At 39.2% G+C, this 50,707-nt stretch carries 48 protein-coding genes, 2 tRNA genes and 4 pseudogenes (1 of these 54 running past the window's edge); 10 read left to right on the forward strand and 44 right to left on the reverse strand.

Annotation, left to right across the window (positions count from 1 at the left end):
- The 4 genes from QFX10_RS10655 to QFX10_RS10670 form a co-directional block, all read right to left on the reverse strand.
- Positions 1-533 carry the 5' portion of a DNA-3-methyladenine glycosylase I gene (locus tag QFX10_RS10655; RefSeq protein WP_280606198.1) on the reverse strand. 25 nt of this gene lie to the left of the window's left edge, so only the first 533 of its 558 coding nucleotides appear in the window; its start codon is at positions 531-533; the stop codon falls past the left edge of the window.
- Positions 534-558: 25 nt separating this feature from the next.
- The gene (locus QFX10_RS10660; protein ID WP_280606199.1) at positions 559-2,031 is read right to left on the reverse strand and encodes a glycerophosphodiester phosphodiesterase family protein; all 1,473 of its coding nucleotides are present in this window, start codon (positions 2,029-2,031) and stop codon (positions 559-561) included.
- Positions 2,032-2,086: 55 nt separating this feature from the next.
- Positions 2,087-3,235, reverse strand: coding sequence for a D-alanine--D-alanine ligase family protein (locus QFX10_RS10665; protein ID WP_280606200.1), 1,149 nt, complete (start codon positions 3,233-3,235; stop codon positions 2,087-2,089).
- A gap of 155 nt (positions 3,236-3,390) precedes the next feature.
- Positions 3,391-4,230, reverse strand: a complete 840-nt coding sequence (locus QFX10_RS10670; RefSeq protein WP_280606201.1) for an aminoglycoside phosphotransferase family protein — start codon at positions 4,228-4,230, stop codon at positions 3,391-3,393.
- A gap of 156 nt (positions 4,231-4,386) precedes the next feature.
- Here QFX10_RS10670 and QFX10_RS10675 point away from each other — a divergent pair, with 156 nt between their 5' ends.
- The 3 genes from QFX10_RS10675 to QFX10_RS10685 all read left to right on the forward strand — a co-directional run bounded on the left by QFX10_RS10675 (position 4,387) and on the right by QFX10_RS10685 (position 8,975).
- Positions 4,387-6,000 carry an APC family permease gene (locus QFX10_RS10675; protein WP_280606202.1) on the forward strand — a complete coding sequence of 538 codons (1,614 nt, stop codon included), beginning with the start codon at positions 4,387-4,389 and terminating at the stop codon, positions 5,998-6,000.
- 138 nt (positions 6,001-6,138) lie between these two features.
- Positions 6,139-7,446, forward strand: coding sequence for an IS4 family transposase (locus QFX10_RS10680; protein WP_280605492.1), 1,308 nt, complete (start codon positions 6,139-6,141; stop codon positions 7,444-7,446).
- Positions 7,447-7,736: 290 nt separating this feature from the next.
- Positions 7,737-8,975, forward strand: a complete 1,239-nt coding sequence (locus tag QFX10_RS10685; protein WP_280605426.1) for an ISL3 family transposase — start codon at positions 7,737-7,739, stop codon at positions 8,973-8,975.
- Positions 8,976-9,050: 75 nt separating this feature from the next.
- On the opposite strand, the gene sufB is transcribed toward QFX10_RS10685, so the two are convergent.
- From sufB to sufC, 5 genes are read right to left on the reverse strand one after another with little or no spacing between them, the layout of a single operon-like run.
- Positions 9,051-10,454, reverse strand: a complete 1,404-nt coding sequence (gene sufB / locus QFX10_RS10690) for a Fe-S cluster assembly protein SufB (RefSeq protein WP_280606203.1) — start codon at positions 10,452-10,454, stop codon at positions 9,051-9,053.
- Positions 10,447-10,902, reverse strand: coding sequence for a Fe-S cluster assembly sulfur transfer protein SufU (sufU, locus tag QFX10_RS10695; RefSeq protein ID WP_280606204.1), 456 nt, complete (start codon positions 10,900-10,902; stop codon positions 10,447-10,449). The genes sufB and sufU overlap by 8 nt, the downstream gene beginning before the upstream one ends.
- Positions 10,899-12,125: a cysteine desulfurase gene (locus QFX10_RS10700; RefSeq protein ID WP_280606205.1), complete on the reverse strand. Its 1,227-nt coding sequence runs from the start codon at positions 12,123-12,125 to the stop codon at positions 10,899-10,901. The genes sufU and QFX10_RS10700 overlap by 4 nt, the downstream gene beginning before the upstream one ends.
- Positions 12,106-13,392, reverse strand: coding sequence for a Fe-S cluster assembly protein SufD (gene sufD / locus QFX10_RS10705; RefSeq protein WP_280606206.1), 1,287 nt, complete (start codon positions 13,390-13,392; stop codon positions 12,106-12,108). The genes QFX10_RS10700 and sufD overlap by 20 nt, the downstream gene beginning before the upstream one ends.
- Before the next feature lie 11 nt (positions 13,393-13,403).
- Entirely contained in the window at positions 13,404-14,183 is a 780-nt protein-coding gene (gene sufC, locus QFX10_RS10710) for a Fe-S cluster assembly ATPase SufC (RefSeq protein ID WP_280606207.1), read from the reverse strand.
- A gap of 122 nt (positions 14,184-14,305) precedes the next feature.
- Here sufC and QFX10_RS10715 point away from each other — a divergent pair, with 122 nt between their 5' ends.
- Positions 14,306-15,046: a gamma-glutamyl-gamma-aminobutyrate hydrolase family protein gene (locus QFX10_RS10715; RefSeq protein ID WP_280606208.1), complete on the forward strand. Its 741-nt coding sequence runs from the start codon at positions 14,306-14,308 to the stop codon at positions 15,044-15,046.
- A 45-nt stretch (positions 15,047-15,091) separates the two neighbouring features.
- Here the strand turns inward: QFX10_RS10715 and QFX10_RS10720 are convergent, their stop codons facing one another.
- The 20 genes from QFX10_RS10720 to QFX10_RS10815 all read right to left on the reverse strand — a co-directional run bounded on the left by QFX10_RS10720 (position 15,092) and on the right by QFX10_RS10815 (position 31,790).
- Complete coding sequence (locus tag QFX10_RS10720; protein WP_280606209.1) at positions 15,092-15,445, reverse strand: arsenate reductase family protein; 354 nt, start codon at positions 15,443-15,445, stop codon at positions 15,092-15,094.
- 11 nt (positions 15,446-15,456) lie between these two features.
- Positions 15,457-16,659, reverse strand: a complete 1,203-nt coding sequence (locus QFX10_RS10725) for an FtsW/RodA/SpoVE family cell cycle protein (RefSeq protein WP_280606210.1) — start codon at positions 16,657-16,659, stop codon at positions 15,457-15,459.
- Positions 16,660-16,839: 180 nt separating this feature from the next.
- Positions 16,840-17,061, reverse strand: coding sequence for a DUF2969 domain-containing protein (locus QFX10_RS10730; protein WP_280606211.1), 222 nt, complete (start codon positions 17,059-17,061; stop codon positions 16,840-16,842).
- Positions 17,062-17,232: 171 nt separating this feature from the next.
- Positions 17,233-17,484 (reverse strand): membrane protein insertion efficiency factor YidD, encoded by a 252-nt coding sequence (gene yidD / locus QFX10_RS10735; protein WP_280606212.1) that lies wholly within the window; start codon positions 17,482-17,484, stop codon positions 17,233-17,235.
- Entirely contained in the window at positions 17,484-18,476 is a 993-nt protein-coding gene (locus tag QFX10_RS10740; RefSeq protein ID WP_280606213.1) for a rod shape-determining protein, read from the reverse strand. The genes yidD and QFX10_RS10740 overlap by 1 nt, the downstream gene beginning before the upstream one ends.
- A gap of 188 nt (positions 18,477-18,664) precedes the next feature.
- Complete coding sequence (gene murA / locus QFX10_RS10745; protein ID WP_280606214.1) at positions 18,665-19,972, reverse strand: UDP-N-acetylglucosamine 1-carboxyvinyltransferase; 1,308 nt, start codon at positions 19,970-19,972, stop codon at positions 18,665-18,667.
- 113 nt (positions 19,973-20,085) lie between these two features.
- Entirely contained in the window at positions 20,086-20,316 is a 231-nt protein-coding gene (locus QFX10_RS10750; protein ID WP_280606215.1) for a DUF1146 family protein, read from the reverse strand.
- A gap of 516 nt (positions 20,317-20,832) precedes the next feature.
- Positions 20,833-21,252 (reverse strand): F0F1 ATP synthase subunit epsilon, encoded by a 420-nt coding sequence (locus QFX10_RS10755; protein WP_280606216.1) that lies wholly within the window; start codon positions 21,250-21,252, stop codon positions 20,833-20,835.
- A gap of 14 nt (positions 21,253-21,266) precedes the next feature.
- On the reverse strand, positions 21,267-22,673 hold the full coding sequence (atpD, locus tag QFX10_RS10760) for a F0F1 ATP synthase subunit beta (protein WP_280606217.1): 1,407 nt from the start codon (positions 22,671-22,673) through the stop codon (positions 21,267-21,269).
- Between the two features lie 22 nt (positions 22,674-22,695).
- Complete coding sequence (locus QFX10_RS10765) at positions 22,696-23,631, reverse strand: F0F1 ATP synthase subunit gamma (protein WP_280606218.1); 936 nt, start codon at positions 23,629-23,631, stop codon at positions 22,696-22,698.
- 18 nt (positions 23,632-23,649) lie between these two features.
- A complete protein-coding gene (atpA, locus tag QFX10_RS10770) occupies positions 23,650-25,161 on the reverse strand; it encodes a F0F1 ATP synthase subunit alpha (protein ID WP_280606219.1) in 1,512 nt (503 codons plus the stop codon).
- A gap of 22 nt (positions 25,162-25,183) precedes the next feature.
- Positions 25,184-25,726, reverse strand: coding sequence for an ATP synthase F1 subunit delta (gene atpH, locus QFX10_RS10775; RefSeq protein ID WP_280606220.1), 543 nt, complete (start codon positions 25,724-25,726; stop codon positions 25,184-25,186).
- Positions 25,713-26,237 carry a F0F1 ATP synthase subunit B gene (gene atpF / locus QFX10_RS10780; protein WP_280606221.1) on the reverse strand — a complete coding sequence of 175 codons (525 nt, stop codon included), beginning with the start codon at positions 26,235-26,237 and terminating at the stop codon, positions 25,713-25,715. Before atpF ends, atpH begins: the two co-directional genes overlap by 14 nt.
- Positions 26,238-26,294: 57 nt before the next feature.
- Positions 26,295-26,519: a F0F1 ATP synthase subunit C gene (gene atpE, locus QFX10_RS10785; RefSeq protein WP_280606222.1), complete on the reverse strand. Its 225-nt coding sequence runs from the start codon at positions 26,517-26,519 to the stop codon at positions 26,295-26,297.
- 39 nt (positions 26,520-26,558) lie between these two features.
- Entirely contained in the window at positions 26,559-27,275 is a 717-nt protein-coding gene (gene atpB, locus QFX10_RS10790) for a F0F1 ATP synthase subunit A (RefSeq protein ID WP_280606223.1), read from the reverse strand.
- Between the two features lie 252 nt (positions 27,276-27,527).
- Positions 27,528-28,157 carry a uracil phosphoribosyltransferase gene (gene upp, locus QFX10_RS10795; RefSeq protein WP_280606224.1) on the reverse strand — a complete coding sequence of 210 codons (630 nt, stop codon included), beginning with the start codon at positions 28,155-28,157 and terminating at the stop codon, positions 27,528-27,530.
- Positions 28,158-28,230: 73 nt separating this feature from the next.
- On the reverse strand, positions 28,231-29,253 hold the full coding sequence (locus QFX10_RS10800; RefSeq protein ID WP_280606225.1) for an L-threonylcarbamoyladenylate synthase: 1,023 nt from the start codon (positions 29,251-29,253) through the stop codon (positions 28,231-28,233).
- A gap of 17 nt (positions 29,254-29,270) precedes the next feature.
- Complete coding sequence (gene prmC / locus QFX10_RS10805) at positions 29,271-30,107, reverse strand: peptide chain release factor N(5)-glutamine methyltransferase (protein WP_280606226.1); 837 nt, start codon at positions 30,105-30,107, stop codon at positions 29,271-29,273.
- Positions 30,100-31,185: a peptide chain release factor 1 gene (gene prfA / locus QFX10_RS10810; protein ID WP_280606227.1), complete on the reverse strand. Its 1,086-nt coding sequence runs from the start codon at positions 31,183-31,185 to the stop codon at positions 30,100-30,102. The genes prmC and prfA overlap by 8 nt, the downstream gene beginning before the upstream one ends.
- A 14-nt stretch (positions 31,186-31,199) precedes the next feature.
- Positions 31,200-31,790 carry a thymidine kinase gene (locus QFX10_RS10815; RefSeq protein WP_280606228.1) on the reverse strand — a complete coding sequence of 197 codons (591 nt, stop codon included), beginning with the start codon at positions 31,788-31,790 and terminating at the stop codon, positions 31,200-31,202.
- Between the two features lie 153 nt (positions 31,791-31,943).
- Here QFX10_RS10815 and QFX10_RS10820 point away from each other — a divergent pair, with 153 nt between their 5' ends.
- On the forward strand, positions 31,944-33,293 hold the full coding sequence (locus QFX10_RS10820; RefSeq protein ID WP_280606229.1) for a Mur ligase family protein: 1,350 nt from the start codon (positions 31,944-31,946) through the stop codon (positions 33,291-33,293).
- Positions 33,293-33,997, forward strand: coding sequence for a type 1 glutamine amidotransferase (locus QFX10_RS10825; protein WP_280606230.1), 705 nt, complete (start codon positions 33,293-33,295; stop codon positions 33,995-33,997). The genes QFX10_RS10820 and QFX10_RS10825 overlap by 1 nt, the downstream gene beginning before the upstream one ends.
- Before the next feature lie 61 nt (positions 33,998-34,058).
- Here QFX10_RS10825 and QFX10_RS10830 read toward each other — a convergent pair.
- The 4 genes and pseudogenes from QFX10_RS10830 to QFX10_RS10845 all read right to left on the reverse strand — a co-directional run bounded on the left by QFX10_RS10830 (position 34,059) and on the right by QFX10_RS10845 (position 38,428).
- Positions 34,059-35,629: pseudogene (locus tag QFX10_RS10830) on the reverse strand (IS3 family transposase).
- 88 nt (positions 35,630-35,717) lie between these two features.
- Positions 35,718-36,680, reverse strand: coding sequence for a mannose-6-phosphate isomerase, class I (gene manA / locus QFX10_RS10835; protein WP_280606231.1), 963 nt, complete (start codon positions 36,678-36,680; stop codon positions 35,718-35,720).
- 72 nt (positions 36,681-36,752) lie between these two features.
- Complete coding sequence (locus QFX10_RS10840; RefSeq protein ID WP_280606232.1) at positions 36,753-37,760, reverse strand: serine hydrolase domain-containing protein; 1,008 nt, start codon at positions 37,758-37,760, stop codon at positions 36,753-36,755.
- Complete coding sequence (locus tag QFX10_RS10845) at positions 37,760-38,428, reverse strand: histidine phosphatase family protein (RefSeq protein WP_280606233.1); 669 nt, start codon at positions 38,426-38,428, stop codon at positions 37,760-37,762. Before QFX10_RS10845 ends, QFX10_RS10840 begins: the two co-directional genes overlap by 1 nt.
- A 159-nt stretch (positions 38,429-38,587) precedes the next feature.
- Between QFX10_RS10845 and QFX10_RS10850 the strand changes: the two genes are divergently transcribed.
- Positions 38,588-38,917 (forward strand): hypothetical protein, encoded by a 330-nt coding sequence (locus tag QFX10_RS10850; protein ID WP_280606234.1) that lies wholly within the window; start codon positions 38,588-38,590, stop codon positions 38,915-38,917.
- A gap of 39 nt (positions 38,918-38,956) precedes the next feature.
- On the opposite strand, the gene QFX10_RS10855 is transcribed toward QFX10_RS10850, so the two are convergent.
- The 5 genes and pseudogenes from QFX10_RS10855 to QFX10_RS10875 form a co-directional block, all read right to left on the reverse strand.
- Positions 38,957-40,177: an MFS transporter gene (locus QFX10_RS10855; RefSeq protein ID WP_280606235.1), complete on the reverse strand. Its 1,221-nt coding sequence runs from the start codon at positions 40,175-40,177 to the stop codon at positions 38,957-38,959.
- Between the two features lie 391 nt (positions 40,178-40,568).
- Positions 40,569-41,175: pseudogene (locus tag QFX10_RS10860) on the reverse strand (nuclease/transposase family protein); the annotation flags it as partial.
- A gap of 329 nt (positions 41,176-41,504) precedes the next feature.
- On the reverse strand, positions 41,505-41,765 hold the full coding sequence (locus tag QFX10_RS10865; RefSeq protein ID WP_280606236.1) for a LysR family transcriptional regulator: 261 nt from the start codon (positions 41,763-41,765) through the stop codon (positions 41,505-41,507).
- Positions 41,766-41,826: 61 nt separating this feature from the next.
- A complete protein-coding gene (locus QFX10_RS10870) occupies positions 41,827-42,567 on the reverse strand; it encodes an amino acid ABC transporter ATP-binding protein (protein ID WP_280606237.1) in 741 nt (246 codons plus the stop codon).
- Positions 42,567-44,027 (reverse strand): amino acid ABC transporter substrate-binding protein/permease, encoded by a 1,461-nt coding sequence (locus tag QFX10_RS10875; RefSeq protein ID WP_280606238.1) that lies wholly within the window; start codon positions 44,025-44,027, stop codon positions 42,567-42,569. The genes QFX10_RS10870 and QFX10_RS10875 overlap by 1 nt, the downstream gene beginning before the upstream one ends.
- A gap of 380 nt (positions 44,028-44,407) precedes the next feature.
- Between QFX10_RS10875 and QFX10_RS10880 the strand changes: the two genes are divergently transcribed.
- Positions 44,408-44,480 (forward strand) — tRNA-Gln (locus QFX10_RS10880).
- A gap of 86 nt (positions 44,481-44,566) precedes the next feature.
- On the opposite strand, the gene QFX10_RS10885 is transcribed toward QFX10_RS10880, so the two are convergent.
- The 4 genes from QFX10_RS10885 to QFX10_RS10900 form a co-directional block, all read right to left on the reverse strand.
- The gene (locus QFX10_RS10885) at positions 44,567-44,887 is read right to left on the reverse strand and encodes a hypothetical protein (protein ID WP_280606239.1); all 321 of its coding nucleotides are present in this window, start codon (positions 44,885-44,887) and stop codon (positions 44,567-44,569) included.
- 227 nt (positions 44,888-45,114) lie between these two features.
- Positions 45,115-45,187: transfer RNA gene (locus QFX10_RS10890), tRNA-Glu, on the reverse strand.
- Between the two features lie 224 nt (positions 45,188-45,411).
- Positions 45,412-45,933, reverse strand: coding sequence for a metallophosphoesterase (locus QFX10_RS10895; RefSeq protein WP_280606240.1), 522 nt, complete (start codon positions 45,931-45,933; stop codon positions 45,412-45,414).
- Positions 45,934-46,527 (reverse strand): XTP/dITP diphosphatase, encoded by a 594-nt coding sequence (locus QFX10_RS10900; protein WP_280606241.1) that lies wholly within the window; start codon positions 46,525-46,527, stop codon positions 45,934-45,936.
- A gap of 140 nt (positions 46,528-46,667) precedes the next feature.
- Here QFX10_RS10900 and QFX10_RS10905 point away from each other — a divergent pair, with 140 nt between their 5' ends.
- Positions 46,668-47,174, forward strand: coding sequence for a YslB family protein (locus QFX10_RS10905; RefSeq protein ID WP_280606242.1), 507 nt, complete (start codon positions 46,668-46,670; stop codon positions 47,172-47,174).
- Between the two features lie 44 nt (positions 47,175-47,218).
- Here the strand turns inward: QFX10_RS10905 and QFX10_RS10910 are convergent, their stop codons facing one another.
- On the reverse strand, positions 47,219-47,668 hold the full coding sequence (locus tag QFX10_RS10910) for a transposase (RefSeq protein ID WP_280606243.1): 450 nt from the start codon (positions 47,666-47,668) through the stop codon (positions 47,219-47,221).
- Positions 47,669-47,808: 140 nt separating this feature from the next.
- Between QFX10_RS10910 and QFX10_RS10915 the strand changes: the two are divergent.
- Positions 47,809-49,379, forward strand: a pseudogene (locus QFX10_RS10915) (IS3 family transposase).
- A 42-nt stretch (positions 49,380-49,421) separates the two neighbouring features.
- On the opposite strand, the pseudogene QFX10_RS10920 reads toward QFX10_RS10915, so the two are convergent.
- A pseudogene (locus QFX10_RS10920) lies at positions 49,422-50,570 on the reverse strand (transposase); the annotation flags it as partial.
- Positions 50,571-50,707: the final 137 nt, after the last annotated feature.

Below are 50,707 nucleotides of genomic sequence, written 5' to 3' on the forward strand. Positions count from 1 at the left end.
TCAAGATGGTCGTTGACTAGACCACAAGCTTGCATTAAAGAATATACGATCGTTGGTCCCACAAATTTAAAGCCATGGCGTTTTAATTTTTGCGTTATTTTTTGCGAAAGCTCTGTTTTAGCAGGAACTTGGGCTAACGTTTCAAAGTGATGGATCACCGGTCCAGCTGGACATTCTTCCCACAATAGCTTGTCTAAACTTTGCCCCGTTTTTTGTAGTTCAACTAAGCATTGCGCATTATTAATGATCGCCTTTAATTTAGCTTCATGGCGGATCAACCTTTTATCTGCCATAAGTCGTAAGAGATCGGCTTCTGTCATTTGACTGACTTTTTGGATCTCAAAATCAAAAAATACTTCTCTAAAAGCTTTTCGTTTAGCTAAAACTGTCTGCCAACTCAGACCAGCTTGTAGAAGTTCTAAGCTCAATAATTCAAATAGTTTTTGCTCATCATGGAGCTCTTTGCCCCACTCGTAGTCATGATATGCTTCCATTTCGGGACTTGAAGACACCCAACTACATTTTTGTGCCATGATATCTATCCTTTCGTCTAAATTTTCAAAGTGCTCCCTTTAAGAGCAAGCGTACTTTAGCTTTAAAATGATCTGCTGGCGTTGCGGTTTGTAAACTAGCCTTTATCTGACTTGGTTCGTCAGTTATGATCGCATCGGCCCCTAATGTTTGTGCTTCTAACGCTTGCTTTTTTTGCTCTAAAGTCCATAAGTAGATCTTTTTATGTTCTTGATGAGCTTTGGTGATAAATTCTTTGGTCACAGTTGGCGCAGAGACCGAGTAAAAATCGGCTTGATTTTTAGGTAGATCAAATAAAACAAACGGTAAGATAAAGCCTGCCGAAGCTTTAGGCAAAGACCGTTTTAAAGTCGTGATCGCCAAAAGATCCATCGAGTGGATCTGATCTTTTTTGATTTCTTTTCCATAAAGAGTAAGAAATTGAGTCACATAAGGCGATACGGGCACATTTCCCACTTTAAATTCGATCAAAAGTGGCTGGTCTAATTGCTGAGCTTTAGCTAAATAAAGTGTAAAATCAGCTAGCGGAGCTTTTTTAGCATGTTCAAAAACTTGAACTTTAGTCAACTCTTCTAGCGGACTTTGATTGATGTGTAACTCTTTTTTAGCGAGTTTTCTTAGATCTTCATCGTGGCTGACAACAAAATGCTGGTCAAGCGTCAATTGAATATCTAATTCAACATAAGCTGGATGCGCCCGTTGATGCGTTTTGATCAAAGCTGGGATCGTATTTTGCACACCATCTGTACCATCTACGCCACGGTGTGAGATGATCAGTGGCATCTTTTCACGTGGCAAAGTCAACTTTTGCCACGTTACAAAGGCACTACCGCACACAGCTAGCGTTAGAAAAAATAAACTAGCTTTGAAATTCAAAGTACGCGTTTCAAAAGAAAGACGTTGGTGTAAAAGCCATAAAAGCAAAATTTGCTTGCTCACGCTAACACTGACAAAATAGCCAAGCGCACTGACTTTACCAACGACCATCAGATCACTTACAGCAAGTGTCGTTCCTAAAAAGGTAACGGCACTAAAAAATAAAAGTATTAAAAAAACAAAAGTGTGTTTTGAGCGTGAAGCATCAAAATTTTTGCGTAATTGCTGTAAAAAGTTTTTTTCTGTCAATAATTGCAAATTGGAACTTGGTAAAAGACGTAAACATACATAATAGCCAACTAGATAAAGTCCCCCTAAAAGGCCTAACCAAAAGATCCGCTTATAAAAAAAGACGTTCGTCACTGTGAGCGGAAGCGGAAAATGTTCTAAAAGCCGGATCAAACTCAACGGACTAAAAGGTAGTAAAAGATAACAGATGACCCCTACCCAAAAAAGTCCTTGCCCATAACTTTTAAGCGTTAGCTTTTGCGCATTTATTTTTAATAAAAACAGTGGTCCTAACAAAAGATAGAGTCCAGTTAGAGGCAACGAAAGACTGAGGCAGATCTCTAACAATAAAAAAACAGCTAAGAAAAACAAATAGAATCCAGTTATTTTTTTCATACTATCACCTAACTAAAAAAGGCATGGTCTTAGACCACACCCTTAAAGAGTAACATTATTTTTTATCTTCGTCTGTTAAAAGACCTTTACCAAGCTTTTCAGAACCTAACGCTTGGAAGTCATAGTGCAACTTAGCGTTGTCTTCGTATTCTTCGATCGCAAGCTCGATCAACTTGTTGATCAATTCTTTGTAGTTGATCCCAGAAACAGCCCATAATTGTGGGTAAAGTGAAATGTTTGTGAAACCAGGTAAAGTATTGACCTCACCAAAGTATGGTACGTTATTTTCATCAACTAAAAAGTCCATCCGTGCCATTCCGCGGTTACCTAAAACACGGAATGCATCTAATGACATTTGTTGGATCTCTTTCGTTAAATCTTCAGGTAATTCGATCGGGATCTCAAAGACCACCCCAGAAGCATCGACGAACTTGTTGTTGTAATCATAGAAATCATCACTCTCAGGAACTAAAACAGCGCCTAACTTCGAAGCTTTTGGTTGACGGTTACCTAAAACAGAACATTCAACTTCGCGTGGACTGTTGATCGTTTCTTCAACTAAGATCTTAAAGTCATAACGGAAACCATCTTCGATCGCTGCATCAAAATCTGCTTTATTTGAAACTTTGTGGATCCCTACTGATGAACCTTGGCGCGCCGGTTTAACAAAAAGTGTTTCACCTAACTCTTTGGCACAACGTTCATAAGTAAATTCAGCTTTATTTTCAGGTGTTACGACTACGTAACGTGTGTTTCTGATCCCATGAAGTGTCAAGATCTGCTTAGTGAGATCTTTGTCAAAGGAGATCGCAGATGAAGCGATCCCACTTCCGATATACGGCTTATCCAACAGACGGAACAAAGCTTGCACTGTACCGTCTTCCCCCATGTTTCCGTGGATCACAGGGTAAAATAAGTCAACATCCTTAACTTCAGAAAGATTTTGGAGATTAGCCAATGGATTAGAGAAATCAACATCTTTTGTCGCTTCAGCCACGATCTCATCTTCAGGTGCCCCATTAAAGATCTTCATTGAATCTTCGTTCCCTAATAAGAAACCTTCTTTAGTGAACATGAAAACTGAAACTTCATATTTATCTTTATCTAATGCGTCATATACAGTATGCGCGGAACGCTTGGAAACATCGTGTTCTGAAGAGTTTCCCCCAAAAAGCAATGCAACATGCATCTTCTTATCTGCCATAATGGTTTATCCATCCTCTTAATATAATATTATTATACGGTGGCGTATTGTTCGCCAAAATCCCAATAAGCTAAGGTCTCTTGCGTCCAATAACTAAGAAAATGATACCACGAAAAGCCCTGACTGTCATGTATTTAAATTGTAAAATATAAGTTTTACAATGCTAAGATCGCATCTTCATTTTTGATCGTTTGAAACATCGCTTCTGCCATTTGACCAAATTTTTGTTTTGTATGGGTCAAATGAAATTCTAAAATATCTAACGCACATAAAAAGAGCAAGCACCGCTGTAAACTATAATTTGGGATCTCAAGTTCTTTTATTTGGCGGTAACCATGTAAAAAGTTATTTCGTAATCTAGGTTCTTTGACTTCATTATAAAAAAACTTGATCAGATCCTCATAGGCAACACCTAGACTAGCCCTTTCAAAATCGATCAAGATGAGCTTATCTGCATGATGCATTAAATTTCGAATGCTAAAGTCACCGTGTAAAACAACTTTTGGTAAGAGGGCATAGTCGATATCAGCTGCTGCAAGGTCTTTTTGTAAACGCGTAAAAACTTCTGTCACATCAGTTTGGTAAGGTGTTTTCTCAAACCTTGCGACTTTAGTTGCGAGTCTCTCTGAGAGCGGTCGCTCATCACTTGGAACTAAAACTTTGCCACTGACTTTTTCATGGAAGGCTGCCAGTTTTTGTCCAAAAGAAGTCACGCTTTTGGCATCGACTTCAGCTGGTAAAACATCTTCTAACACGCGATCTTCTAAAACAACGATGTAGTTATCCTCATAAATAACACTATCTAAATAGATCTCTGGACAATAAACTTGATTGACATGTTGTTCGGCGTAAAACTTATCTTTTTCCTTAAAGATCTTGACGAAAAGTTGACGCTCAAAACGCCTACTTCGCCCTTGCAAATGCATATTGCCTGCTTCATCATGGATCGTTTCAAGCTCAGCTTCATAATACTCATTTAAAAATTCAAGCAACATTTGTTTCACCCTATCTCAAATTTAGTTTTATTTTAGAAGAAATCTTTTGGCCTGGCAAGTCTTAGCTAAAGGACAGCTTGCAACCTGTTTTTGATTAGTTTATTCTTAGTAAGTATGCTTTTTTTAGAATTTAAACACAGAAAGGGTCTTTTTACAATGGATGATACACAAACACACGGTAAATATATCAGTTGGCCGATCTTGACTTTAATGGCTTTTGTAACAGTGATCGGCTTTGATGATATTATGTACAACTTCAAAAACCAAGGTATGACAGTGATCACATCTTGGGTCTTGATGCTCTTTTTATACGTTATCCCCTATTCTTTGATGGTCGGACAACTCGGCTCAGTCTTTAATAAAGAAGGCGGGGGCTTAAGTTCTTGGATCCGTGGAACAAACGGTGAATTTTTAGGCTACTTCACAGCTTGGACTTATTGGGCTGCCTCAGTTCCTTACGTCGTTGATTCGGCAAATTCAGTCGTTGTTGGTTTTGGTTGGGCTTTTACAGGTTCTGGAAAATTCCAAGATACGATGTCAAATGCCCAATTTACCCTCTGGACTTTTATCATTTTTATTATTTTTATTTTGATTCAACGTCGCTTAGCTAATTCAATGGAATTTTTGAGTGTAGTCGGCGGGGGCATGATGTTTGTCATGACGATCTTATTTGTAGTCTTAGCTTTTGTCGGTCTCGTAAAAAGTGGCGGGCAAATGGCTACTAAACCGATGACGATCCACACGATCATCCCTAATTTTGACCTTAAATATTGGACGACAGTCGGAATGTTGATCTATGCTGTCAATGGTTGTGAATTGATCGCACCGTATGTTACGCAAATGAAAAAACCACAACGAGAATTTCCCAAAGCTATGATCGCTTTAGCTGTCATGACTGCCTTTTTAACGATCTTTGGTTCGTTTGCGCTTGGGATCTACTTTAATGCTTATGATCTTCCAAATGATCTTAAAATGAACGGTTCTTACTATGCATTTCGCGCTCTAGGTGAACAATTTGGGCTAGGTGATCTCTTTATGTACGTCTACGCTTGGACTTCGGTACTTTATATGTGCGCACTTTTAGCTGTTTTATTAGATGCGATGACGCGGATGTTGATCTCGGATACTGGTGATAAATATATGCCAGCCTTCTTGCGCAAAACAAATAAAGACGGTCTGCCGATCAATGGCTATATCTTGACCTGTGTACTTTGTGCTTTCATCATGTTTTTAGGGATCTTTTTACCAGAAATGAATGATGTCTTCAACTGGTTACTCAACTTGAATGGGATCATCTCACCTGGAGTAACTTGCTGGATCTTCTACGCCTTTATGCGGATCCGACGCGATTCGACCAAGTATCCTTCACAATATATCTTTATCAAAAACGATAAATTAGCTTATTTAGCTGGACTTTTACTACTCATCGTGACTGCCTTAGCTACTATTTTAGGGATCGCCCCCCAAGATGTGGCACAATTTAGCCATACTTGGTGGTATGAGTTAGTGATCAATATCGTTTCGATCGTTGTTTTGATCGGTCTTGGCGCGCTATTGCCTTCGATCAGACAGCGCGAGCTCAAATATGGGAAAGCATTTGAGCGCTCACAGTGGATCGCAATGATCACACTCGTTGTTTTCTCAGTCGTCTTTGACGTTTGGCTTGGAGGAACTGACTTTAAGTTCCGCCTTGTTTATATCATCAGTGAGATCGTCTTAGCTTTACTGGCTTTGATCTTGATCGCACATAAAAAACCTAAACAAGCTTAAAAAAAGAGCTGGGATCGATCCCAATGTCATTAAGTTAAGAGAGCTTGTATCAAATTTCAATTTAGAAATTTGATACAAGCTCTCTTTTTTGACATCTATGACGTTAATAGAGATTATTAATGTACGGAGGTGAGCATTATGAATATAGCACAACTGAAAAAGTTATTTTTAACTACCCTTGACTCGATCGACCAAGAAAAAGAAAAATATGTTGTCGATCCCAAACGTGATTTTATACGTCAGAGAAAACTTGTTTTTAAAGACACGCTACTTTATATTCTATCAATGGGTGGCGGGACTATTCTAAGTGAATTATCACAACTAACAGGAGGTATACCGGAACTCACTGTTTCAGCTTTTACACAACAAAGATATAAAGTAAAAGCTGAGGCGTTTAAAAAATTCTTCCATCTGTTTTCCGATCGATTATCACAAAACACTCAAAGTCAAATCAGGATCCTAGCTATCGATGGCTCTAGTATTCATATCCCAACTGATCCAACTGATAAAAGCTCTTATTTTCCATCTCCAAATGGTCGCAAAGCTTATAATTTACTTCACCTTAACGCACTCTTTGACTTAGACAAACAAATTTATACAGATGTGATCGTCCAAAAAGGTATGGATAATGAGCGCAATGCCTTGAATAAAATGATCGCTCGTTCTAAAATCCCTAAGGCGCTCATTATTGGCGATAGAGGATATGAATCTTATAATACCTTAGCGCACATCCAAGAAAAAGGTTGGTCTTTCTTGATCAGAGTACGAAACAACAATGGCGTGATCAGTGGAATAGCACTTCCAGATGAACGCCAATTCGATAAACATTTCACACTAAAATTAACACGTAAACAAACTAGAGAAACTAAGGAATTATTTAGAGAACGTAATTCTTATAGATTTATACCGGCCAATGTGACCTTCGATTTTTTATCACAAAAAACCAAGAAAGCTGACCCAACTGAATTTTATTCACTTGAATTTAGAATAGTACGTTTTTCTGTATCCGAAGACAAGGATGTGACTGTAGTAACTAATCTAAATCAAAGTTCATATCCAGCTTGGAAACTAAAAAAGCTTTACCATTTACGTTGGGGGATAGAAACAGCATTCAGGACATTGAAACATACCTTGGGATTATTGAACTTTCACGCTAAAAAAATAGTGGGGATCCTTCAAGAGATCTACGCTAAACTTATAGTGTACAATTTCACCCAAATGATCATAGATCATGTATCACTCCAAGAAAAGGCTCGATCATATCAATATAAAGTTAATTTTACAGTCGCTGTGAGACTGTGTAGATCTTTTATTAGAGGAAAATCCCCACCAAAACGGTTAGAATCCTATATTTCTAAAAATATTCTTCCAATCAGGAATGGTCGGCATTATAAAAGATCATCCAGCAGAAGAAAAGCATCAGGATTCAACTACAGAATAACATAAAAGAACGTGCTGATAAAAAAATTTGATTAACTATCAGCTTATTTGTCGTGATAAAAAGAGATCAGATAACTACAAAATATGTTTCTGATCTCTTTTTCAATATCTAATCTTTAGTACTGTAGGCTTAACTTAATGACATTGGGGATCGATCCCAGCTCTTTTTTTAGGGTATACACTTTCTGGTATGGATGAAAAATTCCATACCAGTTTTTTTGCGCAAAAAAAGGACATTTAATGCCCTCTCGTTATACAATGAATTCACCACAAACCACGTAAAGGAGAGAATTTAAATGTCCCATAACGATTGTATACTAAAACTTCTAAATATTAAAGACCCTAATCTCAAAGTTATTGATGTTATCGATAATTTAAATAATGGCACAGAGAAATTAGTTTTGATCAAAGCTGTACTATCTTATCCTATCAGCCGTTGTCGAAATTGTGGCTTTGCCACTGTTAATAAAAATGGTTTCGCTAAAGCTCACGTACGTTTACCAAGTTTAAACGGTATACGTTATGAAATGATCCTTCATAAACAACGCTATCAATGTAAAAATTGTCGCACAACTTTCGGTGCGACCTCTGAATTGACTAAGCCTAATCAAACTCTTTCTCGTAAACTAAAAAATCAGATCATGTTATTAGCTAGGGAAGGTTTGAACGGTGAACTTATCGCTCGCATCTGTCATTGCTCTGCTAGTAGTGTTCGAAGAACTATTGTCGAACGGATCAAACCTCAATATCGAGTACCTGTTTTGCCCAAGAATCTTTGTTTTGATGAATTTCGTTCGATTAAAAATACAACTTCTTTTATCTGTTGTGATGCACAAACTCATAAGTTAGTTGTTAAACTCCCAGATAGACTATCTTCTACCATTATCAATTATTTTGAAAATCGTTACTCAAAGTTTGAACGTGATCAAGTGGAATCAGTCGTCATTGATTTAAACGCTCAATACCAGCGCTTCATTCGCCGACTTTTCCCGAATGCCAAGATTATTATTGATCGGTTTCATATAGTTCAGCTAGCCGGACGTGCTTTAGACAGTTGTCGAATCGCTCTCACTAGATCACTCAATAAGCATAGTCGAGAATACAAGATTCTCAAATCACAGTGGCGTTTATTCCATAAGAAATCTGATGAGATCGACCCTAAAAATGTTGTCTATCTTAGGGGAATCAATGAATATATGACTCAACAGAATGCGATCGACTTGATCATCAATAAATTTTCTGAATTCAAAATAGTTTATCAGACTTACCAAGATATTACCTTAGCTTTGAAGAATAAAGACATTACTACTTTGAATGAGGTTCTCGATAGTTATGAGCGCACCAATACAGAGATGGATACGACTATTCGTACTTTCCGTAAAAATCGCAGCTATCTAATAAATAGCGTAACTTCAAAATATTCCAATGGTCCTTTGGAGGGTATCAATCGAAAGATCAAACTCTTAAAACGAAGTTGTTACGGTTTTGCTAATCAACAATTTTTCTTTTTACGAATTGATTGTATATTTGCGTAAAAAAAACACTCCCCACAATTCTATTGTAGGAAGTGTTTGTAGGAATATCCATATCAGTTGACGAATACCCTTTTTTTATCCGACCGAATCTTCCATTTGATATTCGATCAAACGATTCAATTCAACTGCATACTCCATCGGGAGCTCTTTTGTAAAAGGCTCAACAAAGCCCATAATGATCATCTCAGTCGCTTTTTCTTCTGAGATCCCCCGACTCATCAAATAGTAGAGTTGCTCTTCTGAGATCTTCGAGACTTTAGCTTCGTGTTCCATCGAAACATTACCGTTTAAGATCTCATTGAATGGGATCGTATCACTTGCCGACTTATCATCCATAATGATCGTATCACATTCGATATGTGAAAACGAACCATCTGAATGTCTCCCAAAGCGCACTTGTCCACGATAATCAACACGACCACCATCTTTACATAATGACTTAGAAATGATCGAAGAAGAAGTATTCTTAGCATTGTGGATCATTCTAGCCCCAGTATCAGAATCGATATCTTTACCAGCAAAAGCGATCGAAAGCATCGTACCACGTGCTCCTTTACCATCAAGATAGACACTTGGATACTTCATCGTCACTTTTGAACCTAAGTTACCATCGACCCATTCCATCGTCGCATTTTCTAAAGCTCGAGCACGTTTAGTCTCTAAACTATAAACGTTATCTGACCAGTTTTGGATCGTCGTATACCGACAATAAGCATCTTTTAAGACGTTGACTTCCACTACAGCTGCGTGCAAACTATCTTCAGAATAATTAGGAGCAGTACAGCCTTCAACATAGTTGATACTTGCGCCTTCATCAACGATGATCAACGTTCGTTCAAATTGACCAGAATTTCCGGCATTGATCCGAAAATAACTTTGGATCGGTACTGAGACTTTGACGCCTTTTGGAACATAGATAAAGGTCCCACCAGACCACACTGCTGAATTCAAGGCTGCCATCTTGTTATCTGCAGGTGAGATCAATTTACCAAAATATTTTTTGACTAGTTCTGGATGTTCTTTTACAGCTGAATCAGTATCCATAAAAATAATGCCTAAGTCATCAAAATCTTTGCGCATATTATGATAAACGACTTCTGATTCATATTGAGCCGATGATCCAGCTAAATACTTGCGTTCTGCTTCAGGGACACCTAAACGATCAAAGGTTTTTTTGATCTCTTCAGGAACATCGTCCCAATCGCGCGCAACTCGGTCTGAATCACGGCGAAAATAATTGATATGTTCAAAATCTAGTGGCGAAAGATCAGGGCCAAAATCAGGCATCGGTAACTTTTGATACAATTTATATGCCTTTAGCCGAAAATCTAACATCCACTCAGGCTCAGCTTTAGCAGCTGAGATCTGACGAACGATCTCTTCTGTTAGACCTTCTCCTGTCGTAAAGATCGGTTCGATATCGTCTTTAAATCCATATTTGTATTCTCCCCCAAGTTCTGGGATCGTATTTTCACTCATCTTCTTTAGCCCCCTTTTCAACCACTGCTTGATAGATCGCTTTCCATGCCAAAGTCGCACATTTGATCCGAGCCGGAAATTGTGCAACTCCTTCTAAAATCACAGCGTCACCTAATAGTGCTTCATAGTCTTTTGTTGTTTTTTGTGTGATCATCTCTGAAAAAGCTTCGACCATCTCAGCAACTTCAGTAGGCGTCTTTCCTAAAACTTCATCGGTCATCAACGAAGCAGAAGCCTGTGAGATCGTACACCCTGTGCCAGAAAAGGCGATCGCTTCGATCCGTTTTTCTTTATCTAACTTGACTTCAAGTTCTAAAACATCACCACAAGTTGGATTATGCAACTCGATCTGTTTATCAGCTGTAGCTAATTTACCATGGTGATGTGGTCGTTTTGCATGCTCTAAGATCATTTGGCGGTATAAGTTATCCAATTGCGATAGACTCATTTAAAAAACTCCCTTGTTTTCTTCAATGCTTCAACTAATTTATCAGCTTCGGCTTTTGTATTATAAAAATAAAAACTTGCTCGTGCAGACGCAGCGATCCCTAAATATTTCATCAAAGGCTGCGCACAATGATGTCCTGCGCGGATCGCCACACCTTCCATATCTAAAGCTGTCGCAGTATCGTGGGGATGAAGCCCCGCCAAATTAAAGGAGATGATCCCTTTATGATCATTTGGATCAGGTGAACCGTAAAGTTCAAACCCTGGTACTGCTTGGAGCTTCGGCAAAACATAGCGCATAAGCTCAGTTTCATAAGCTTCGATCTCAGCCAAGCCGATCTCTTGCAATTGATCGAGCGCTTTACCTAAAGCGATCACTCCTGCGATATTTTGCGTTCCTCCTTCAAATTTCCACGGAACTTCTTTGAAAGTCGCATGCTCTAAGCCAACAAATTCGATCATTTCTCCGCCAAGATCAAGTGGGTCCATCGCTTCTAATAATTCTAAACGCCCCCACAAGATCCCTGTTCCAGTCGGACCAAGAAGTTTATGGCCTGAAAAAGCTAAAAAGTCGATCCCAAGCTCCTGAACATCAACAGGGATATGTGGAACAGATTGTGCACCGTCAACGATCATAAGCGCTCCTTTAGCATGTGCTAATTCTGCAAGCTCTTTGATTGGAGCGAGCGCACCTAACACATTAGAAACTTGGGCTAGTGAAACAAATTTAGTTTTAGCGGTGATCTTTTTTTGCGCATCTGCTAGATCAACTTGACCGCGTTTATTTAACTCAAGATAAACGAGTTTAGCACCAGTCTTAGCACAGATCTCTTGCCACGGAACGATATTTGAATGGTGTTCTTGGTAAGATAAAACGATCTCATCACCAGGAGCAAGATTTTTTTCAGCGTAACCTTTTACGATCCAATTCAAAGCTTCAGTCGTTCCTTTTGTATAAACAACTTCCCGCTCACTAGGGGCATTGATCAATTTTTGGACTTTTTTTCGCGTTGCTTCGTAAGCTGTCGTTGCGCGTTGAGCTAGCGTATGCACACCACGATGGACATTAGCATTATCGTGATAATAATAATCAACTAGAGCTTGAACGACTTGTTTTGGCTTTTGTGTCGTAGCAGCATTATCTAAATAAACTAATGGTTCTCCGTTGACTTTTTGCTCTAAGATCGGGAAATCAGCTCGATATTTATTTATTTTTTTGTCCATCGACTAGCTTCCTTTCGATCATCTGTGAGAGCTTAGCTTGCACTTTTCGGTCTGGCAAAGCCGTTAAAACTGGGCCTAAAAAGCCCCGGATCACTAAGCGCTCAGCCACGTCCTTAGTTAGTCCTCGACTCATCAAATAGTAGAGCTGTTCTTCATCGACTCGGCCCACACTAGCTGCATGTCCCGCCGTGACTTCATTGTCATCGATCAATAAGATCGGATTGGCGTCACCGCGAGCTTTAGTCGAGAGCATCAAAACACGACTTTCCTGTTGCGCGTCGGCTCCTTTAGCCCCATGGATGATATGACCGATCCCGTTAAAAACTAAGGCTGAACGTTCTAAGATCACTCCATGCTGCAAAATGTGGCCGATCGAATGACGACCATAATTTGTCACCCGCGTATCGATCCCTTGTAACTGTTTACCTGTCGAGATCGCAATAACCTTTGTTTCAGCATGTGAGCCTGCTCCCAATAGATCTGAATCAAAATCGCCGACGATATTGCCATCGTTCATCATCCCTAAAGACCAATCGATCTTAGCATCGTTAGCTAAATGTCCCCGCCGATTCAAATAAGCTGTTGTCTTTTTACCTAAACGGTCTACACTAGCGAAGTGTACTTGACTTCCACTCTCAGCAAAGACTTCAACGATGACATTTGCTGTTGTCGCTTCAGTTCCATAAGTTTGAAGATTTTCTAAATATGAGACCTCGCTATTGACATCTGCGATCAATAAAACATGATGCACAAAATCCTGTTTTCTAGTTGCATCTTGGATAAAGTAAGCGGTCAATGGTTCTTTTAAAACAACATTTTTCGGAATATAGATCAAAAGACCACTAGTTAGTTTAGCTAAATGCTGTAACGTCAAACGATTTTCATCATCATTGAGTGCTTGCATAAAATATTTTTCAACTAAAGCCCGATGCTCTCTGAGAGCTGTTTGCCAATCACAGACAAGTACGCCCTTAGTTTGGAGCTCTTCTGGCAATTCGATCTTGATCGTCGTTTGCCCAAATTGCACGATATCGGCTGGCGTTTGTGTAAGTTCGGCTGACTTTTCAACTGGTAGATCGCTTGCATGAGCTTGGAGCGGACGCAATAACTCGATCGGCCACCGCTGATATTTGATCTTCTCAAATTTTGGTAGCGATCGCTTCGCCGCTTTTTGCCAAGCAGCGATCCGTTTTTCAGTAAACCATTGAGGCTCAGCCATCTGTTTACCAAAGGCTAAAAAATCTTCTTTTGCCATTGTTTCTTCCATCTTTACCACCCCTAAGCTTGATCTTCAGCTAATTTGATATCAAGTCCCAACTCATCACGTAGGCCAGCATAGCCTTCAGCTTCTAAGCGCTTAGCTAGTTCTGGGCCACCCACTTTAACGATCCGGCCATCCATCATCACATGGACAACATCTGGTACGATGTAATTCAATAAACGTTGATAATGTGTGATGATCAACGAACCAAATTCAGGTCCACGCATCTCGTTTACTCCTCGTGAAACGACTTTTAGAGCATCGATATCTAAACCTGAGTCGATCTCATCTAAGATCGCAAATTTAGGTTTGATCATCATCAATTGTAAGATCTCATTGCGCTTCTTTTCACCACCAGAAAAGCCTTCATTCAAATAACGTTCTGCCATTGAAAAAGGCATATCTAAAAAGGCCATCGTCTCTTCTAACTCTTTTAAATATTTTCTGATCGAGATCGGTTCATCTTGAGGCAAACGTGCATTGATCGCACTGCGGATAAATTCAGCGTTAGTCACGCCCGGGATCTCAGAAGGATATTGCATCGCTAAAAAAAGACCTGCACGCGCTCTTTCATCAACGGGCCAGTCCAAAATATTTTCACCATCGAGTAAGATCTCTCCTGCTGTGACTTCATACGCTGGATTGCCCATGATCGCCTCTGATAAAGTTGATTTTCCCGTCCCATTTGGGCCCATGATCGCATGGATCTCACCAGTTTGCATTTTGAGATCAAGTCCCTTTAAGATCTCTTTTCCTTCGATCTGAACATGCAGATTTTTCACTTCAAGAGTTGACATTTTTGATTCCTCCGCTAAACTAAATAGATATACTATCATCATTGTAGTCGAATCAAGAATGACTTTCAATTGACAAAACTTTGTTCAAAATGTATTTTTCACAAACGAAAGAAGGTATTGACGTGCAACCGATCATTGGTATTATCGGGAACTTTAACGGTACTTTGATTCCAGAACACGCAAACCTCCCGATCTCATATATCGGTCAAGGTTACTTAGATGCCATAAAAAAAGCTGGCGGGATCCCTGTGATCATTACCCCTAGGACTTCACTTGCAAGCATCAGTACTTTGATCGAACGGATCGACGGACTGCTTTTACCTGGAGGAAAAGACGTTGACCCTTATTTTTATGATGAAGAACCAAGTTTAAAACTCGGAGCGATCGACTCGACACTTGATCGCTTCGAGATCGAATTTTTAAGACAAGCCTATGAAAAAAATCTTCCAACTTTGGGGATCTGCCGTGGTCTTCAGATCGCAAATGTCTTTTTAGGGGGGAGCTTATACCAAGACTTAAGTGATTATTCGACTCTTTCTGTCAAACATAATCAATATCAAACTGCTCCCTGGCAAGAATTGACTCATTCGATCAAAGTCACAGAAAATAATTTGATCGCTGATTTCTTTGGTCCTTATGCGCGAGTCAACTCTTTTCATCATCAAGCCCTTAAAACAATTGCTCCTAAGCTTTCTCCAGTAGCTTATAGTAGCGATGGGATCGTTGAAGCGGTCATAGGAGAAGATTTTAATTTTTTAGGAGTTCAATGGCATCCTGAAACACTTTACCAAGATCATGACGACTCATTTAAACTTTTTGTACACCTTATCTGTGAAGCCAAAAAGTTTGCTAAAAAACGTTAAAAATACCCCCTCGCTAAGTTTCTATCCTTAACGAGGGGTTATTTTTTAATGCCATGTTTGTTCATAAACTTCTGGTTTGAACCCACAAGTCACTTGATGATCGTCAACTAATAACGGACGCTTGATCAGCTTCCCATTTTCAGACATCATTTGTGCAGCTTCTTCTTTTGTCAAAGTAGCAACTTGATCTTTAAGACCTAAGCGTCGGTAATCTTGCCCACTTGTATTGAAGAAATAGCGCAACGGCCGTGAACTTTTAGCAAAAAAGTCCAATAACTCAGCTTTAGTCGGTGGGGTCTCGACTAGATCGATCGCTTCATAAGTGACCTGATGCTCATCTAACCACTTCTTAGCTTTTTTACATGTACTGCATTTTGAATAACAATAAAATTTTTTCATTTCAGCACCTACTATCTAAAATCTGTCCCACTACTGAACATATAACTCTTATTATGATAACGCATCGACATCACAAACCCGATCCCGATCATATTCCCGATCAAAGCCGAACCACCTTGACTGATAAAGGGTAAAGGAATACCTGTCAAAGGCAAAAGCCCGATATTCATCCCGACATTTTCAAAAACGTGGAACAAGATCATCATGATAACACCTGTCGAAATATACGCATAAAATTCATTTTTCGTATCAAATGTTACTTGGATCATTTGAAAGATCAAAAGTAAATAGATAAAAATCAGCAAACAGCAACCAATAAAGCCAAAGTTTTCACCGATCACAGAAAAGATCATATCTGATTGACGCACAGGTACATAAACATTGGAAACATTAAAACCTTTACCTAAAAGTTGACCTGAACCGATCGCTTTCATACTCTGCCATAATTGGTAACTGCTACCACTTGTACTACTCGAAGGATCTAACCAAGAGTCGATCCGTTTGAACTGATAAGCTTGAAAACCGATCTTTTCTAGTAAAGATCGATCATAGATAACTAAAAAGATCGCCGTTCCACCTAAAACTGTTGCGGCACTAACAACTGGTACGATGATCTTCCAAGTGATCCCAGAAACTAAAATAACGCCTCCTAAGATCGCAAAGAAAACTAACATCGTCCCAAAGTCATTTTGGAGTTTTAATAAAACTGCGATCGGCAAAGTCCAAGCAAACATCTTACCTAGTAAGAGCCAATCAGTCCGCGGAGTATGCTCTAAATATTCTGCATTATGTTGGGAAACGACACGACCAAGCATCAAAATATACGCTGGTTTCATAACTTCTGACGGTTGAAAAGACAATGGTCCGATCGCAAACCAACTTTTCGCCCCATTATTGATAAAATACGTGCGACTGTAAAAAAACAACACCAAGATCAAAAGTAAGATCCCTAGTCCATAAGCTAACGGAGCTACTTTCCACAGTTGTTCTGCATCAAATTGCATAATAAAAATAACTGCTCCGATCCCAATGATATACCATAAAGCTTGCGTGACCATCGTCCTAGTCACACTTATTACAGTCGAATCATGCTTTAAGGCAACATATAAAGATGTCATCCCGATAACAGCTAAAACTAAGACCGAAAAAATGATCCCCCAATCGATCCGTGAGTCAGCATCTTCATCTCGTCGTAAATATCTTTGTTTTTCCATTCAAAAACTACCGCTATATAAAAATACGAACTTTTATTTAGCAAGGTCCATATTACGAAAGAAATATAGCTTTTCCTTTCTTTTTGTCTCATTTGAGTTGATAGCACTCATTACTTAATTATATACAATTTGCCGACTGTAACGTATTTCCAGCCGGCAAATTTATTTTTTTATTAACTATTATCCACGATGCAAATGGTATTCACGTAATAAGTGTGCCACTGCTTCGGCACTTGAATTGATCTTTGATTCTTCTCCACTTGGTAAGATCGCTAAGTAGCGGTCGCCGTCTTGCTTGACCGTACCGATCACTTCGTCTTTTAAAGTTAGTTCTGAGACTAATGCTCCGTTGACCATTTTCTCATTTTCAATGATCTCAATATTCTTATCTTTTCTTGCCAAAATCGTCTTACTGTATAAAATGTGGACTCAATACTACCAAACACTGGCTAATATATGTAAAAAGAAATACAGTTTTTCCTTTCCAAATTTTCCTCACTACCTTTAAAGGTCTCCACTCCACATTTTATCTTTTCAATGGACACCTGATCACTTTAGTAGTTATATGCTAGTTTATTTATCGTGGTTACGCCTTAAACTGAAATGATCGGGGACAGGATCATGACCACCTCTTACAAAGGGGTTACACCGTAAGATCCGCGCACTCCCCATCAAAAGGCCTAAAACAGCGCCATGTTTTTCTACTGCTTGGATCATATAAGTCGAGCAAGTCGGATAGTACCGACAACTAGGTGGAAAAAGTGGCGAGATCGCCTTTTGATAAAATTTGACTGGTAAAATAACTAAGTTGCGTAAAAACTTCATTATTTATTCTTTTTTAGTTTTTCGATATGTTCTAACAATTGTCCTGAACCTACTGCAACATCATCAAGTGGTGTTTCAGCGATCGCAACTGGGATCGTCAATTCTTGTGCAAATAAAGTCTCGATCCCGTCTAGTAACGCGCCCCCACCTGTGATCACGATCCCACGATCAATGATATCTGAAGCTAATTCTGGTGGTGTCTCACTTAAAACTTCTTTTGTAGCTGCGATCATAGCTTCTAATGTATCTGACATTGCATCTACCGTTTCATCTGAAGTGATCGTGATAGATTTTGGTAAACCACTGACGACATCACGGCCACGAACTGTCATCTCTTTATTTCGATGACCTTTGATCACTGTTCCAACTTCGATCTTGATCTTTTCAGCAGTGTGTTCACCGATCATTAGACCGTACTCTTGACGCACATAGTTGGCAATATTGGCATTAAGTTTGTCACCAGCACTTCGTAAAGAGCGACTGATCACAATATCACCTAGTGATAAAACTGCAATATCACTTGTACCCCCGCCAATATCAATGATCATATTTCCATATGGTTGGAAGATATCTAAGCCTGCTCCAACAGCAGCTACTTTAGGTTCTTCTTCTAAATATACTTCACCGCCACCTGATTTTTCAGCTGCTTGGCGGATCGCCTTTCGTTCGATATCTGTCGTATTCGTTGGACAACAGATCAAGATCGCAGGTTTAGACATCACACCTTTGACATTTAATTTTTTGATGAAATACGACAACATCTGCTCTGTCATGTCAAAATCTGCGATCACACCATCTTTTAACGGTCTGATCGCACGAATATTACTTGGGGTCCTACCGACCATCTTATACGCTTCTGAACCGACTGCCAAAACGCGACCTGATTGAGTGTCAACTGCAACAACAGAAGGTTCATTCAACACAATGCCCTTGCCTTTGACATTGATCAATACGTTTGCAGTACCAAGGTCGATACCAATATCTTTGGCCATATAACTTCTCCTTTTAAATTCTCTTCAAAATATCCCAGATCACTTTAGTGGTCAATTTATACATAGTAGATTATATCATAATTTTAGATATCACAACCACCGTAACCCTAAAATGCAAAAATTAAGCTGAAAAGAGCCACAAAAAAAGACTTTAGCCTCCTTTGAGTTTAAAGTCTTTAAAAGTATTTTTAATATTGTGGTTTCTTAGTGAGCGTATATTCCTCACCGGTAATATCATTGATACGTTTGATCTGTGCCCCTAAAGCAGCTAGTTTTTCGTGGAAACGATAGTAACCACGATCTAAGTATTGCAGCTGCGTTACTTGCGTGATACCACGTGAAACAAGTCCAGCTAAAACTAAAGCAGCTGCTGCCCTAAGATCTGTCGCAGCCACTTCAGCACCTGAAAAATCAGTTGGTCCATAGATGATCACTGAATTACCTTCGATCTTGAAATCTGCATTCATGCGACGCATCTCTTCTAAATGCATAAACCGATTCTCAAAGACTGTTTCAGTTAAAATACTTGTTCCTTTAGCAGCTAATTGCAGGATCGAAAATTGTGGTTGCATATCTGTTGGGAAACCTGGATGTGGCAACGTTTTGATCGTAGTTGGTCGCAATTCCTCTGGGCCAATGATCCGTAGACCATTTGCTTCTTCAAGCACTTGGACTCCCATCTCCTCTAATTTAGAGATCAAAGGTTTGTTATGTTCAGCTAAAGCATCTTTGATCAAAACATTTCCCTTAGTTAAAGCAGCTGCGACCATAAAAGTCCCAGCTTCGATCCGATCTTGAATGATCGCATGTTCTGTCCCATGCAAATGATCGACTCCAACGATCTTGAGCGTTTCTGTCCCTGCCCCTTTGACTTTGGCTCCCATTTTGTTCAAAATGTTAGCCAGATCAACGATCTCTGGTTCACGCGCAACGTTTTCAATGATCGTTGTTCCTTTAGCTAAAGTGGCAGCCATCATGATATTTTGTGTCGCACCAACACTTGGAAAATCAAGGTAAACATTTGCTCCTTTCAAGCCGGCTGGTGCACTAGCTTCAATATAACCATCATGACGCGTGATCTGTGCTCCTAAAGCTTCTAAACCTTTCAAATGCAAGTCGATCGGTCGTGATCCGATCGCACAGCCACCTGGCATTGCAACTTTAGCCCGCCCTAACCTTGCTAAAAGCGGTCCTAAAACAACGATCGAAGCACGCATTTTGGAAACATATTTAAATGGGGCTTCATATGAGAGTTCATCCGTCGCATCCAATGCAATCGTTTTATTTTCTTCGTCAAAACCAACTTTTACATTTAAAAAACGAATGACATTATTCATCGTGTAAACATCCGATAAGATCGGAACATTAGTTAAAAGCGTCCGCCCTTCACTAGGTAAGATCCCGGCAGCTAAGATCGGTAAAACAGCATTTTTGGCACCTTCGATCTCAACTGTTCCTGTAAGTCGCTTTCCTCCACGTACGATAATTTTTTCCAATGATACATCCTGCTATATAAAATTATGTACAAATACTTACTCAAAATCTAAAGATATTTGTCCAAACTATAGCTTTTCCTTTCATATTTTTAATTTTATTATTTATCAAAAGATCATACTAAATATGATAAATGAACTACACTATCCATAAAACTCAAGAAAAACGAACTACAACTATAACCGATCGTAACAGATAACATAACGATCACAAGCTTTAAAGGTCGTTGATCTTTTAAAGCGATATAGCGATCGAGCCGTAAAGATTGGATCCCCACAAAAGCTAGTGCAATAAAAAGAAAGTGGCTAATGATCGTCAACAAAGACATTATTCCAACATATTGCAATTTTAGTAACTGCTATCTAGAGCATGAGCAAGTACAAAGCGCGCTTCGATACTTGAAAAAGAATAAATAGCTTGTCCTTTCTATTTTTAGTTATATCGTCACTAGTGACCTTTAGTGCGATCTCTTTAACCCTAAAAAGAGTGATATCTAAACTCTCTCACCTCACACATCAACTTTCTATGAAAAAGTATATCAATCTGATCAATACATCTGTCTAATAGTTAGTGACTATTGGTCCGTAGACCTATAATAACTAGAACTTGGATTAAATGTTCAAAATGTAGCTGATAGCTTAGCTACTTTACCAAAAGGTCTTGATTAGACCTTTTAATACATATTATACACTACTTGTTCGTTTAGAATCTAATAGAAGTATCAAAAAAGAAAGATAATTAGCTAATTTTTTTTAATCATTTAAATAGTTTTCGGAAGCGGTTTCTTGTATAATAAAACAAAGGTCAGCTGTTAAACAAAAAACAGTCCTATCCAAAAGACAAGACTGTTTTTGATAAATAATTATTTTTTCGAAAGACTTAGGCGATTGAGCGCTCGTCGAAGTGAAACTTCAGCACGACGTAATTCATCAACGTCATTGACTTTCTTCGCTTTTTCGATCCGAGCCTCAGCACGTTTGCGCGCCCGTTCAGCTCGAGAAGCATCAATATCTTCTTTGCGTTCAGCTGCTGATGCAACTACCGACAAAACATTGTCTGAAAATTCAATAAAACCACCACTCACTGCCACTTCATCAAAAGTTTCTTCACCTGTTTTGACGCGGATCTTATCGATCGCAAGTGAAGCCAAAAGTGGTAAACGATTCGGCATGATCCCAACTTCACCTAAAGTTGTCTTACAGATCGCCAAATCTGTTGTATTTTCATAAACAACGCCGTCTGGTGTAACCACATTGACAGTTAATACAGGCTTTTCATCCATTGGACGTTACCTCCTTAATTGCCTTGTGTCATCTTTTCAGCTTTTTTCACAACATCTTCGATCGGACCACATTGACGGAAAGCATCTTCAGGAAGATCATCGTACTTACCTTCAAGGATCTCCTTAAAGCCTTTAACAGTTTCTTCAACTGGAACGTACGAACCTGGAATACCCGTAAATTGTTCTGCCACGTGGAAGTTTTGGGAAAGGAAGAATTGGATCCGACGTGCCCGAGCAACAACGACCTTTTCTTCATCTGATAATTCATCCATCCCTAAGATCGAGATGATGTCTTGTAATTCACGGTAACGTTGTAAAACGTGTTGCACTTCTGTTGCAACGCGATAATGTTCTTCCCCAACGATCTCTGGTGATAACGCACTTGAAGTTGAAGCTAACGGATCAACCGCTGGATAAATACCTTGTTGGGTCAAAGCACGTTCCAAGTTCGTCGTAGCATCCAAGTGAGCGAAAGTCGTTGCTGGAGCAGGGTCAGTATAGTCATCGGCTGGCACATAGACCGCTTGGATCGATGTAACTGAACCTTTCTTCGTTGAAGTGATCCGCTCTTGCAATTGCCCCATTTCAGTTGCCAGCGTTGGTTGGTAACCAACGGCTGACGGAATACGACCAAGCAAAGCGGAAACTTCAGAACCAGCTTGCGTGAAGCGGAAAATGTTGTCGATAAAGAGCAACACATCTTGGCCTTCAACATCACGGAAATATTCCGCGATCGTTAGACCTGTCAAGGCTACACGCATCCGGGCTCCAGGTGGCTCGTTCATTTGTCCAAAGACCATGGCTGTTTTTTCTAAAACACCTGATTCCTTCATTTCAAAGTAAAGGTCATTACCTTCACGAGTTCGTTCCCCAACACCAGTAAACACAGAAATACCGTTGTGTTCTTGTGCAATGTTGTGGATCAATTCTTGGATCAAAACAGTCTTACCAACACCGGCACCACCGAAAAGTCCGATCTTACCACCCTTGATATAAGGAGCAAGAAGATCGATAACTTTGATCCCTGTTTCAAGAATTTCTGTACTTGTATTTAATTGATCATAAGCAGGTGCATCGCGGTGGATCGGATCCTTGCGATGATCTGCACTAAATTCTGGACCATTATCGATCGTTTCCCCTAAGACGTTAAAAACGCGTCCTAAAGTATCTTTACCAACTGGCACGCTGATCGCCGTACCGTTATCAACAACTTTAGCCCCACGTTGAAGACCATCAGTTGAGTCCATCGCGATCGTACGCATTACGCCATCACCAAGTTCAAGCGCAACTTCGATCACTAGTTTTGAACCATCTTCACGTTCGACTGTCAAAGCATTATTGATATCAGGCAAAGATTCATTTAGAGGGAATTGCACATCGACAACTGGTCCGATGACTTGAACTACTTTACCGTAACTCATTTCGTTGATTCCTCCTGATCTTTTAATCTAAGGCAGCTTGCGCACCTGTAATTTCAGTAATTTCAGTCGTGATCGCACTTTGACGAGCACGGTTATATTGAAGTTCTAATGATGAGATGAGATCCTTAGCATTATCAGAAGCAGACTTCATAGCTGTTGAGCTGGAAGCATGTTCTGCTGTTTTAGCATCTAAGATCGCACCATAAACTAAACTTTCTGCATATTGCGGTAAGATAACCTCTAAGATCGCATCTTTAGAAGGTTCAGTTTCATATTCAATATGATAATTTCGGTCTTCATCTGGAGCAGTTAGATCATCTTCACCCATATTTTCAGCTGAGATCGGAAGCATCTTTTCAGCTCGAAAGACCGAAGTCAAAGTATTAACAAAGTGGTTATAACAAACAAAAAGTTGGTCGTAGAGTTGATTGTCATACATCGTTACGATCGCTTCTACGATCGGACGGACCTCTCTAAATGTTGGGACGTCTTTCACCCCGCGATATTCGTAGATCACATCATAACCACGTTTACCGAAAAATTCAGCACCGGTAGCACCGATCGCAATGATCGCAACATCTTCTTTAGAGTTACCATTGCTTTTGATCAGATCCATGGTTTGTTTGATCACATTACTATTGTAACTCCCAACTAAACCACGATCAGAAGTGATCACGACGATACCAGTCTTTTTAACAGGACGTTGTTTTAGCATACCTAAGGTGTTGAGTTTACCATCTTTAGCTTCGCTTCCAGCACTAGCTGTGTCGAGGAGATGCGATTGAGCTAAGTGGGTAATTACGCTGCGGATCTTTGCGGCATAAGTTTGATAACTGACAGAGTGCTTCTGGATCTGACTTAATTTAGCAGTCGAGACCATCTGCATCGCACTCGTGATCTGTCCAGTTTTTTTAGTCGAAACGATTCGACGCTTAACTTCTTGCAAAGAAGCTGGCATTAGCTCTCACACCCTTTCTTATTTTACATTTGCATGAAATGTATCTGCAAATTCATTGATAGCTGCATCTAATTTAGCAGTGTCAGGCAGTTCACCTGTCTTAACGATATGATCTAAAAGATCTTTATGGTTGTTATCAAAGAATTCAAACATTTCATCTTGATATCTCAAAATATCATCGACCGCTACCATGTCTAAGAAACCATGTGTCAATGCATATAAGATCAACACTTGCTTTTCAACTGGTAATGGCTTGTGTAATGGCTGTTTCAAAACTTCGACTGTTCGACGACCACGATTCAACTTAGCTTGTGTTGCTTCATCTAGATCAGAACCAAATTGAGCAAATGATTCCAATTCACGGTAGGAAGCTAAGTCTAGACGTAGTGTGCCGGCAACTTTCTTCATCGCTTTGATCTGAGCAGAACCACCAACACGTGAAACTGATGTACCAGCATCGATCGCAGGACGGATACCTGAGTAGAAGTTATCACTATCTAAGAAGATCTGTCCGTCAGTGATCGAGATCACGTTTGTTGGGATATAAGCCGAAACGTCGCCAGCTTTTGTTTCGATAAATGGCAAAGCTGTCATCGATCCACCACCAAGTTTATCGTTTAGCTTAGCTGCACGTTCAAGTAAACGTGAGTGAAGATAGAAAACATCACCAGGATAAGCTTCACGACCAGGTGGACGCCTCAAGATCAAGGAAAGTTCACGGTAAGCATCAGCTTGTTTTGAAAGATCATCATACACGATCAAAACATGTTTACCATTGAACATAAATTCTTCACCCATGGCTGCTCCCGCATAAGGCGCAAGCCAAAGTAATGGCGCTGGAGAAGAAGGACCAGCTGATACAACGATCGTATAATCCATTGCCCCGTATTTCCGCAATGTCTCAACTTGTGTGCGCACAGTTGATTCTTTTTGACCGATCGCAACATAAATACAGATCATATCTTGATCTTTTTGGTTCAAGATCGTATCGATCGCAACCGAAGTTTTACCTGTCTTACGGTCCCCGATAACCAACTCACGTTGTCCACGACCGATCGGCACAAGCGCATCGATCGCTTTTAAACCTGTTTGTAATGGCTCGTTGACCGATTGACGTTCCATAACACCTGGAGCTTTTCGTTCTACCGGGCGTGTCTTTGTCGTTTTGATCTCACCTAGACCATCGATCGGTTGGCCTAAAGGATTAACGACACGACCGATCAATTCTTCCCCTACAGGAACTTCCATGATCCGACCGGTACGTTTTACTGTATCGCCTTCACGAATGCCTTTATAAGCACCTAAGATAACGATACCAACATCGTTTGATTCCAAGTTTTGCGCCATACCGTATGTACCATCTTCAAATTGAAGTAGCTCACCAGATAACGCATTATCAAGACCATTAGCACGAGCGATCCCGTCACCAACGTAAGTTACTGTTCCAACTTCGTCAACGGTCAGCTCATCTTGGTAGTTTGCTAATTGTTGCTTGATGAGAGCACTGATTTCCTCAGCCTTAATGCTCATAAAAGTCTCACCTCTTTAAAAATCACTTTACTAACAGACGTTTGATCTCTGCGATCTTTGAACGGATCGAACCGTCAAAAATATAACTATTCGATTTTAAAATAGCGCCCCCGATGATCTCAGGGTCAACTTTCGTATCTAAGATCACTTTCTTAGCGCCAACAACTTTGGCAAAAGAAGCGGCGATCTTATCTTTACGTGCATCATCTAATGCGATCGCTGTCGTCACAGTGGCCCGCACTGTCTTTTCTTCTTCATCTGTTAGTCTGTTAAATTCATCGATTATCCCTTCAAGATTGGCGATCCGTCCGTAGTCATATACCATCGACACTAAATTTTTCGTCAAATCTGAAGCTCCACTCTTTAAATGCTCTAACATCGAAAGTTTGTCTTCTTGTTTGATCGATGGGCTCGTCATAAAAGAGACAAAACGTGGTTCAGCTTGCAAAACTTGTTTTAATTGCGCTAGTTCAAGCCCAGTTTTTTCTAAAACATCAGCTTCTTTAGCACTTTCAAACAAAGCTTTGCCATAACGTTTAGCTATTGTTTGATCACTTAATGCCATTTTGCTTTCCCAACCCTTCAATATAAGAGTCAACTAAGGCTTCTTGATCCTTAGCATCCAATTCTTTTTGGATGATCTTTGAAGCGATCTCGACTGATAAAGCAGCTACATCATTTTTGACATTTGCCAAAGCTTCTTCACGTTCTTGGGCAATATCTTTTTTAGCGTTTTGCTTTAGTGTGTCGACTTCAGCTTGTGCAGCACTAACGATGCTAGCTTTTTGTTGCTCACCGTTTTGTTTAGCACGATCAATGATTTTTGAAGCTTCAACATGGGAATCTTTTAGAGCTGATTCGCGTTTAGCTGCGAGCTCTTCTGCCTTTTTACGGGCATCTTCTGCTGAGTCGATGTCATTTGCGATCTTTTCAGCACGTTTTTCCATCATTTCAGTCACAGGGCCCCAAGCAAAATGCTTGATCAATGCGATCAAAATAATGAACGTTACTAAGTAGAACAAGAAATCGCCCCATTGAACACCGCCTTCAGCAGCGCTTAATAATGCTGAATCCATTCATTGACACCTCCTAATCTTTCAATATTTCTTCAATGATACTGAATGGTTAAGAGACTACTTCATCATTAACATGAAAGCGATAACGATCGCGATGATCGGTGTAGCTTCGACAAGTCCAACACCGATAAACATCGTTGTCCGTAATTGACCAGAAAGTTCTGGTTGACGTGACATACCTTCCAAAGTTTTTGAAACAAGTAAACCGTTACCGATACCGGCACCTAGAGCAGCAAGACCGGCTGCAAGACCGGCACCTAGTAATGCTAAAGCTGTTGTCATAATAAAAGTCCTCCTTAAATTGATTACAATATATATTGGTTATTCCTTTTCGACTTTTTGAGAAATATATACCATTGTCAAGGTTACAAAAACATAGGCTTGGATCGATCCGATAAAGACCGAAAATGCCTGCCAGATGATCTCAAGTGGAATAGCTGGAATAAATGTCCATAATCCATTTGACTTTGCCAACTGATCGTAGATCGTAGTCAGTAACACTTCACCAGAGAAGATATTACCGTAGAGACGTAATGCTAATGTTAAGAAATTCGTAAATTGTTCCAATAAATTCATTGGTAAGAGCACCGGCATCGGGCTAAAATATGAATTCTTAACATATCCTTTGAAACCAAACTTAGAGATCCCCATCCCGTGGGCCAAAACTAAAACTAAGAATGCTAAAGTAAAAGTCGTGGCTGGTGAAGCGGTCGGACTTTTGAGATAAGTCACACCGTTGATCGGAAGTTGGATCGCTAGACCTATCTGATTGGAGACAAAGATGAACAAGAAGAGCGTAAAGGCAAGGAGACCATATTGTTTTCCTTGCTCATCCGGCATGGCACTTTTGACGATCCCATTTGTAAAGTCGATCATCCACTCGATCATATTTTGCTTTCCGGTAGGTTTTAGCGTTAGCTTTCGCGAAAAGAAAAAGATCAGTAAAAAGACAACTACAGCCGATACGAGCCCAGAAAGGCAGTTACCGACATTGAATGGGATACCGAAAAACTCCAGAACTTGAGCTTCTTCATTCACCAAGTTTCACCTCTTTTCAATTGTGATCAATACGGTCGAACAAAATGGTCGAACCATAATCTTCGATCCAAAAATAGCTAACCGAACTAATTTTGAATACAAATGAAATAATACCACCATTTTAATTAAAATACAAAACAGAAATCAAAAATCAAAAAATTTATAAAACACTGATCAAGCGCGTATTTTCAAGGATTTTGATTTTTATTTATGATTTTTTTAAAATAAGCGACACATTTGATCACTTGTCGACTATTTAGTTCCAAATAGTCGGTCACCAGCATCCCCTAACCCAGGAACGATATAACCATTTTCATCTAAACGCTCATCTAAAGCTGCTGCAAAGATATCGATATCTGGATGAGCTTTACGTAAAGCTTCGACCCCTTCAGGTGCTGCTACTAAACAAACGAACTTGATCGATTGAGCCCCCCGCTTCTTTAAAGCATCAACTGCCATGATCGCTGACCCCCCAGTCGCCAACATTGGGTCAACGATAAAGATCTCACGATTAGCAAGATCACTAGGCATTTTTACAAAGTATTCATGTGGCTGCATCGTTTCTTCATCTCGATACATCCCGATATGGCCAACTTTAGCAGCTGGGATAAGGTTCAAAATACCTTCGACCATCCCTAGACCTGCACGTAAGATCGGGACAACGACCACCTTTTTACCTGCTAAACGTTTCTTAGTTGTAACTCCCATCGGCGTTTGAACTTCTACATCCTCCAAAGGCATCTCACGTGAAACTTCATACGCCATTAAAGCTGCGATCTCATCGACACATTGTCTAAATTCGCGTGTGCCACAATTTTTATCGCGAATGATCGTTAATTTATGTTGGATCAACGGATGATCTAATACTTCAAATTTTCCCATTTTTCTTCCTCCTTAGATTGGATCCTGTTACTTATTTTAGCCGAAATGCCCCCCTATGGCTACCTAAAAACGGTCAAATTTTTAGATCAGAAAAAAATGTCTCTCCCGCTGCTTTTTTCAAACGGTTCATATAAGCAGCACCTAAGCCTTCTTCTGCAAAACCAGCACATAAAATGATCTCTGGACGGATCTGATCATCAAAGTGCCGCAGACCTGCAAATAGACGTTGACTAGCACTTGTGATATTTTCGCCTAAACTAAATGTCGGGATCTCTGTTGAAACATTTGCCAGATCTTTTTCAAGTGCCATGATCGCAACGGCTTGTTTATTGGCGTTAGCAAACGCTAAGGCTTTTTCCCACTCAAGAGGAGAAACGATCACAACTTGAGCACTTGGAGCATAGTGCTTATACTTCATTCCTGGAGCTTTAGGTGTTTCTTTTTGACCAACTTTATGCTTATCACTGATCACTTCTGTTTGTAAGACCGTTTCAAGTTCTTCTGCTGTGACTAAACCAGGGCGGAGGATCGTCGGATGTTTTGTGCTGAGATCGATGATCGTCGACTCAACACCTACTGTTGTTGGACCATCATCAACGATCCCTCTGATCCGTCCTTCAAGATCATGAAAAACATGTTGTGCTGTCGTAGGACTAGGTTTGCCAGAAGAATTAGCTGAAGGTCCGACAAGCGGGACATTAGCTTCTTTGATCAAAGCCAATGTTGTTTTATTTTTTGGCATTCGAAAGGCAGCTGTTTCTAAGCCTCCAGTCACTGCTTTTGAAAGTGCGCCTGGTTTGATCGGCAAAACGATCGTCAACGAACCCGGCCAGAAAGTAGCCATCAACTTTTGAGCCTCTTTTGATAATGCTCCTGTATATTTTTCGACCATCTCCTTAGAACTAACTGTCACGATCAGCGGATTATCTGAGGGACGTCCTTTGGCAAGATAAACACGTTTGACTGCCTGCTCATTAGTTGCATCTGCCCCTAGTCCGTAGACAGTTTCAGTCGGAAAGGCGATCAATTCACCTAAACGAAGCTCTTTTGCAGCTTCTTTGATCTCATCTGGTCGATAGATCTTTGTTATCAACACTTTTATTCTTCCTTTCTTTAAAATTCAACTCGGACCATCCGCGCATTTCCGCTCAGGTCATACTTCAAATCTACTTGTGCTTGAGGAAAAGTTTTTTCAAAGAGCGCTACGACAGAGGCCCCTTGAGCAAAGCCGATCTCTAAATATAGTCGGGCTTTTGAAGTAAGATAGGGCGCGATCTCTTGAGCTAAGCGTTTATACAAATAAAGACCGTTATCTGGTGCAAAGAGCGCTAACTTTGGTTCATGCAGTAAAACACTTTCGTCCATCAAATTTCGTTCGTTCTCAGCGATATATGGTGGATTGGAAACGATGACATCAAACTGTCCCGTAATATTTTCAAAAAGGTCTCCTTGCTTTAATTTGACTTCAGTCTTCAAATTGGCTGCATTTACTTTTGCTACAGCTAAAGCCTCACTTGAAATATCACTCAAGGTCACATCAAGATCAGGTCGTTCATGCTTTAATGTCAAACCGATCGCCCCTGTTCCTGTTCCGATATCTAAAAGTTTTGCACCTTTTTTAGGTTCATCGGCTAAGACCCACTCTACTAGCTCTTCTGTTTCTTGCCGTGGGATCAAAGTTGCTGGGGTGACTTTAAGATCCAAGCCAAAAAACTTCGTCTTTCCTAAAAGATATTGTGCAGGCCAACCTTGACAGTATTTTTCGACATTTTGTTTGAACAAATTCCACTCTTTGGTCGAAAGTTCATCTTGGTAATGCATTAAAAGTTGGGTCGTATCCCAGCCAAATTGGCCACATAATAATAATTCTGCGGCAGATTCTTCTTTTTGGTGCTTATTTATAAAAGAAAAAGCCCATTGCTGAGCTTTGAAAACTGTTATTTTATCCATTTTGCAGTTCTTCCAAGGCTTTAGTTTGATCATAAAGAACTAAAGCATCGATCACATCGTCTAACTCTCCGTTCATGACCCGATCAAGTTTATTCAAACTCAGACCGATCCGATGATCAGTCACACGGTTTTGTGGATAATTATAAGTTCTGATCCGTTCAGAACGATCACCTGTCCCGACCGCTGACTTTCGATTTTCATCGTATGCACTTTGTTCTTTTTCAGCATAATAATCGTAGACCCGGGCCCGCAAGATCTTCATTGCTTTTTCGCGGTTTTGTTGTTGTGAACGTTGATCTTGCATCGCAACTACGATCCCTGTTGGTAAGTGGGTCATGCGCACAGCAGAAGACGTTTTATTGATATGTTGGCCACCAGCACCTGAAGCACGATAAACGTCAACGCGGATGTCTTTAGGATCGATCTCGATCTCGACATCTTCTTCTTCCGGCATTACGACTACTGTTGCCGTTGATGTATGCACACGACCAGCAGATTCAGTTACTGGGATCCGTTGCACACGGTGAGCCCCTGATTCATACTTCAATTTAGAGTAAACGCTTTTTCCGTTGATCAAAAGCGCAATTTCTTTGAAACCACCAACTTCAGTCAAAGTCTTATCGATCACTTCGATATTCCAACCTTGCCGTTCAGCGTATTTACTATACATCGTAAAGAGATCACCTGCAAACAAACTAGCTTCATCTCCACCAGCAGCACCTCTGATCTCCATGATGATATTTTTGTCATCGTTAGGGTCTTTTGGTAATAACAAGATCTTGATCTCTTCTTCAAGTTGTTCTTTTTCATCTTTTGAAGTCGCCAATTCTTCTTTGACCATCGTTGTCATTTCATCGTCATCAAGACCGGCACTCAACATTTCTTCATCATCTTTGATCTGTTGTACGATCTGTTTATATTTATTATACTTCTCGACAGTTTCACGGAGATCGGCCATTTCTTTTGAGAGCTCCATAAACCGTTTTGTATCTGCGATCACATCTGGGTCAGAGAGAAGTTCCCCTAACTCTTCGTAGCGATCTTCAAGCATTTGTAGTCTATCAAATAACTTATCCATCAAAGTATCCTTTCTTATTTAATGATCTGTCCGTTATCGAGCAGTGGCTTGAAATAATGCTTACGACATACAGGATAGTATGATTCATTGCCTCCGATCTCGATCTGAGCTCCGTCATAGACTGGACGCCCATCATTGACACGAAGATTCATGATCGCTTTTTTATTGCAAAACCAACAGATCGTCTTCATCTCTTCGATCTTATCAGCATATAATAGTAAGTATTTCGAGCCTGTAAAGAGCTCATTACGAAAATCATTTTTTAGCCCAAATGTCATTACTGGAATATTCAATTCATCAACGACTTTTGTTAATTCTAAAACGTGATGCTTACTTAGAAATTGGGCTTCATCAACTAAAACGCAAGCCGCTTTAGGATCTAATTCTTTAACTTTTTGAAAAAGATCATCTTTTTCAAAGATCGGAAAAGCTTTGCGCTTCAATCCGATCCGACTGGAGACGTACCCGACTCCATCCCGATCATCGAGACCACTTGTCATAATGATCACACTTTTATCTTGTTCTTCATAGTTATGAGCAACTTTTAAGATCTCGATCGTCTTTCCACTATTCATCGCACCATAACGAAAAAAAAGCTGTGCCACTGACGTCACCATCCTTTTGAGCTTTCCTAAACTAGTATAGCCGATTTACTAATAAATTTCATTATAAAATTTTTACGCTCTCTTCCCTAAAGTTCAACCCTAGCTGCTTTTGTGGTAAGATACAAGTTGAAGAAAAAAAACGGAGGATGTTTTATGTCGTTTAAAAGTTCATTAGCGATCGCAGCGGGCAAAACGTCCCACTGGTTTTTGCATAATTTTATGCACGGTGGCACGTCACTTCCAGGAAAATTAACGTTAAAACTGGATCCCGATGTTTTACAAGAGCTTGCCAAAGATTATGAGATCGTGATCATCACTGGGACAAATGGAAAAACCTTGACAACTGCTCTGACAGTCAAGACTTTACAAGCAAAATATGAAAATGTTTTGACTAATAAAAGCGGTTCAAATATGAAACAAGGGATCGTCACGGCCTTTTTGACGGCTAAAAAAACTAAAAGCGGGAAAAAATTAGCAGTCCTTGAAACAGATGAAGCTAATGTCCCGATCGTTTGTCAATATATCGCACCAAAGATCTTTGTTTTGACAAATCTTTTTCGCGATCAAATGGACCGCTACGGAGAGATCTACACAACTTATGACAAGATCTTAAAAGGTGTTTTGATGCACCCCAAAGCCTTAGTGATCGCCAACGGAGATGCTCCGATCTTTAATAGTAAAGAATTACCCAATGAAGTTATCTACTACGGATTTTCTGATAAAGAAGAACAAGACCAACTTGCGCCGGCTAACACTGACGGCTTACTATGCCCAAATTGTCAACAGATCTTACACTTTAAATACCGTTCTTACAGTAATTTAGGCAAATATTTCTGTCCAAATTGTGGCTTCAAGCGTCCAGAACTGACTTATAAAGTCGATCAGATCTTAGCGCAGACCCCCCAATCATCCAAGTTTACGATCAATGGACACCAAGTCGATCTGCATATCGGTGGAACGTATAATATTTACAACGCTTTAGCGGCATACGCCGTGGGAGCACAACTTGGTGTTAGTCCACAAGCGATCTGCCAAGCATTGAGCCAAAATGACGAAAAGGTCTTTGGTCGCCAAGAAGTCATCGATCTTGATGGAAAAGAAGTTACGATGATCTTAGTTAAAAATCCAGTTGGTCTTGATCAAGTTTTAGAGATGATAAAGACCGATCCTGAACCATTTTCTTTAGCTGTGCTCTTGAATGCCAACTATGCTGATGGGATCGATACGAGCTGGATCTGGGATGGCACATTTGAAGAACTACCTTTTGAAAAGATCCCAAGCGTCTTGACTGGTGGCGAACGCTATAAAGATATCACTTTCAGATTACGCGTGGCTGGTGTGCCTGAAGAAAATTTTGCACAACGTGAAAGTTTAAAAGATGTCTTAGCATATCTCAAAACGATGCCAACAAAGCACATCTACGTTTTAGCAACTTATACAGCTGTTTTACAGCTCCGCAAACTTTTAGCCGATGAAGGTTATATCAAAGGAGGCATGGATTGATGAAATATCAACTTCATTTAGCACATCTCTACGGAGATCTCTTAAACACTTACGGTGATATCGGGAATGTCTTAGTTTTAGAATACTATGCTAAACAAATGGATGTTGAATTGACATCTGAAGTCATCTCACTGAAAACACCTTTTGATAGTGAAAAATTTGATATTGCCTTTTTTGGAGGCGGACAAGATTATGAACAAATGATCGTCTCTAAAGATATTCAAGATAAGAAGCAAGCGTTGACTGCTTTTATCGAAGCTGGCGGACCAATGCTTGCGATCTGTGGCGGTTATCAGCTACTTGGTAAATATTATATTGGTGCTGACGGCCAACGGATCGAAGGGATCGGAGCTTTAGACCATTATACAAAGAGTCAAGATAATAATCGTTTTATCGGTGATATCGTGATCGAAAATGAAGAAACAGGTCAAACATATCACGGTTTTGAGAACCACAATGGGGTCACCTACTTAGGTAAAGGCGAACGACCTTTAGGTAAAGTCCTTAGCGGACACGGAAATAATGGGCAAGATCAAGGAGAAGGTGCGATCTACAAAAATGTCTATTGCTCCTATTTCCACGGACCGATCTTAGCGCGTAACGGACAGTTAGCTAAGCGGATCTTACTCACAGCTTTAAAGCGTAAGTATCCTGAAGCTGACCTTAGCTCGCAAGAAGCTCTCGTCATCAAACCAACATACTAAAAAAAGATCTGCTGCAAAATGATCTGAGACCCGTCAAGTGAACAACTAAATAATTAAAATTCTAGGCAGCCTGATTCCGGTATTCTTCTGGAGTCAGGCTGTTTAGTTTTATTTGGTAACGTTGGGTATTGTAGAACTTGATATAGTTTTCGATCATTTCTACAAGTTCTCCATATGTTTCACATTTTAGCCAATAATAACATTCTGTCTTGAAATGACTCCAAAAACTTTCCATTGGTGCGTTATCGATACATTTCCCCACTCGAGACATACTTCTTGTAACACCATGCCTTGAGGTCAACCGAAGATATTCCTTTGAAGTATATTGAAATCCACGATCACTGTGAAGAAGTAGATTAGCTTCATTTAAATGCGTGAATGCTTTTTCTAAAGTCTTCATGACAAGCCGATTATCATTTCTTTTACTAATTTCAAAACTTATGATAGATCCATCGTATAGATCTTTGATCGCACTTAAATAAGCTTTTTGTCCTAAGCCATATTCTAAATAAGTGACATCAGTCACCCACTTTTGATTAGGTCTAGTAGCGGAAAAATCACGACCTAAAGTATTTTCTTCGTAGTTTAAATGTTCTGAACGAGTACAACCTCGGCGTTTGCGACGAATTACTGAATATAAACCAAGGACTCTCATTAAGCGACGAATACGTTTGAAGTTATATTGTTTTTGATACTTTCGATTGATAAGAAGAGTCATTCTTCTAGAACCGTAAATTCCATTTAAAGCATGAAATTCTTTTTTTATGATCTCACTTAACCATTCATTTTCCAAAGTACATTGTGATTTTGGAGCAGTTAAATAACGATAATACCCTGAGCGCGATACATTTAAGATCGCACAAAGGATCCAGAGTTCAATTTGTGGAAACTCTTTAAGAACTTCCTGAATAGCTTTAAAACGCAGATTTTTAGGTATAAAGCTTATCTCCTCCTTTCGAGTTCGTCCAATTTTTTTAAAACGATATTTTCTGCTTCTAGATATTTATTACGTTCTTTCAAACGTAGGATCTCAAGCTTGAGACGCTCAGTTTCAGAAAGAGTCTTATAATCACGATCTTTAACTGTTTTACCACGATTATCGTATAATGCCTTTTCGCCATCTACTTCAAACTTTTTGACCCAATTATAGACTTGGGAATAAGAAACATTATATTTATCGATCGCTTTGTGATAATTCTTATTATTAGCAAGTGTATACTGAACTATTTCGAGCCGTTCCTTAAAAGTAGTTTTACGTCCATGTTTCATTCTATTACGACCTCCAATGGTAGCTTTAAAGCCTTTTCCATTAGTATACAAGTTGATCCATTTACGTAAAACCGAAACACTCGAAATATTGTATTTATCACAAATTTTCTTTGGTGAACGTCCATTTTCTAAATATTCTAGAACCGCAGTTGTTTTTAATTCAACTGAATATTCTTTCCAGGTTCTAGACTCTTTTAAGCCATCTAAACCGCCAGCTTTGTATTTTCTGATCCAATTATCAAATGTATTTTTAGAAATGGTATATTTCCGGCAGATAAAGTACTTACTATATTGTCCACTAAGATACTCGGAGACTGCCTGGTATCTTTCTTCAAGTGTATGTTTAGTAGTTCTTCTAGACATAAAAAATCCCCCTAGAGTGATCACAGAATCTTTATTATTTCCGTGTCCACTCTAGGGGAATCATATCAAAAAAACAGCAGATCTTTTTTTACGCTTTTTCGCCAGGCTCAGAAGCGATCAACATCATATCTCCTGCTAATGTCCATGAAGTAACATCATTTGGCAAGATGAAATGCATCCCACGTTTAAGTTCATATGTTCTTCCTGAAACTTCGAGCTGACCGTCACCTTCCAAAACAGAAACAAGCGTGTATGGCGCTTTTTCTCGTTCAAAAGTTGCACTTCCAGTAAGTTCCCATTTATATACGGCAAAGAAATCGGTTTTGACAAAGCAGGTCACTTTTTTAGCACCTTGTTTGCTTGTTTTTATCTCAAGTTTAGGATCAACGTGTGGCACATTCGTTACATTGATCGAATCTTCTAAATGTAACTCACGCTTTTTACCTGTCGTTTGATCGATCCGATCAAAATCGTATAGACGATATGTCGTATCTGAGCTTTGTTGTGTTTCTAGGACCATGATCCCTTTACCGATCGCGTGGATCGTACCTGCCGGAACGTATAAAAAGTCCCCTGCTTTGACTGGGATCTTGCGTAAAAGTTTGTCCCATTTCTCTTCCTTGATCATTTGAGCTAACTCTTTTTTACTTTTAGCATGGTGTCCATAATACATCTGCGCGCCTTCTTCAGCCGCTAAAACATACCAACATTCAGTCTTGCCTAACTCACCTTCGTGTTCTTTAGCATACGCATCATCTGGATGCACTTGCACTGAGAGATCTTCTTTAGCGTCTAAGATCTTAGTCAATAAAGGAAAAACAGCGCCTGAAGCATTGCCAAACACGGCACGATGTTTTTCCCAAACTTGATCAAGTGTCAGTCCTTTGTATGGACCATTCTCAACACGCGCTGGACCATGTGGATGGGCTGAGATCGCCCAACACTCACCCGTGTGTGCACTTGGGATCTGATAACCATAAATATCATGGAGCTTTTGACCGCCCCAGATCTTTTCTTGAAAATATGGTTTTAAAAATAACGGTTCACTCATAAAATACTCACCTTCACTAAAAAGTCTATACTTTTATTATAATAACCGATCATTCCTTTGTAAACCTTTTCACTATGATTCTTTTTCTCTAAGATAGTCACTTACGATCACATCTCGCCATTTCAAAAACGGCTCGTTATCTGCACTTGGGTGGATCCGATTTGATAAAACGATCAAGGCTGTTTGATTTTTACGATCGATGACGATAAAAGTTCCAGTAAAGCCAGTGTGATACAAACACGCTTGACCTTTTGGATCATAGCGCAGATCCCAGCCTAGTGACCGCCCAAGCTTTCTTGTCGGGGTGTGATCTCTAAAAAGCATCGTAAGCGTTTTATCCGTTACAATAGGTCGTAGTGGCCGTCTTTTTCCTAACAGCCATTGTGCAAAAATGATCAGATCATCTAAAGGAGCAAACAAGCCCGCCGAGCCACAATGTTTTCCTAAAATATATGCTTTGGGATCATGTACTTCTCCTTGGATCAGACCACGTTCCGCCGTTATTTCAGTCGGAACACAACGATCTTTTTCAGGGGTAAAGGTACTTTCGTTCATTTGTAAAGGAGCCAAAACTTCACTTGCGATCACCTCTTGAACTGGGCGACCATAAAAAACTTCGATCACTTCCCCCAATAAGATCAAACCGATATCAGCGTAAACGACTTTCTTTCCGAGCCACGCTTTAGGTCTCAAAGTATATAACGCTGTTAAAAGCTCTTTTGGCGGTAAATGATCACGATCCTTGATATAGCCACTCAACGCTGAAGTGTGTGTCAATAAATGACGCAACGTTACACGTTGATCAGTAAAACGGATCAAATATTTTTGGACAGGATCATCGATCGCAAGTTTACCTTGTTCAGCTAATTTTAAAATGACTGTTGTCGTCCCGATCACTTTTGTCAATGAAGCTAGATCATAAAGTTCGCCCCCGACAAGTGGCTTTTTTACCGGAACTAATTGTTTTTGACCAAAGATCTTTTTTTCGACTTGGTCATGCGTGATAAAAGCATACGAGATCCCCGGAACGATCCCTTTAGTCACTAAACTATCAAGCTCCTTTTTTGTTTGTTCATACATTAGTCATTATCCTCTGGTTTTAACCGATTGATATAAATGATCTTAAATTCGCCGTTCTCATAATCGACTCGACTTGCACGTGAATTGTCCACTAAAAAAAGGGGCACATCGCCATTTAAAGATTCTAAAAAGTTAGATAAGATCAACCCGTGGGTCACGATCAAAATATTACATTCTTCACCTTCATATTCGCACGCGATCGTTTTTAAAGCCCGTACGAAGCGCTGTTCTAAATGAACAGAAGTTTCGATCGCTTCTTCTCCGTCCATCGTGCGGAAAAGTTCAGTCAACTCTGACACATGTTCTTCGTTAGCAAAAGCTTTGATGATTTTTTTTAAACCTAAAGTTCGCAATGCTGTCGGAACCATTTTAAAATTGTTAGCTTCTTCAAATTTTCCAAAACTCAATTCTCGCAGATCAGGGTCACTATAGATCGGAGGATAGCCCTTTTTATTTTCTTCCAAAATGTAGCGTGCTGTTTCTTTAGTCCGTTCAAGATCACTCGTGTAGACTGCTTTAAATTTGATATTAGCTAATTCTTTACCTAATCTTCGTGCCATCCGGATCCCTTTTTTAGTCAACGGCGAATTCGTCGTCCCCTGCAAACGCCGCGAACGATTTAATGTTGTTTGTCCATGTCGGACTAAATAAAAATGTATCACTGCCATATCATCACCAACTCTCAAAAAATGCCTTTGTTTTTATTATAGTACGCTGGAGGCTCTTCATAAAACTATTAACTATCTTCAATTTTATTTATTAAATTATCAAATGACTTCGTGGTACAATAAAGGCAACTTATATCAACTTACAAAGAAGGGTTTCTTTTGATAAATAACGCAGCAATGGCACATGATGTTTTACAACATTTAAAAGCACACACAGATCAGATCGTTTCGCTCAAAGCTAAGTATGATAATGTGATCCAATTCTTTTTTACAGATCTTCCTGCAACAGCTGATCACAGCACTTATTTTTTAAGTAATAAATTAGTTGCTGAGCGCTTAGATCCACTCCTTGTCGCTAGGCATACCGAGCTTTTCCAATATTTTTGGTATAAAGTCCACCAAAGCACGCCACCATATAAAGAAATCTGGATGACGACTGCTTATTTGACTGATCAACATCTCTTTTTATTAGAACTTTCTTTCGAATAAAAAAGCTTAGCCCCACTTTTTTGTGGTGCTAAGCTTTTTTTACGCTTTTAATTCTTTTTTGAATGGACTTCCAACGCTCCACACTAATAAAAGATCACATAACATCAAACAAGCCGTCACTAAAAAGACAACTTGATAATCAAACAAGCCTGAGATGATCGAGCCTAAAACCGCACCGATCATTGAACCAGCCGCTTGAAATGATTGGTTATAACTAAAGATCCGCCCAAAAGCCTCATCTGGTACACTGATCGTCAAAAGTGTTTGTACAGCAGGCATCAAAGCCGCATTTGCGATCCCCAATAAAAAACGCCACATTCCAAGCGCCCAAGGGGAGCTAACAAAATACATCGGGATAAAAACAAGCGTTGCCGCTGCCAAACCGATAACTAAGATCTTCAACGGCCCGATCCGATCCATCTTGACACCTAAACGCGAGGCGACTAATAACGTCCCAAATCCTGGCATTGCAGCAACGATCCCACTGACAAACGAAACATTGCCTTGCCCATGCATCAATTCTTTGACTAATAAACTGATGATCGGTGCAATCGACATCAAGGCCGCTTGTACAAATAACGTGGTGATAAACATTACAACGATCAACTTTTGATTCTCTAAGGTAGCAAAGATCTCTTTTATCGGACGCATTTTTGTTGCTTCGACTGGTGTAAAATGTTCTTTTGTATTGAACAGTGTCAGTAAAAAAACGATCCCCATCATCGCTCCACAAACAAAAAACGTCACCCGATAGCCTGCCCAACCAGCTAAAAGTCCGCCGACTAAAGGTCCGATCAAGTTCCCTGTGACACTAGCAGTCATCATATTCGACATGACCGACCCTGAGCGCGAATGTGGTGTCTCACTTGCCATAAAGGCCGTCGCATTATTGATATAACCTGAGAAAGCTCCTTGTACAAAACGCAAAATAATGATCGTCATTGCATGATGTACTAGACCAACAGCAAAAATCGTAAAAGTCATGACTCCAGCAGCTCGTAAACACATTAATTTACGACCTTTACGATCAGCAAGATTGCCCCAGATCGGTGAGACGATCGCTTGGGCTAGATATGTAACGGCAAAAGCCAAACCAGAATATAAGTTAAGTTCAAATTTACCATATGGATGAAGTGTTTCGATATATAACGACATAAATGGCATCGTCATCGAAAAATTTAGTCCAGTCATAAAACACCCGATCCATAGCGTAATAAAGGTCTTTTTCCACGAAGACGGTAATTTTTCTGTTGTTTCCATCAGTACATTTCCTATCCAAAAATTGAGGCGCGTAGGTCAATGATGCCATCTGCAAAAACGCCCCTTAACCATTTTTATAGACCTACTTTTCTTTTTTACAGATATGTGCTTTGTAAAATTATTCTTATTTCCCTGCTATATAAAATGTAAGCAAATCTGCTCATATTTGAGAAAGAAATATAGCTTTTTCTTTCCTAAATTTTATTTACTACCATCAACACTAGTATTCCCATATCCTAACTAGAAGGTAATGACATCGACTAGCTCTGAGAGCTTTGGGATGTAGCCCACCCCGTTATCTTTTTTATACTGTATTTTCATCTCGATCCATGATCGTACCCCACTTAGAACAACGTTGCGTGCTCGAATAATATTTATCAACTAAAACTAGACCATTCACAACACGTTTTCTAGCTAATTTTCTTTGATAATACTTGATACATTTATAGAGTCGTTTCAAATTATCTGGCAAAGTATTAGTTTTACCATCTGTATATTTTAGATGTCTGACCTTGACATCAACGGCTGAGTCCTTACCAGTCTTGATCTGCTTTTTTATCTCGATCTCAAAAGGCCAATGTGCCCAGTACTTACCATTTTCACGATAAATTGAAATAACTTTTAATTCACCTTCTAAGTTCTTAGCGTCTTTGAATTTAATATCATACCAAGTTTTGCTCCCTAGAAATTTATCTAAGCATAATTTTCCGTTGATGATCTTAGCTCGAGCATTTTTAAAGCCTTGTCTAAGAGCTTTCTTAGACTTAAATTTTGGTTGGCCCCAAGCTGCGATCTTCTTTAGTGGCTACTAATTTATCACAAACTTTGCGTTCACTAGGTCTAAACAACTTGTTGTCTAAAAGAAACGATCTATCATACATATCATCCCATAGAACTAAAACTTGATTTCAACAGTATCTACGATGAGCACATAGATCACCAAGAACTTTTCTTATGGTTTGATTTGGATAAAGTCTCACTTTTTGAGTGCTTATCACCACCTTGTACAATGCTTACTAAATCATTTTTTCTGACTATGTGTTGCTACTCTAGCATATTACTTGTCGATCAGCAGGAGTTATGAGCTTTTAAAGTTCTAACTGTAATACCTGATCTTTCAGCCATTTTTTTGGTTTTATCATTGACATAATACTCATCACACACTTTATTTTTTCTATAGGTGTTATTATGTTTTTAGCAACAGTTAGACCATTCCACTCATTCAATAGTACTATTCTAACAAAATATCTTTAAAAGGCAATGAAAAAGAGCCCAGACAACTTGGGCTCTTTTTATAACGTTTTCCTGAAAAACATCTATTTACACATCAAAAAAGATCTTTTTCGACATCTAACCCATACAACGTATTAGCAGGGTCATCTTTTGCGACTGGCTTGACGACTAAGATCGTAGCGACTCCTTTGGTCGAATCATATCCTGCTAATGCGACTACATCTTCAATGAGATACGTCACTCCATCGCTATTATAGATATGTTCACCGATCACTGGAAGATTCTCAAATTCTGCCTTATTCATGCGATAGTAATCTCCCGTATTTTCATGCATTACGAGTAAAGTTTTAGTCACTTTGATCCCCCCTTAAAAATAATAAAAAGAGCTAGTCGATCGACAAGCTCTTTTTATTATATTACACATTGATAACTTTATCCAAGAACGCTTTTGTTCTTTCGTTCTTTGGCGCTTCAAAAACATCTTCTGGCCGTCCTTCTTCAACGACATAACCGTCTGCCATAAAGACAACGCGATCGGCTACTTCTTTAGCAAAGCCCATTTCATGAGTCACAACGACCATCGTCATCCCGTTTTTGGCCAGATCTTTCATAACTTCTAAAACATCACCGACCATTTCTGGATCAAGCGCACTCGTCGGTTCGTCAAATAGCATAACATCTGGATTCATCGCTAGAGCACGCGCGATCGCAACCCGTTGCTTTTGCCCCCCAGAAAGCGAGCTTGGTTTGGCATCGAATTTATCTGACAACCCAACTGTTTCTAAAAGCTCTTCAGCTTTAGCACGCGCCTCTTCTTTAGAAGCCTTTCCTAATTCAACTGGAGCCAACATAATATTTTCACCAACAGTCAAGTTATTGAATAAATTGAAATGTTGAAAAACCATTCCGATATTTTCCCGAGCTTTATCGATATTTGTCTTTTTATCAGCAATGTCATTTCCATCGATCACGATCGAACCAGAAGTTGGTTCTTCTAACTTATTCAAGCAACGTAAAAGGGTACTTTTCCCCGAACCAGAAGGCCCGATCAATACGACCACTTCATTATTGGCTACTTTAAAATCGATCCCTTTTAAAACATGGTTAGAACCATAGCTTTTTTGTAAATCGGTAACATCTACTTTGTATTCAGTCATTAGTTATTGATCCTCCGTTCGATCCATTTTGAGATAAGCGTTAAGATCGTAATGAGCAGTAAGTAAACTACTGCAACGATCGCCCAAACACGGAAACCTTCTAAGTTCCGCGCAATAATGATCTTACCTGTTTGTGTAAGTTCAAGCAATCCAATCACTGATAAGATCGAAGTATCTTTTAAAGTAATGATAAATTGATTGATAAATGACGGGATCATCACTTTGATCCCCTGTGGTAAGATGACACGGCGCATCGCTTTTCCAAATGGAAGTCCTAGACTTCGAGCAGCTTCCATCTGACCACGATCGACAGATTCGATCCCACCTTTGACAAAGGCCGCTGTATAAGCACCTTCATTTAACATCAAGGTGATCACACCAGCTAAGAAAGCTGGAACTTTACTTCCGATCAAGCTTGGGACGCCATTATAGATGAATAAAGCTAACACGATCAATGGCAGACCACGGAAAATATAGATGATCGTTGTCGAGAGACCACGACAGAATTTATTCGGCAAGACACCTAATAGTCCGACTAAAACCCCAAAGATCGTAGCGCAAAAGATCCCTACAACTGTCAATTTTAATGTCTCAATGATCCCTGAAATAAAAGCATCTTTATTTTCTTTTAAGATCCCTAAAACAGTTCGATCTTCTGAATTAGTTGTTGTATTTTTAGCTTTTGTTTCTGAAGTCGCTTTACCTTCTGTGTACTTTTTGATGATCTTATCGTATTGGCCATTTGCCTTTAATTTAGCAAGACCTTCATTAAACATCTTGAGCAACTCTTGGTTTTGCCCTTTTTTGACTGCAAAACCTGTCTCAGTCGTATTAGCTGGTTTTGTCACAACTTTTAAGTTGAGCCCATTTTTGATCGCGTAATACATCACCGCACTATCTTCAAAACAGGCGGCTGAATTCCCGTTGATCACATCATTATAAACACCATCTGAATCATCAAAAGTAACAATTTCAAAACCGTATTTAGCTTTGATCGAGTTAGCGTAGTCTGCACCAGCAGTCCCAGTCTTAACGGCAACTTTTTTACCTTTTAATTCAGAAAGGCTTTTGATCCCGCTGCCTTCTTTGACTGCCATGACGATCCCAGCTGAATAGTATGGATCGGAAAAATCAAATTTTTGTTTTCTTTCTTCTGTGATCGACATTCCAGCGATCATCCCGTCTGCTTGACCTGAGCTGACTGATTGAACAGCAGCATTAAAGCCAACAGGTCGGATATCTACCTTGAACCCTTCTTCTTTAGCGATCTCCTTTAACAGTTCGATATCGATCCCCACATATTTATTTTCTGAATTAGCATATACAAATGGTGGGAAAGTCACATCTGTATCGATCGTATATGTTTTTTGCTCTGCCGCTTGGATCTGTGTCGGCTGGACAAACGCACCCAACATAAATAATCCAAGAAATGCACTAAGAATTGCAATAAACTTCTTCATGGGAACTCCCCTTTACTAGAATTGATAAAAATATTATAGCACACTTCTGTTAGAAAATAATACATGACCTTTTTTGGCACCGTTATCATTTTAAAATAAAAGAATAAATTCCAATCTTTTTCCCCTTAAGAAATGCGATTTTTTAGCTTTTTATTTCTTTTTTATTAATTTTTAGTTAAAAATATTAATATGTCACTTATGTTTTTTGCTACTAAAATCTAAAAAAGCTTATAAAACAAGCTTTTATAGTTAAAAACTGCAACATTCACAACTTACTTAAATATGTAATAAAATATAACACAAAAATACCATCAGGGAGCTCTTTTTCAGTATTGACAAATTTAGATCCGAGGCATAAACTATAGTAGTTGAGTTTTTATTGGGCATTCGCCAAATCGGTAAGGCAGTGGACTCTGAATCCATAATTTACAGGTTCGAACCCTGTATGCCCAACTATGATCACTAGAAAAGCAACTGTTACTACTAGCAGTTGCTTTTTTTATACAAAAAAAAGCCGTGTTGCCACGACTTTTTCACCATCAGCGCCGATGGTGTTTGCGCTCAGTTGCCCCATCCTCAGTGTAACGATACGCATATTTTTTTAAATATTGTAAAAGCTTAGCCTCATTAGCAAATTCACGCGGATGCTTTTGACCATGCAAACGCAAAGTGATCTTATTGATCTTATCGCGCCCAGTCCAAGTATACGTATGTTCTACAATGAAACGATTCAAGAATTTCCCATCTTTTTTACCAAATTTCAAAACATACACTTTCTCAGGCACCATCAAAGGATTGACATGTTCTTTTTCATATTCGACACCGTGAGCTCGCAAAAAGTTCTTTGTTTTTCTTAACATATAATATCCCCTTTCTCTATATTATCTACTAAATGTTCTCTTTAGTAGATCTTAGCTTAGGTCAAGATCTACTTAACGCAAACATAAGATCTCCTCTTTGACTAACTATATCATTATAGCACCTTTAAGACACAGAAACACTTTTTTGTTTCATTTTTATCAAACTTTACTATAAAAGAGGATCTATCCATCACTTGATGAATAGATCCTCTTTCTTAATAAATCTATCACCCGTACGGGGATCGAACCCGTAACTCCGCCTTGAGAGGGCGACGTCTTAACCAATTTGACCAACGGGCAATTACTACTCTTACTAGTATACTCGTTTTTTTATATTCGTCAACTACTTATGCAAAAATTTTACTAAAAAAAACAAATACGCGCTAAAGAGTAGTAAACAGTATCCAAAACTCAACAGACAAACGAACTTTAACCAAGCTAGCTCAAAATAAATTTGACTCGAATAAAGAAAAAGCGTTCCAACTGACCACCACAGCAATTTTTTGCGTAAAACTTTGAGTTCACTAGGCATTTTTAAAAACGACCTTAAGATCTTTTAGTGGTTGCAATTGGCGATCATAGTATTGGATCACAGTCTGGGTTGGACTTGTTTCAACGATTGCAAAAGTCCCACCTAAGACCTGGTATTTTCCGCGTGGATAACTGATACTTCCTGGATTTAAGACGATCTTACCAGCGATCTTTTCGACCCCAAGTTGATGAGTATGTCCAAAAAAGCCTAAGTTAGCTTTGACACGGTCCATCTCTTTTAAAAAGCTATCCAAACCAAAAGAAACTCCTAAAAGATACCCATGGGCTAATAAGATCTTATCTGTTCCAAACGAAAAAGTCCGCTCTTCTTTAAAAGCTGGCTCGTAGTCACAATTTCCCGTGACCGTACTAAAATAAGCAAAGACCTCATCATCAGCTGAAAGCTCTGAATCGCCACAATGAAACATCGCATCGACTTGATCAAAAAAATTTTCGATCAATTTTAATAAGATCTCTTTATCTCCATGACTATCACTGACAACCAAATATCGCATCTAATCCCACCATTCATCAAATTTTTCCAATAGCATTGCCACAGCTCGTCCACGGTGACTGACCTTATTTTTTTCTTCCATTGAAAGTTCTGCAAAAGAACGCCCTAACTCAGGATAATAAAATAACGGGTCATAGCCAAAGCCACCTGTTCCGTGCTCTTCTTCTAAGATCAAACCATCAACTTTTCCTTCAACAACTAAACGCGTTTTATCTGGTTTGACAACGACGATCGCACAGTGAAAATGGGCACTACGCGCTTGACCTCGAACGTCTTTTAGTTCTTGTAAAAGCTTTGCTTTATTCGCCTGGTCATCGTGATCACCAGCATAGCGAGCTGAATAGATCCCTGGAGCACCTGCTAAAGCATCAACACAAAGGCCCGAATCATCCGCCAAAGTCAAGACGTTTGTTTGTTCAGCTAAAGCAGTGGCCTTTAGCGTAGCATTCTCAATAAATGTCTTTCCATTTTCTTCAATTTCAATCTTTTCAGGCAAGTCATTCAAAGTTACGACCGTAAAACCTTTAGGCGCAAAGATCTGGCGGTATTCACGCGCTTTTCCTTCATTTTTAGTTGCGATCAAAATTTTTTCCACACCGTTCACCTACTCTAAAGAATTTTTATCTGCTCCTTGAGTATAGCATAGTCTAGTAATTTAAGCCATTCAGCGGTTTTACTCAACTTGATCTATGCTATAATGAAAAAGAACACTTTAGAAGGACGTGACCTTTTTTAATGCAAGACAACTTTTATATGTTAGCGACTGCGGCTAATACGACCAAAACAAGTTTAGGCGAAACGATCATCCGCGATGCCTTGATCCCCGATATTTTAGGTAAAGATAATACGATCCTCTATTGGGCAGGAAAACGCCTCGCACGCCTCTTTCCCCTTGCTAAAGATGAAGATTTACCACTTTTTTTTGAACAAGCTGACTGGGGCTATCTCAAACGTGTCAAAGCTAAAAAAGATCAGCAATATTTTGAATTGAGCGGTCCAAGCGTTGAACTACGTCAAAAATTGAATCATAATTGTGAATTTTTACTCGAAGCTGGTTTTTTAGCTGAAACGATCCAACGCCAACTTGGCTTTATCACTGAAGCGATCATCGATAAAAAAACACATGATACGATCACGATCCTCGTCCAGATCGATACAAAAGATCCTCTCGATCTAAATGAGATCGATGAAGTTGAACCTTTGATTTTGACACGACCACAAGCAGATCTCCCCGAAGAATAAATTGCACGATAAAAAAGGGGCTGGGAAAAAACTACTAGCCTGAACTAAAAATACCTGATCAAATCTCGTTTTTGAGAAATTTGATCAGGTATTTTTCTTTTATGCTTGTTTTCGGATCGTTTTTTCAAAAATCCTCCCCCTATTTCTTTGAATAGGTGCCATAATTTTGATATATTGATCGTCAAAAGTATCAGTCCGATCTCATTTCGAACTGCTTTCTCTCCTCTAACATGTACTCGGCGTACGCCAAAATTACCCTTCATATCTCCGAAAATGGTTTCAACATCTGTACGTCTTCTCGCGTAGATCTTTGAACCCTTTTCACTTGAAAGGTCTTCTGTGGCACTATTTTTAAAAAATTCCCAGTTATAATTTATGGCTTTAGTTCGCTGATAGCCTTTAGGCGTCTTAGCTAAGTTTTCAAGTTCTTTAGTAGCCTGGAAAATATCAGCTACATAAACTTTAAAGTTTCTTTTGAATCCATATTTGTCCACACTTGAACTGTATCTTTGAAACTTAAATACTACACCGTCAGGATCTATATAATAATCATCTTCTGCATGATATGATATGATTCCCCTAGAGTGGACACGGAAATAATAAAGATTCTGTGATCACTCTAGGGGGATTTTTTATGTCTAGAAGAACTACTAAACATACACTTGAAGAAAGATACCAGGCAGTCTCCGAGTATCTTAGTGGACAATATAGTAAGTACTTTATCTGCCGGAAATATACCATTTCTAAAAATACATTTGATAATTGGATCAGAAAATACAAAGCTGGCGGTTTAGATGGCTTAAAAGAGTCTAGAACCTGGAAAGAATATTCAGTTGAATTAAAAACAACTGCGGTTCTAGAATATTTAGAAAATGGACGTTCACCAAAGAAAATTTGTGATAAATACAATATTTCGAGTGTTTCGGTTTTACGTAAATGGATCAACTTGTATACTAATGGAAAAGGCTTTAAAGCTACCATTGGAGGTCGTAATAGAATGAAACATGGACGTAAAACTACTTTTAAGGAACGGCTCGAAATAGTTCAGTATACACTTGCTAATAATAAGAATTATCACAAAGCGATCGATAAATATAATGTTTCTTATTCCCAAGTCTATAATTGGGTCAAAAAGTTTGAAGTAGATGGCGAAAAGGCATTATACGATAATCGTGGTAAAACAGTTAAAGATCGTGATTATAAGACTCTTTCTGAAACTGAGCGTCTCAAGCTTGAGATCCTACGTTTGAAAGAACGTAATAAATATCTAGAAGCAGAAAATATCGTTTTAAAAAAATTGGACGAACTCGAAAGGAGGAGATAAGCTTTATACCTAAAAATCTGCGTTTTAAAGCTATTCAGGAAGTTCTTAAAGAGTTTCCACAAATTGAACTCTGGATCCTTTGTGCGATCTTAAATGTATCGCGCTCAGGGTATTATCGTTATTTAACTGCTCCAAAATCACAATGTACTTTGGAAAATGAATGGTTAAGTGAGATCATAAAAAAAGAATTTCATGCTTTAAATGGAATTTACGGTTCTAGAAGAATGACTCTTCTTATCAATCGAAAGTATCAAAAACAATATAACTTCAAACGTATTCGTCGCTTAATGAGAGTCCTTGGTTTATATTCAGTAATTCGTCGCAAACGCCGAGGTTGTACTCGTTCAGAACATTTAAACTACGAAGAAAATACTTTAGGTCGTGATTTTTCCGCTACTAGACCTAATCAAAAGTGGGTGACTGATGTCACTTATTTAGAATATGGCTTAGGACAAAAAGCTTATTTAAGTGCGATCAAAGATCTATACGATGGATCTATCATAAGTTTTGAAATTAGTAAAAGAAATGATAATCGGCTTGTCATGAAGACTTTAGAAAAAGCATTCACGCATTTAAATGAAGCTAATCTACTTCTTCACAGTGATCGTGGATTTCAATATACTTCAAAGGAATATCTTCGGTTGACCTCAAGGCATGGTGTTACAAGAAGTATGTCTCGAGTGGGGAAATGTATCGATAACGCACCAATGGAAAGTTTTTGGAGTCATTTCAAGACAGAATGTTATTATTGGCTAAAATGTGAAACATATGGAGAACTTGTAGAAATGATCGAAAACTATATCAAGTTCTACAATACCCAACGTTACCAAATAAAACTAAACAGCCTGACTCCAGAAGAATACCGGAATCAGGCTGCCTAGAATTTTAATTATTTAGTTGTTCACTTGACGGGTCTCAGATCAATATGTCCAATTTTTGATATTGCGTGGATCTTTTTTGTATTTACGACTCTGTTCTTTTTGATACATTGGATAGGGCATCAATGGGATCTTTTCAAACATATCAGTAACAGCCTGATAGTTAGCTTCATTCCCATATCCAGCGTCCGCCACTATATATTTGAATAGTTCTAAGTTAGTAAAAGATTTTAAAAATGGCACTAATGTCCGTGTGTCCGTTGGGTTAGGAAATATATCATAATGTAGGACAAAGCGACCGCTAGTCGCGATCTGTAAATTGTAAGCAGGCTTTAGTTGCCCATTTTTCATATGATCTTCCTTTAAACGCATAAAAGTAGCGTCATTATCTGTTTTTGAGAAGCTATTTCGTCCCTGAAAGATCTTCCTATTACGTTCGTATCTTTCTTTTCTTGGCAGAAGATCAGTTTGGAGTTTGCGTTTGATGCTTTTTAGTCTTCGACGAGCTCGCTTATTTTTTGAACCACCTTTTATGACTTTAGGTTCAGTAGCGATATCTTCTTCAATCGCATCTAATTTAAGATCGGTCCCCTTAATAAGCTCCTTTATCGCATCACTGGACCCCAGCATATCTTTTGAAATAGCGATATCAACTTGGTGTTGGATCAGCTCGTCATAGGTCTTAGCTACTCTTTCATCAAGCGACTTTTCAAACTTATCAGAAGCATTTTTCCAGGTAAAACTATAGCGATTAGCATCAGCTTCTAATTTAGTACCATCAATAAATAAAGCTTCATCGGCATCTAACATACCATTTTTAGATAGAAGCAAAGTAAACAGCACAAAGGTTTTTTCGATGATCTTTTTAGCATGATCACTTGACCGAAAGTTATTGATAGTCTTATAACTAACAGAAGTATTTCCACTTAACCACATCATTGGAAGATAGTATTGATTCAATTTAGCGATCTTTCTACCAGAAAAGACGGATTCAAGATAAGCAAATAAAGTCATTTTTAAAAGCATAGCTGGATGAAAAGCTGGACGACCGGTATGTGAAGTGTCCTCTAAAAGAATATCTTGGGGGATCGAATCAACAAAGCGACTGATCAAAACAGCAATATGATCATCAGGTAATTTCATTGAATAAGTGATATCTAATTCCAGCTCAGATGTGTTATAATTTTTATACATGGTAGGTCTCTCCTTTATTGGTTTTGGTCAACTTAATATTAGCAAGAGATCGATCATATGAAAAGGCTCACGTTGAAAAAAATTCGACGTGAGCCTCTTTCTTTATTAGAACTGAGTTTTTTCCCAGCCCCTTTTTT

Origin of the sequence: Ligilactobacillus faecis (assembly GCF_029889745.1) — a bacterium.
Taxonomy (GTDB): domain Bacteria; phylum Bacillota; class Bacilli; order Lactobacillales; family Lactobacillaceae; genus Ligilactobacillus; species Ligilactobacillus faecis.

Excerpts from the sequence above, each read along its gene's own strand:
- QFX10_RS10660 (WP_280606199.1), bottom strand. The coding sequence starts at position 2,031 with ATGAAAAAAATAACTGGATTCTATTTGTTTTTCTTAGCTGTTTTTTTA.
- QFX10_RS10665 (WP_280606200.1), bottom strand. The coding sequence starts at position 3,235 with ATGGCAGATAAGAAGATGCATGTTGCATTGCTTTTTGGGGGAAACTCT.
- QFX10_RS10670 (WP_280606201.1), bottom strand. The coding sequence starts at position 4,230 with ATGTTGCTTGAATTTTTAAATGAGTATTATGAAGCTGAGCTTGAAACG.
- QFX10_RS10675 (WP_280606202.1), top strand. The coding sequence starts at position 4,387 with ATGGATGATACACAAACACACGGTAAATATATCAGTTGGCCGATCTTG.
- QFX10_RS10680 (WP_280605492.1), top strand. The coding sequence starts at position 6,139 with ATGAATATAGCACAACTGAAAAAGTTATTTTTAACTACCCTTGACTCG.
- QFX10_RS10685 (WP_280605426.1), top strand. The coding sequence starts at position 7,737 with ATGTCCCATAACGATTGTATACTAAAACTTCTAAATATTAAAGACCCT.
- sufB (WP_280606203.1), bottom strand. The coding sequence starts at position 10,454 with ATGAGTGAAAATACGATCCCAGAACTTGGGGGAGAATACAAATATGGA.
- sufU (WP_280606204.1), bottom strand. The coding sequence starts at position 10,902 with ATGAGTCTATCGCAATTGGATAACTTATACCGCCAAATGATCTTAGAG.
- QFX10_RS10700 (WP_280606205.1), bottom strand. The coding sequence starts at position 12,125 with ATGGACAAAAAAATAAATAAATATCGAGCTGATTTCCCGATCTTAGAG.
- sufD (WP_280606206.1), bottom strand. The coding sequence starts at position 13,392 with ATGGAAGAAACAATGGCAAAAGAAGATTTTTTAGCCTTTGGTAAACAG.
- sufC (WP_280606207.1), bottom strand. The coding sequence starts at position 14,183 with ATGTCAACTCTTGAAGTGAAAAATCTGCATGTTCAGATCGAAGGAAAA.
- QFX10_RS10720 (WP_280606209.1), bottom strand. The coding sequence starts at position 15,445 with ATGAAAAAATTTTATTGTTATTCAAAATGCAGTACATGTAAAAAAGCT.
- QFX10_RS10725 (WP_280606210.1), bottom strand. The coding sequence starts at position 16,659 with ATGGAAAAACAAAGATATTTACGACGAGATGAAGATGCTGACTCACGG.
- yidD (WP_280606212.1), bottom strand. The coding sequence starts at position 17,484 with ATGAAGTTTTTACGCAACTTAGTTATTTTACCAGTCAAATTTTATCAA.
- QFX10_RS10740 (WP_280606213.1), bottom strand. The coding sequence starts at position 18,476 with ATGGCCAAAGATATTGGTATCGACCTTGGTACTGCAAACGTATTGATC.
- QFX10_RS10755 (WP_280606216.1), bottom strand. The coding sequence starts at position 21,252 with ATGGATGAAAAGCCTGTATTAACTGTCAATGTGGTTACACCAGACGGC.
- atpD (WP_280606217.1), bottom strand. The coding sequence starts at position 22,673 with ATGAGTTACGGTAAAGTAGTTCAAGTCATCGGACCAGTTGTCGATGTG.
- QFX10_RS10765 (WP_280606218.1), bottom strand. The coding sequence starts at position 23,631 with ATGCCAGCTTCTTTGCAAGAAGTTAAGCGTCGAATCGTTTCGACTAAA.
- atpA (WP_280606219.1), bottom strand. The coding sequence starts at position 25,161 with ATGAGCATTAAGGCTGAGGAAATCAGTGCTCTCATCAAGCAACAATTA.
- atpH (WP_280606220.1), bottom strand. The coding sequence starts at position 25,726 with ATGGCATTAAGTGATCAAACAATAGCTAAACGTTATGGCAAAGCTTTG.
- atpF (WP_280606221.1), bottom strand. The coding sequence starts at position 26,237 with ATGGATTCAGCATTATTAAGCGCTGCTGAAGGCGGTGTTCAATGGGGC.
- atpE (WP_280606222.1), bottom strand. The coding sequence starts at position 26,519 with ATGACAACAGCTTTAGCATTACTAGGTGCCGGTCTTGCAGCCGGTCTT.
- upp (WP_280606224.1), bottom strand. The coding sequence starts at position 28,157 with ATGGGAAAATTTGAAGTATTAGATCATCCGTTGATCCAACATAAATTA.
- prmC (WP_280606226.1), bottom strand. The coding sequence starts at position 30,107 with ATGGATAAAATAACAGTTTTCAAAGCTCAGCAATGGGCTTTTTCTTTT.
- prfA (WP_280606227.1), bottom strand. The coding sequence starts at position 31,185 with ATGGATAAGTTATTTGATAGACTACAAATGCTTGAAGATCGCTACGAA.
- QFX10_RS10820 (WP_280606229.1), top strand. The coding sequence starts at position 31,944 with ATGTCGTTTAAAAGTTCATTAGCGATCGCAGCGGGCAAAACGTCCCAC.
- QFX10_RS10825 (WP_280606230.1), top strand. The coding sequence starts at position 33,293 with ATGAAATATCAACTTCATTTAGCACATCTCTACGGAGATCTCTTAAAC.
- manA (WP_280606231.1), bottom strand. The coding sequence starts at position 36,680 with ATGAGTGAACCGTTATTTTTAAAACCATATTTTCAAGAAAAGATCTGG.
- QFX10_RS10840 (WP_280606232.1), bottom strand. The coding sequence starts at position 37,760 with ATGTATGAACAAACAAAAAAGGAGCTTGATAGTTTAGTGACTAAAGGG.
- QFX10_RS10845 (WP_280606233.1), bottom strand. The coding sequence starts at position 38,428 with ATGGCAGTGATACATTTTTATTTAGTCCGACATGGACAAACAACATTA.
- QFX10_RS10855 (WP_280606235.1), bottom strand. The coding sequence starts at position 40,177 with ATGGAAACAACAGAAAAATTACCGTCTTCGTGGAAAAAGACCTTTATT.
- QFX10_RS10870 (WP_280606237.1), bottom strand. The coding sequence starts at position 42,567 with ATGACTGAATACAAAGTAGATGTTACCGATTTACAAAAAAGCTATGGT.
- QFX10_RS10875 (WP_280606238.1), bottom strand. The coding sequence starts at position 44,027 with ATGAAGAAGTTTATTGCAATTCTTAGTGCATTTCTTGGATTATTTATG.
- QFX10_RS10885 (WP_280606239.1), bottom strand. The coding sequence starts at position 44,887 with ATGTTAAGAAAAACAAAGAACTTTTTGCGAGCTCACGGTGTCGAATAT.
- QFX10_RS10895 (WP_280606240.1), bottom strand. The coding sequence starts at position 45,933 with ATGCGATATTTGGTTGTCAGTGATAGTCATGGAGATAAAGAGATCTTA.
- QFX10_RS10905 (WP_280606242.1), top strand. The coding sequence starts at position 46,668 with ATGCAAGACAACTTTTATATGTTAGCGACTGCGGCTAATACGACCAAA.